The 57,671-nt window shown below is 55.6% G+C and carries 47 protein-coding genes and 1 other annotated feature (1 of these 48 only partly in view); of the genes, 42 read left to right on the top strand and 5 right to left on the bottom strand.

The genetic code is table 11. From position 1 onward, the window contains the following. From PV433_RS15835 to PV433_RS15710, 26 genes are all read left to right on the top strand, one after another. Window positions 1–322, top strand: partial view of a septum formation initiator family protein gene (locus tag PV433_RS15835; protein WP_332073041.1) — the 3' portion only. Its footprint begins 68 nt before the window's first position; 322 of the gene's 390 nt are visible here — the last part of the coding sequence; its start codon lies beyond the left edge, outside the window; its stop codon occupies window positions 320–322. A gap of 25 nt (window positions 323–347) precedes the next feature. Further along, complete coding sequence (locus PV433_RS15830; protein ID WP_332073040.1) at window positions 348–2,618, top strand: penicillin-binding transpeptidase domain-containing protein; 2,271 nt, start codon at window positions 348–350, stop codon at window positions 2,616–2,618. A gap of 168 nt (window positions 2,619–2,786) precedes the next feature. After that, the gene (locus PV433_RS15825; protein ID WP_332073039.1) at window positions 2,787–4,715 is read left to right on the top strand and encodes a stage V sporulation protein D; all 1,929 of its coding nucleotides are present in this window, start codon (window positions 2,787–2,789) and stop codon (window positions 4,713–4,715) included. 242 nt (window positions 4,716–4,957) lie between these two features. Next, window positions 4,958–6,445, top strand: a complete 1,488-nt coding sequence (locus PV433_RS15820) for a UDP-N-acetylmuramoyl-L-alanyl-D-glutamate--2,6-diaminopimelate ligase (protein WP_332073038.1) — start codon at window positions 4,958–4,960, stop codon at window positions 6,443–6,445. After that, on the top strand, window positions 6,442–7,833 hold the full coding sequence (locus PV433_RS15815; RefSeq protein WP_332073037.1) for a UDP-N-acetylmuramoyl-tripeptide--D-alanyl-D-alanine ligase: 1,392 nt from the start codon (window positions 6,442–6,444) through the stop codon (window positions 7,831–7,833). Before PV433_RS15820 ends, PV433_RS15815 begins: the two co-directional genes overlap by 4 nt. Before the next feature lie 22 nt (window positions 7,834–7,855). Next, entirely contained in the window at window positions 7,856–8,812 is a 957-nt protein-coding gene (mraY, locus tag PV433_RS15810) for a phospho-N-acetylmuramoyl-pentapeptide-transferase (protein ID WP_332073036.1), read from the top strand. A 17-nt stretch (window positions 8,813–8,829) separates the two neighbouring features. Beyond that, window positions 8,830–10,254 (top strand): UDP-N-acetylmuramoyl-L-alanine--D-glutamate ligase, encoded by a 1,425-nt coding sequence (gene murD / locus PV433_RS15805; protein ID WP_332073035.1) that lies wholly within the window; start codon window positions 8,830–8,832, stop codon window positions 10,252–10,254. 451 nt (window positions 10,255–10,705) lie between these two features. Next, window positions 10,706–11,803, top strand: coding sequence for a stage V sporulation protein E (gene spoVE / locus PV433_RS15800; protein WP_332073034.1), 1,098 nt, complete (start codon window positions 10,706–10,708; stop codon window positions 11,801–11,803). A gap of 5 nt (window positions 11,804–11,808) precedes the next feature. Then, window positions 11,809–12,882, top strand: coding sequence for an undecaprenyldiphospho-muramoylpentapeptide beta-N-acetylglucosaminyltransferase (locus tag PV433_RS15795; protein ID WP_332073033.1), 1,074 nt, complete (start codon window positions 11,809–11,811; stop codon window positions 12,880–12,882). Window positions 12,883–13,132: 250 nt separating this feature from the next. After that, complete coding sequence (murB, locus tag PV433_RS15790; RefSeq protein WP_190926163.1) at window positions 13,133–14,038, top strand: UDP-N-acetylmuramate dehydrogenase; 906 nt, start codon at window positions 13,133–13,135, stop codon at window positions 14,036–14,038. A gap of 54 nt (window positions 14,039–14,092) precedes the next feature. Continuing rightward, on the top strand, window positions 14,093–15,370 hold the full coding sequence (murA, locus tag PV433_RS15785; RefSeq protein WP_332073032.1) for a UDP-N-acetylglucosamine 1-carboxyvinyltransferase: 1,278 nt from the start codon (window positions 14,093–14,095) through the stop codon (window positions 15,368–15,370). A gap of 96 nt (window positions 15,371–15,466) precedes the next feature. Then, a complete protein-coding gene (locus tag PV433_RS15780) occupies window positions 15,467–16,309 on the top strand; it encodes a cell division protein FtsQ/DivIB (protein WP_332073031.1) in 843 nt (280 codons plus the stop codon). A gap of 330 nt (window positions 16,310–16,639) precedes the next feature. Beyond that, window positions 16,640–17,890 carry a cell division protein FtsA gene (ftsA, locus tag PV433_RS15775; RefSeq protein ID WP_332073030.1) on the top strand — a complete coding sequence of 417 codons (1,251 nt, stop codon included), beginning with the start codon at window positions 16,640–16,642 and terminating at the stop codon, window positions 17,888–17,890. A 48-nt stretch (window positions 17,891–17,938) separates the two neighbouring features. Beyond that, a complete protein-coding gene (ftsZ, locus tag PV433_RS15770; RefSeq protein ID WP_332073028.1) occupies window positions 17,939–19,072 on the top strand; it encodes a cell division protein FtsZ in 1,134 nt (377 codons plus the stop codon). A gap of 1,024 nt (window positions 19,073–20,096) precedes the next feature. Then, the gene (spoIIGA, locus tag PV433_RS15765) at window positions 20,097–21,020 is read left to right on the top strand and encodes a sigma-E processing peptidase SpoIIGA (RefSeq protein WP_332073026.1); all 924 of its coding nucleotides are present in this window, start codon (window positions 20,097–20,099) and stop codon (window positions 21,018–21,020) included. A 217-nt stretch (window positions 21,021–21,237) separates the two neighbouring features. Continuing rightward, window positions 21,238–21,960, top strand: coding sequence for an RNA polymerase sporulation sigma factor SigE (sigE, locus tag PV433_RS15760; RefSeq protein WP_190926176.1), 723 nt, complete (start codon window positions 21,238–21,240; stop codon window positions 21,958–21,960). Between the two features lie 207 nt (window positions 21,961–22,167). Further along, complete coding sequence (sigG, locus tag PV433_RS15755; RefSeq protein WP_190926178.1) at window positions 22,168–22,950, top strand: RNA polymerase sporulation sigma factor SigG; 783 nt, start codon at window positions 22,168–22,170, stop codon at window positions 22,948–22,950. Window positions 22,951–23,668: 718 nt separating this feature from the next. Further along, window positions 23,669–23,965, top strand: coding sequence for a YlmC/YmxH family sporulation protein (locus PV433_RS15750; RefSeq protein ID WP_190926180.1), 297 nt, complete (start codon window positions 23,669–23,671; stop codon window positions 23,963–23,965). Between the two features lie 115 nt (window positions 23,966–24,080). Continuing rightward, complete coding sequence (gene pgeF / locus PV433_RS15745) at window positions 24,081–24,950, top strand: peptidoglycan editing factor PgeF (RefSeq protein WP_332073024.1); 870 nt, start codon at window positions 24,081–24,083, stop codon at window positions 24,948–24,950. Window positions 24,951–24,968: 18 nt separating this feature from the next. Then, entirely contained in the window at window positions 24,969–25,655 is a 687-nt protein-coding gene (locus PV433_RS15740; RefSeq protein ID WP_379209133.1) for a YggS family pyridoxal phosphate-dependent enzyme, read from the top strand. 82 nt (window positions 25,656–25,737) lie between these two features. Further along, window positions 25,738–26,172: a cell division protein SepF gene (locus PV433_RS15735; RefSeq protein WP_190926184.1), complete on the top strand. Its 435-nt coding sequence runs from the start codon at window positions 25,738–25,740 to the stop codon at window positions 26,170–26,172. 24 nt (window positions 26,173–26,196) lie between these two features. Further along, entirely contained in the window at window positions 26,197–26,490 is a 294-nt protein-coding gene (locus tag PV433_RS15730) for a YggT family protein (protein ID WP_332073022.1), read from the top strand. 11 nt (window positions 26,491–26,501) lie between these two features. Continuing rightward, window positions 26,502–27,284: a YlmH family RNA-binding protein gene (locus tag PV433_RS15725; RefSeq protein WP_332073021.1), complete on the top strand. Its 783-nt coding sequence runs from the start codon at window positions 26,502–26,504 to the stop codon at window positions 27,282–27,284. A 90-nt stretch (window positions 27,285–27,374) separates the two neighbouring features. After that, entirely contained in the window at window positions 27,375–27,851 is a 477-nt protein-coding gene (locus PV433_RS15720; RefSeq protein ID WP_332073020.1) for a DivIVA domain-containing protein, read from the top strand. A gap of 103 nt (window positions 27,852–27,954) precedes the next feature. Beyond that, window positions 27,955–28,215, top strand: a binding site (T-box leader). Between the two features lie 50 nt (window positions 28,216–28,265). Beyond that, on the top strand, window positions 28,266–31,025 hold the full coding sequence (ileS, locus tag PV433_RS15715; RefSeq protein WP_332073019.1) for an isoleucine--tRNA ligase: 2,760 nt from the start codon (window positions 28,266–28,268) through the stop codon (window positions 31,023–31,025). Between the two features lie 106 nt (window positions 31,026–31,131). After that, window positions 31,132–31,416 (top strand): DUF5665 domain-containing protein, encoded by a 285-nt coding sequence (locus PV433_RS15710; RefSeq protein ID WP_442951532.1) that lies wholly within the window; start codon window positions 31,132–31,134, stop codon window positions 31,414–31,416. Between the two features lie 43 nt (window positions 31,417–31,459). Here the strand turns inward: PV433_RS15710 and PV433_RS15705 are convergent, their stop codons facing one another. Further along, a complete protein-coding gene (locus tag PV433_RS15705) occupies window positions 31,460–32,203 on the bottom strand; it encodes a TraR/DksA C4-type zinc finger protein (RefSeq protein ID WP_332073018.1) in 744 nt (247 codons plus the stop codon). A gap of 199 nt (window positions 32,204–32,402) precedes the next feature. Between PV433_RS15705 and lspA the strand changes: the two genes are divergently transcribed. From lspA to PV433_RS15680, 5 genes are all read left to right on the top strand, one after another. Continuing rightward, the gene (gene lspA / locus PV433_RS15700) at window positions 32,403–32,918 is read left to right on the top strand and encodes a signal peptidase II (RefSeq protein WP_190926195.1); all 516 of its coding nucleotides are present in this window, start codon (window positions 32,403–32,405) and stop codon (window positions 32,916–32,918) included. Continuing rightward, entirely contained in the window at window positions 32,899–33,897 is a 999-nt protein-coding gene (locus PV433_RS15695; protein WP_332073017.1) for an RluA family pseudouridine synthase, read from the top strand. The genes lspA and PV433_RS15695 overlap by 20 nt, the downstream gene beginning before the upstream one ends. A 30-nt stretch (window positions 33,898–33,927) precedes the next feature. Next, window positions 33,928–35,085, top strand: a complete 1,158-nt coding sequence (locus tag PV433_RS15690; RefSeq protein ID WP_332073016.1) for an aminotransferase A — start codon at window positions 33,928–33,930, stop codon at window positions 35,083–35,085. Window positions 35,086–35,182: 97 nt separating this feature from the next. Continuing rightward, entirely contained in the window at window positions 35,183–35,953 is a 771-nt protein-coding gene (locus PV433_RS15685) for an SIMPL domain-containing protein (RefSeq protein ID WP_332073015.1), read from the top strand. A gap of 208 nt (window positions 35,954–36,161) precedes the next feature. Beyond that, the gene (locus PV433_RS15680) at window positions 36,162–36,605 is read left to right on the top strand and encodes a DUF6526 family protein (protein ID WP_332073014.1); all 444 of its coding nucleotides are present in this window, start codon (window positions 36,162–36,164) and stop codon (window positions 36,603–36,605) included. 79 nt (window positions 36,606–36,684) lie between these two features. Here PV433_RS15680 and PV433_RS15675 read toward each other — a convergent pair whose 3' ends face one another. The 3 genes from PV433_RS15675 to dapD form a co-directional block, all read right to left on the bottom strand. Continuing rightward, window positions 36,685–37,464: a WecB/TagA/CpsF family glycosyltransferase gene (locus tag PV433_RS15675; RefSeq protein WP_332073013.1), complete on the bottom strand. Its 780-nt coding sequence runs from the start codon at window positions 37,462–37,464 to the stop codon at window positions 36,685–36,687. Next, window positions 37,461–38,618, bottom strand: coding sequence for an N-acetyldiaminopimelate deacetylase (locus PV433_RS15670; protein ID WP_332073012.1), 1,158 nt, complete (start codon window positions 38,616–38,618; stop codon window positions 37,461–37,463). The genes PV433_RS15675 and PV433_RS15670 overlap by 4 nt, the downstream gene beginning before the upstream one ends. A 67-nt stretch (window positions 38,619–38,685) precedes the next feature. Next, complete coding sequence (gene dapD, locus PV433_RS15665; RefSeq protein WP_332073011.1) at window positions 38,686–39,396, bottom strand: 2,3,4,5-tetrahydropyridine-2,6-dicarboxylate N-acetyltransferase; 711 nt, start codon at window positions 39,394–39,396, stop codon at window positions 38,686–38,688. A 444-nt stretch (window positions 39,397–39,840) separates the two neighbouring features. Here dapD and pyrR point away from each other — a divergent pair, with 444 nt between their 5' ends. The 7 genes from pyrR (at window position 39,841) to pyrE (ending at window position 48,659) form a co-directional block, all read left to right on the top strand. Continuing rightward, window positions 39,841–40,383 (top strand): bifunctional pyr operon transcriptional regulator/uracil phosphoribosyltransferase PyrR, encoded by a 543-nt coding sequence (gene pyrR / locus PV433_RS15660; RefSeq protein ID WP_332073010.1) that lies wholly within the window; start codon window positions 39,841–39,843, stop codon window positions 40,381–40,383. A gap of 6 nt (window positions 40,384–40,389) precedes the next feature. Continuing rightward, window positions 40,390–41,298, top strand: a complete 909-nt coding sequence (locus PV433_RS15655; RefSeq protein ID WP_332073009.1) for an aspartate carbamoyltransferase catalytic subunit — start codon at window positions 40,390–40,392, stop codon at window positions 41,296–41,298. Window positions 41,299–41,373: 75 nt separating this feature from the next. Next, entirely contained in the window at window positions 41,374–42,654 is a 1,281-nt protein-coding gene (locus PV433_RS15650) for a dihydroorotase (RefSeq protein WP_332073008.1), read from the top strand. Between the two features lie 87 nt (window positions 42,655–42,741). Then, the gene (gene carA, locus PV433_RS15645) at window positions 42,742–43,911 is read left to right on the top strand and encodes a glutamine-hydrolyzing carbamoyl-phosphate synthase small subunit (protein ID WP_332073007.1); all 1,170 of its coding nucleotides are present in this window, start codon (window positions 42,742–42,744) and stop codon (window positions 43,909–43,911) included. After that, window positions 43,898–47,119 (top strand): carbamoyl-phosphate synthase large subunit, encoded by a 3,222-nt coding sequence (carB, locus tag PV433_RS15640; RefSeq protein ID WP_332073006.1) that lies wholly within the window; start codon window positions 43,898–43,900, stop codon window positions 47,117–47,119. Before carA ends, carB begins: the two co-directional genes overlap by 14 nt. 156 nt (window positions 47,120–47,275) lie before the next feature. Then, window positions 47,276–48,007: an orotidine-5'-phosphate decarboxylase gene (pyrF, locus tag PV433_RS15635; RefSeq protein ID WP_332073005.1), complete on the top strand. Its 732-nt coding sequence runs from the start codon at window positions 47,276–47,278 to the stop codon at window positions 48,005–48,007. 13 nt (window positions 48,008–48,020) lie between these two features. Continuing rightward, entirely contained in the window at window positions 48,021–48,659 is a 639-nt protein-coding gene (gene pyrE / locus PV433_RS15630) for an orotate phosphoribosyltransferase (protein ID WP_332073004.1), read from the top strand. Between the two features lie 112 nt (window positions 48,660–48,771). Here pyrE and PV433_RS15625 read toward each other — a convergent pair whose 3' ends face one another. Next, window positions 48,772–50,094: a hypothetical protein gene (locus PV433_RS15625; RefSeq protein WP_332073003.1), complete on the bottom strand. Its 1,323-nt coding sequence runs from the start codon at window positions 50,092–50,094 to the stop codon at window positions 48,772–48,774. Between the two features lie 336 nt (window positions 50,095–50,430). On the opposite strand from PV433_RS15625, the gene PV433_RS15620 reads away from it, so the two are divergent. The 4 genes from PV433_RS15620 to PV433_RS15605 all read left to right on the top strand — a co-directional run bounded on the left by PV433_RS15620 (window position 50,431) and on the right by PV433_RS15605 (window position 57,462). Then, on the top strand, window positions 50,431–51,756 hold the full coding sequence (locus tag PV433_RS15620; protein WP_332073002.1) for an amidohydrolase: 1,326 nt from the start codon (window positions 50,431–50,433) through the stop codon (window positions 51,754–51,756). 25 nt (window positions 51,757–51,781) lie between these two features. Next, window positions 51,782–53,071, top strand: coding sequence for a CapA family protein (locus tag PV433_RS15615; RefSeq protein WP_332073080.1), 1,290 nt, complete (start codon window positions 51,782–51,784; stop codon window positions 53,069–53,071). A 26-nt stretch (window positions 53,072–53,097) separates the two neighbouring features. After that, the gene (locus PV433_RS15610; protein WP_332073001.1) at window positions 53,098–54,390 is read left to right on the top strand and encodes a neutral/alkaline non-lysosomal ceramidase N-terminal domain-containing protein; all 1,293 of its coding nucleotides are present in this window, start codon (window positions 53,098–53,100) and stop codon (window positions 54,388–54,390) included. 1,110 nt (window positions 54,391–55,500) lie between these two features. Then, window positions 55,501–57,462, top strand: a complete 1,962-nt coding sequence (locus tag PV433_RS15605; protein WP_332073000.1) for an alpha-amylase family protein — start codon at window positions 55,501–55,503, stop codon at window positions 57,460–57,462. Window positions 57,463–57,671 lie beyond the last annotated feature (209 nt).

Here is a 57,671-nt window from a genome sequence, read left to right as displayed (position 1 = left end):
CCAGAAGAAAGTCGTGGTCAAACGGAAATCGATTCCGGTTCAGGAGAAGCTGCTGTATTTATTTACCGTCATCGTATGCGTCGTGGTGGCGGGTGTCATCATATGGCGTTACGCTCAAATCTATGAACTCAATACGAGAATTCAAAAGATAGAGAGCGAAGTCAAGGCGCTGCAAATTGAAAACAACAAGCTGAAGATGGAGATCACAAAATATCAAGACCCGAAAAAACTGCTCGATCAAGGAAAGTCGCTCGGACTTGTCCCGAACGAAGAGCTGCATCAGTTGACCGAGAGAAAGTCCCCCGCTGGCGATAGTCGCTAATGAATACGAGTGAGAGGACCGGGCCATGAATAGAAAAGTAAAACTGCGCACACTGCTGATAGGGGGATTGTTCACCCTATTTTTTATTGTCCTTATCGGTAAAATTTATTGGGTTCAAGTCGTAGACGCTAAAGAACTGATCAAAAAAGCGCAGGCGATGTGGGAGCGCAACAAAATCCTTCAGCCGGTCCGCGGTTCGATCGTCGACCGGTACAATCAGGTTCTCGCCGAAGACGGCGCGTCGTATACGGTCATCGTAAACCCGACGGCGATCGATAAGCTCAAAAACGCCCAGACGGTTGTCCAAGTGCTGTCTAGCATTTTGAATAAACCCGAAAACGAACTGATGGATATGGTTACGAAACGAAGAGAGGAAGGCGAACTGTCCAGTTGGGTGGAAGTGCGAAGCGAAGGCTGGAAGATTGACGCCGAGACGGCCGACCGGATCGCCAAGGCGCTTAACTTGCCCGAACCGATCAATAAGCAAGCCAACCTGTACACCCACGGCGTGTATTTGGAAGAATCGCAGAAACGGTACTATCCGGCGGGATCGATGGCTTCCCACATACTTGGTTATTTCGATAAAAACGGCAAAGCGGTAATGGGGCTCGAAGCCGCCTACAACGAGCTGTTGACCGGCAAGCCCGGCCATATCAGTACGACGAAAGACCGGATGGGCTACGAGCTGCCGGACGCAAAAGCCAGCTACGAGCCGGCCGAGGACGGCAAGACGCTGCAGTTGACGATTGACCGGAATATCCAATCGTATATCGAGACCGCTTTGGAGAAGTCGTATAACGAATGGAAGCCGAAAAGCATGACGGTCGTGGCGATGAATCCCAAAACGGGGGAAATCCTCGGAATGGCTAACATGCCGACCTTTAATCCGTCCAAATATTGGGAGTCCGAGACGAAAAACTTCTACAACCATGCCGTCGGCTCGCAGTACGAGCCGGGATCGACGTTTAAGCTCGTAACTCTTGCGGGCGCCATAGAAGAAGGACTGTTCGATCCGAACGACAAGTTCCAGTCCGGCGGGATCGCCGTTTATGACCGGACGCTGAAAGACCATAATTTGAAAGGCTGGGGCAAAATTTCGTATCTCGAAGGATTAAAGCGTTCCAGTAACGTTGCTTTCGTCAAGCTGGGCTACGAGAAGCTGAAGCCGGACAAGCTGAAGGAATATATTACTCGATTCGGCTTCGGAGAGAGAACGGGCATCGATATTCCCGGAGAAACAAAAGGTCTGGTGCGTTTCAATTATCCTGTCGATTACGCAACCGCTACGTACGGGCAAGGAGGCGTCTCGGTTACGGCGATTCAGCAGATCGCCGCATATGCCGCGATCGCCAACGGCGGTAAGATGATGCAGCCGCACATCGTGAAAGCCGTGCTCGATCCGAAGACGAACGAACCGGTTCAAACGTTCGAGCCGAAAGAAATTCGTCAAGTCGTATCGCCGGAAACTGCAGCAAAAGTAACGGAATATTTGGAGCAGGTCGTATCCGATCAGGAGATCGGTACGGGAAGAAATGCTTATATCGAAGGCTACCGGGTAGCCGGCAAGACGGGAACGGCGCAAAAGGTTATCGACGGCAAATATTCGACGGAAAAATGGCTGATTACATTTGTCGGGTACGCGCCGGTCGAAGATCCGAAAATTGTGGTTCTCGTACTGGCCGACGAGCCGGAACTGCACGGCAATTACCATAACGGCGGTCTGGTCGCTCCTCCCGTATTTAAAGAAATCGTAACGCAAAGCTTGCGTTACATGAACGTCTCGGCAACCGTCAAGCAGGAACTGTCGGGCATCGACAAAAAAGTGGTCGCCCCCCGAGTGGAAGGCAAACTGCTTATAGAAGCTAAGAAAGATCTGGGTGATTCGAAAATCAAGTACGATGTGCTGGGCAAAGGGGCGTCCGTCGTAGCCCAATTTCCCGAAGGCGGTACGGAAATCGGACCGACGCAACGAATCTATTTGGTAACCGAGGAGAAGGCGGGGATGGATCTGCCTAACCTGCAGGGCAAATCGCTACGCGACGCGCTCGCCGTCTGCTCGTTTCTGAAAGTGAACTGCCAGGTGACGGGCGAAGGTTATGTCGCCTCGCAAACGTTATCTGCAGACGAAGGCGGACAACAAGTCACGGTGCTTCAGCTCGTTCCTTGGATCGATCTGGAGAAAGCGAAGGCGGAGGCGGCCAAATTGGCGGCCAAGACCGAAACCGCGAACAAACAGCAGCCAGCCAATTCTGCGAAAAATAGCGATCCAAAGCAAAAGACGGACAAAAAACAGTAAGAAAGCTAGCGAAAGAGCTTGTTCTAACCCCCCTCACCCAGGAATAGCTATGTTATGAAACGTTCTAGCTATTTCTGTAGATAAGATCTAGCAAGCTTGATCCGAAAAAGGAAGGCGTACGAGCTGCGGCTGTCGATTTCGGAGGAAAGCGTGAGGGGGGCTCTCTTCGTGAAAGTATCCAGTGTTACGGTTCGTCGCAGGTTGTTTATTGCGCTTCTCGGAAGCGGGATTATTTTTGCCGCGCTTGTTCTGCGTCTGGCTTACGTCCAGCTATGGATCGGCGGGGATTTGGCGCAGAAGGCGGAAGATTCGTGGCGCCGTAACATACCGTTCGCAGCAAAGCGGGGCGATATTTTGGACCGGAGCGGAGTACGTCTGACTTACAACGTCAGTTCTCCGTCCGTCCTGGCAATTCCCGCCCAGATCCAGGACGCGCGCGGCACGGCGAGGGAACTGGGCCGTGTGCTGCAAATGAATGAAGATGAGATTTACGCGACGATTACAAAAAAGCAATCCAGCGTCTATATCCGGCCAGCCGGGCGTAAAATGACCGAGGAGAGGGCTAAGGAAGTCCGGGAGCTGAATTTGCCGGGTATCGAGGTGGCTGAGGACAATAAGCGGTATTATCCGTTCGGCTCGTTCGCTTCCCATATTCTCGGGTTTACCGGGATTGACAACCAGGGATTGACCGGAGTCGAGGCGGCTTATAATGCGGAGCTGCGGGGCATTAACGGAAGCGTGTCGTATTTGAGCGACGCGGCGGGGCGCTACATGCCGGGTACGTCGGAGCAGTATATCCCGCCCAAAGACGGACTTAACCTGCAACTGACGATCGACAAAAACATTCAGTCTTTTCTGGAACGCGAGCTCGATCAGGCGATGGTCCAGCATCAGGCGAAAAACGCGATCGGCATCGCGATGGACCCGAATACCGGTGAAATTCTCGCGATGTCAAGCCGGCCGACGTACGATCCGACGAACTTTCGCGACTTTCCTTCCGAGGTGTATAATCGCAATTTGCCGATCTGGATGACGTACGAGCCGGGATCGACTTTCAAAATCATTACGCTGGCGGCCGCTTTGGAAGAGAAAAAAGTGGATTTGAAAAACGAGCATTTCTACGATCCGGGCTTTATCGAAGTGGGAGGCGCCAGACTCCGCTGCTGGAAGCGGGGCGGACACGGCAGCCAGTCGTTTCTGCAAGTGGTCGAGAATTCGTGCAACCCGGGCTTTGTGGTGATGGGACAGCGGCTCGGCAAGGAATCGCTGTTCGATTATATCCGCCGCTTCGGCTTCGGGCAGAAGACCGGCATCGATATCGGCGGAGAAGAAAACGGCATTTTGTTCAAGCTGTCCCGGGTCGGTCCCGTCGAGCTTGCGACGACTTCGTTCGGCCAAGGTGTCTCGGTTACCCCGATTCAGCAAATTACCGCCGTGTCGGCCGCGATTAACGGCGGCAAGCTGTTCAAGCCGCACGTGGCCAAAGCTTGGTACAATCCGGAAACCGGCGAGAAAGTGAATAGCGTAGAGCCCGAACTGGTCCGCCAGGTGATCTCCGAGTCGACCTCGAAGCAGGTGCGCGAAGCACTGGAAAGCGTAGTGGCCAAAGGAACGGGACGGCCGGCGTTTGTAGACGGCTACCGGGTCGGCGGCAAAACGGGTACGGCGCAAAAAGTCATCAACGGCCGCTATTCGCCGGATGAGCATATCGTCTCGTTTATCGGCTTTGCGCCGGCGGACGATCCGAAGATCGTGATCTATGTGGCGATTGACGATCCGGCAGGCATTCAGTTCGGCGGTCTCGTCGCCGCTCCAATCGTCAAAAACGTAATGAGCGACGCGCTGCGTTACATGGGCGTTGAGCCCCGCAAAGACCAGATCGAGCGGGAATACCGGTACGGCGAGACGAAGCTCGTGGAAGTGCCGAATCTGATCGGACATTCGGTCAGCGATTTGTATGAGAATATGAATATGAACTTCCGGCTGGAGAAGTTCGGCAGCGGCGACGAAGTAATCAGCCAGGCTCCTAAGGCGGGCGACCGGGTGGAACAGGGCACTACGATTCGCATTTATATGGGAAATCACCCGGAATCGTGATTGCAAGGGGTGGGTTTTGGTCTATAATAGTTAAGGCGTTTCACAGATGAAATCCGAATATATTCGGAATATCTGTGAAACGCGGCTTCGAAAGCATAGGCTAGGCGATTCACAGATAAAATCCGGGTATAACCGGAATATCTGTGAATTGCCACATCGAAATCATAATCTCAGCGTTCATACGTCAATTTTCATAGAAGAGCCATTCCTTTTTACTATAACGGCTTCAAGGGGGGACATTTATGCAGCTTCGGCAGTTCGCTTCTCTATTTGCCGCTTCCCGGCTGACGGGAGATGCGGATACGGTCGTAACCGGCATTCAGACCGACTCCCGTAAAGTGCGGCCGGGCGATTTGTTTCTGTGCATACCGGGCCTCGTCAGCGACGGACACGACTTTGCCGCCAAAGCCGCTGAGGCGGGTGCGGCCGCTCTGATCGTGGAGCGGGACGTCCCGGTCCAGCTTCCCAAACTGTTCGTCAAGGATGCGCGGTACGCGATGGCGGTAGCGGCCAGCTTTTATTACGGCTATCCGAGCCGGGAGATGAAGCTGATCGGCGTCACCGGCACGAACGGCAAAACGACGACGACGACGCTCATCGAATCCATCTTGCGGGATAACGGCTATCCGACCGGTCTGATGGGAACGATCAGCATGAAGATCGGCGATGAATGGTTCGAGGCGGAACGGACGACGCAGGAGGCGCTCGAGCTGCAGATGAATTTGCGTAAGATGCGGGACGCGGGAGCGCAATATGCGGTTATGGAAGTGTCGAGCCACGCGCTTGAGCTCGGACGCGTGAAGGGCTGCAAGTTCCGGACCGCCCTGTTTACGAACCTGACTCAGGACCATCTTGATTTTCATAAAACGATGGAGCAGTACCGGGCCGCCAAAGGACTGTTTTTCTCGCGGCTCGGCAACGAATTCGCCGCGAATCCGGACGACGCCGTGTATGCGGTGCTGAATGCCGACGACGACGCCTCCGATTATTTCGCATCGCAAACAAGCGCGCAGGTGATCCGTTACGGGTTCGGCGAAGATGCCGACGTCCGGGCGACCGACATTAAGATGTCGCCGAAAGGCACGCGATTTACCGTATCGGCGTTCGGGGAAACGGCGGAAATTCAGATGAGACTGGTAGGCAAATTCAACGTATACAATGCGCTTGGGGCCATTTCATCAACTTTGCTGGAGCAGATTCCACTTTCAAGCATAGCGAATAGTCTGGATAGGGTGAGCGTCGTCCCCGGGCGGATGGAGACGGTGGAAGGGGATCACGAGTTTCTCGTTATCGTCGATTACGCGCATACCCCGGACGGCCTGGAAAATGCGCTAGCAACGATCCGCGAGTTTTGTGAAGGCCGAATCCTTACCGTATTCGGCTGCGGAGGAGACCGCGACAAGACGAAGCGTCCTGCGATGGGCCGTATAGCGGCCCGCTACAGCGACTATGTGTTCGTCACTTCCGACAATCCGCGTTCCGAGCCGCCGCAGTCGATATTGGCCGATATTGAGCCGGGCATAACGGCGGCGGGGCTCAGCCGGGACCGGTACGAACTTCTGGCAGACCGACGCGAAGCGATATATAAAGCAGTTGAAATGGCAAGCCCGAACGATGTAGTATTAATTGCGGGAAAAGGGCATGAATCATACCAGATCGTGGGCGGCGTCCAGCATCATTTCGACGACCGGCTTGTCGCCCAGGAAGCGATAAGGGGTAGATCGAAGTGATCATTCGTACGTTCGGCGAAATCGCCCGTATGGTAGCCGGGAAGACGGTGTACGGCGAGGAGTCGGCCGTCATCCGCGGCGTATCCAAAGATACGAGGACGATTCAGGCCGGCAATTTGTATGTTCCGATTATCGGAGAGAGGTTCGACGGGCACGAATACGCGAAGGAAGCTTACGCCAAAGGGGCTGCCGCCACGTTGTGGCAGCGGGACCGCGGCGAGCCTCCCGTAGGCGTTCCGGCGATTCTCGTCGACGATGCGCTGGCGGCGCTGCAGCAGCTTGCTTCGCGGTACCGCGAGCAACTGCCTGTCCGGATCACGGGCATCACCGGCAGCAACGGCAAGACGACGACCAAAGATATGATTGCGGCCGTACTGGCCGTCAAATATAACGTTCATAAAACGGAAGGCAATTTGAACGGCGATATCGGATTGCCGCTGATGATTTTGCAGATGGATGAACGGACGGAACTTGCCGTATTGGAGATGGGAATGCGCGGCTTTCACGAGATCGAGCTGCTGACGCATATCGCCAAGCCGGAAGCGGCGGTCATTACGATGATCGGCGAGGCGCATATGGAGTACCTCGGTTCGAGGGAAGGGATCGCGAAGGCGAAGCTGGAGATTTTGAGCGGCTTGAAGGAAGACGGGATGTTCGCCTATTTGGGCGACGAGCCTCTGCTGGACCGGCTGCTGCCGCATGTCCGCCAGCCTGCGTCCATGAACGTCGTCCGGTTCGGCGCAAGCGCAGGGAACGACCTGAGGCCCACCGGGATCGAGATCGACGGAGACGGAACGAGGTTTACCGTGAACGGCGCGGAAGAGCCTGTCTTTTCTATTCCTCTGCTCGGCAAACATAATGTGGTCAACGCTATGGCCGCCGTTGCGATCGGACGTTACTTCGGACTGACCGACGCCGAGATCGCGGCGGGGCTGTCGTCCATGAAGCCGACCGGCATGCGGATCGAGCGGCTGACGGGCGTATCGGGAGTGACAGTGCTGAACGACGCGTACAATTCGAGCCCGGCTTCGACGCTGGCTTCTCTCGAGTTGCTCCGCGACTTGACCGGCTTCGGCCGGAAGCTGGTCGTGCTCGGCGATATGCTGGAGCTCGGGGAGAACGATGTGCGTTACCATGCGGAGATCGGAGCGACGCTGTCGTCCGAACATTTCGACTGCGTGTTGACGTACGGTCCGTTATCCAAACATACGGCGGATGCGGCCGCTCCATTTTTTCCGGAGGGCAAGGTTCGCTGGTTCGGGGACAAGGAGCAGCTTGCAAATGTGCTTGCGGCGTATGCGAAGCCGGACGATATTGTGCTGGTGAAAGGCTCGAGAGGAATGCGGCTGGAAGAAGTCGTCCATCGCCTCATAGAACAGCAGCTGTAGAAGGGAGGGGGAACCGACTGTCATGGATATACGTGTTATCTTGTTTACAATGGGCGCCGCATTCGTACTTGCGCTCATACTCGGGCCCATCTGCATCCCGATTCTGCGGCGGCTCAAGTTCGGCCAGCAGATTCGCACCGACGGTCCGCAAGGGCATCTGAAAAAAGCGGGAACCCCCACCATGGGCGGAACGATCATCTTGCTCGCGTTATCGATTGCCTTTTTACGGTTCTCCGACAAAACCGCGGAAGCGGTCATTCTGCTCGTCGCGACGTTAGGTTACGGTTTGGTCGGCTTTTTGGACGATTATATCAAAATTTTGTTCAAACGTTCGCTCGGACTTACCGCAAGACAGAAATTGTTCGGGCAGTTGTTTTTCTCCGGCGTCGTATGTTACCTTTTATATCGGAGCGGGCACAGCACCGAACTGACGGTGCCGTTCACCGATTTCTCGTTCGAGCTCGGCTGGTGGCTGTATGTGCCTTTTGCCGTGATCATGATGCTGGGCATGTCGAACGCAGTGAATTTTACGGACGGACTGGACGGTCTGCTGGCCGGGACGAGCGCGATCGCCTTCGGCGCTTATACGATTATCGCCATGGTCACCTCCGAGATGGAAACCGCCTTTTTCTCGGCCGCTATGGTCGGCGCGGTGCTTGGCTTTCTCGTCTTCAACGCGCATCCGGCCAAAGTGTTTATGGGCGACACCGGTTCTCTCGGAATCGGCGGCGGGCTCGCCGCTGCGGCGATGCTGACGAAGTCGGAGCTGCTGATTCTGATCATCGGCGCTGTATTCGTCATCGAGATGCTGTCCGTCGTCATCCAGGTCATTTCCTTTAAGACGCGCGGCAAACGCGTGTTCAAGATGAGTCCGATCCATCACCACTACGAGCTCGTAGGATGGTCGGAATGGCGCATTGTTCTTACGTTTTGGCTGGCCGGTCTCGCTTGTGCGGCACTTGCGCTGTTTACTTTATAAAGGTGGGTTGCAAACCTATGAATCATCCCGAGTTTTACCGGGGCCGGGAAGTCGTCATCCTCGGCCTCGCGCGCAGCGGAGTGACGGTGGCAAAGCTGTTTCACGAACACGGCGCCGTCGTGACGGTTAACGATAAGAAGGAACGCTCTTTATGCCCTGAGGCCGACGAACTAACGGCTCTGGGTATTTCTGTTCTATGCGGGGGTCATCCGGATACGCTGATTCATCCGGGCGTGGCGCTCGTCGTCAAAAATCCGGGCATTCCGTACTCCATTCCTCCTATTAAGGAAGCGGAGCGTCTCGGCATCGAAGTGGTCACCGAGGTCGAGGTGGCGAACTATACGTGCGAAGCGCCGATTATCGGGATTACCGGGTCGAACGGCAAGACGACCACGACGACCTGGATCGGACTTATGCTGGAAAATGCCGGCTTGAAGCCGATTATCGCCGGGAACATCGGGATCGCCTTATGCGAGGCGGCTCTGGAGGCAACGCCGGACAACCGGATGGTCGTGGAGCTGAGCAGCTTTCAATTAAAGGGGACGGTGTCGTTCCGTCCGCGTATCGCTTGTCTGCTCAACCTGTGCGAGACCCATCTCGATTATCATGGAACGATGGACGATTATATCGAATCGAAGGCGAAGCTGTTTGCGAACCAGCTGCCGGAAGACGTAGCGGTAGTCAATTTTGACGACCCGGAATGCAGACGAATCGCGGGCACCGTCCGTGCTCAGCTTGTCCCGTTTTCCATGAAGGAGCGGCTCCATCGCGGTGTATTTGTCGATCCACCGCTCGCCTCGCCGGAGGAAGCGCTAACGGAACGTCACCGGATCGTATACCGCGATGCCGCCGGTCAGGAAACTGTCGTGCTGCCGGTTAAGGAACTTGGACTTCCCGGCAAACACAACGCCGAGAACGCTCTGGCCGCTGTCGCGGTAGCCATGTCGGCGGGAGCCGGACTCGAGCCGGTCGTGAAGGCGCTCCGGGAGTTCCGGGGCGTCGAGCACCGTCTGGAATTCGTAACCGAGCGCGAAGGGATCGGGTACTACAACAATTCGAAAGCGACCAACTCGCTGGCTACGATCAGGGCGCTGGAATCTTTCGAGCAGCCGATCGTGCTGATCGCCGGCGGACAGGACCGGAAGCTGGACTTCCGCGACCTGCTGCCGCTGCTGCGCGAGAAGGTGAAAGCGGTCGTTTCGCTGGGAGAAACCCGCGATATCTTTGCCAGGCTGGCGGAGGAGGCAGGGATTAGCGCCGTAAAATCGGTCGATACTGGGAACAGTGCAGCCGATACGCTCGACGAGGCGGTCCGCACGGCGCGGTCTATGGCCGCGCGGGGAGATATCGTGCTGCTCTCGCCGGCCTGCGCCAGTTGGGATATGTTCGAGTCTTACGAGATTCGGGGACGCATGTTTAAAGAGTCGGTGCATAAGTTGTAGAGAGGGCTTGTTTACATCGACCGTTCGCCGGGGGGAGTCGGTGCAGGGCAACTGTAAGTATATGGGCAAAACGCAGGAAAGTGATGTAGCTGAATAAGACAGGAGCGGCAGATGCACTCCACCCGCTTGTTGAAACCGTGCCCTCTCGGAATGGAAGGCAGGGAAGGACACGATTTCAAATGCGGGACGTAAACTTTACGTTGCACCTGCGCGCTCCTTCGGAGTCTCATTATCACTTTCACGTTTTGCGTATATAACGATAGTTGCCCGCCCCGCATCGGCTCCGCAGTTCCGGCGGAGAGAGTCGCTGCAAACAAGCCCAAGAGTGGGGAAGGAAGTAGAGAGGGCGTGTGCTTAGGAGAGTTATAGAGCATAACTCCAATAAGCCGATTCATGGTTTGTGAAGCGCCGGTTTCTATGTATTCTCCCCCGTCTATGGAGGTATGCGGCGATGTCTAAAGTGCGTTCGTTTCCCGATCCGTGGATTCTCATATCCACACTGCTTATTTTGACGATCGGCGTTGTGATGGTGTACAGCGCCAGCGCGGTTTTGGCTTTTCACGACTATGGGGACTATTATTACTATTTGAAGCGCCAGCTGATTTTTGCCGTTCTGGGCATAGCCGCGATGTTTGTTACGATGAACGTCGACTACTGGGTATGGAAAAAGTATGCGAAAGTCGGCCTCATCGTCTGTTTCGCGCTGCTCGTTATCGTCCTTATTCCCGGAATCGGGGTTGTCCGCGGCGGGGCGCGCAGCTGGCTCGGCATCGGCTCTCTGGGGATTCAGCCGTCCGAGTTTATGAAGCTGGGCATGATCGTATTTCTGGCGAAATGGCTGTCCGAGGACCAATCGAAAATAACCGAGTTTACGCGCGGGCTTGTGCCGCCTCTCGGCATTATGGGGCTTGCTTTCGGGATGATTATGCTGCAGCCCGATCTCGGAACGGGCGTCGTTCTTGTCGGTGCGTCGCTGCTCATCATTTTCACCGCAGGCGCCCGGATCTCGCACTTATCGTACCTCGCTCTGGTCGGGGTGGCCGGGTTTGTCGGGCTGATCGCCGCGGCGCCTTACCGGCTCAAGCGGATCACCGCTTTCCTCGATCCTTGGCAGGACCCGCTCGGAGCGGGGTATCAGTCGATTCAGTCTTTATACGCGATCGGCCCCGGAGGGCTGGCCGGACTCGGGCTCGGCATGAGCCGGCAAAAGTACAGCTATTTGCCCGAGCCGCAGACGGACTTTATTTTCTCGATCATCGCCGAAGAATTGGGCTTTATCGGCGGAGCCACGATCCTGCTGCTGTTCGCGCTGCTCGTCTGGAGAGGGATGCGGACGGCGATTACCGCTCCCGATTCGTACGGCAGCCTGCTGGCTGTCGGGATCGTCGGGATGATCGCAGTCCAGGTTATTATTAATATCGGCGTCGTCATCGGCATGTTTCCGGTAACCGGAATTACGCTGCCGCTCATCAGCGCAGGAGGCTCGTCACTGACGCTTATGCTGACCGCCATCGGCGTGCTGTTGAATATTTCCCGCTATGCGAGGTGACATCCATGAAATCGATCGTCTTCACCGGCGGAGGCTCGGCGGGCCATGTAACGCCCAATCTGGCGCTTATATCCAGACTGCGCGAGAGCGGCTGGAATGTGAATTACATCGGCTCGGCGGACGGCATCGAGAAAACCATTATCGAGGAAGCCCGCATTCCGTTCCATCCGATCTCGTCGGGAAAGCTTCGCCGTTACTTCGATCTGAAAAATTTCAAAGATCCGTTTAAAGTGATCAAGGGCGTCTTCGACGCTTACCGGACTATACGCAAGCTGAAGCCGGACGCCGTCTTTTCCAAAGGCGGCTTCGTGTCCGTTCCGGTTGTCGTGGCGGGCTGGATGAACCGGATTCCCGTCATCATCCATGAGTCGGATATGACGCCGGGGCTGGCCAACAAGCTGTCCGTACCATTCGCTTCGCACATCTGCGTCACGTTCCCCGAGACGCTGCGCCATATGCCCGGAGGCAAGGCGGAGTGCACGGGGCTGCCGATCCGCGACGAGGTGAAGCGCGGCAGCAAGGCGAAGGGACTCTCGCTCTGCGATTTTCACAGCCGGAAGCCGGTATTGTTCATTATGGGCGGCTCTCTCGGGGCGAGAGCGATCAACGAAGCGGTCCGGGGCGGACTCAGCCGGCTGCTCGAGACGTTTCAGATCGTACATCTGTGCGGCAAAGGCCATGCGGACCCGCAGCTGAACGGCGTCCGCGGCTACCGGCAATTCGAATACGTGACGACCGAGCTGCCCGATCTGCTGGCCATGGCCGACGTTGTCGTATCCCGTTCGGGCTCGACGTCCATCTTCGAATTTTTGTCGCTGCGCAAACCGATGCTGCTTATTCCGCTGTCGAAAAACGCTTCCCGGGGCGACCAGATCCTCAACGCGGAATCGTTCCGCAGCCAAGGCTACTCCGAAGTGCTGGAGGAGGAGCAGCTAACGTCCGATACGCTGCAAGACGGCTTGCTTCGTCTGTACGAGCAGCGGGAAACCTATATAAACCGGATGAACGCGTATTCCAATCAGGACAGCGTCTTGCAAATCATCGCCCTGATCGAGCGGCTGTCCGGGGCCCGGAGCTGACCGCGATGCTCGCTCCACAGCCGCGCCCCGCTTATCCGCGCCCGCACGGATGGGCGTTTGTCACACATCCGGCCCTTTTACATACTATACACTATAACCGTGACAGACACCGGGATACCGCTATATGCACGATGCGGAAACATAACCGTATTTCTCGAAGTGTTCGGACCCTAGGGGCGTACCCGCGTCTGCAGACGTTCGACGTTCGTTCAGGCAGGTCCCAAGGCGTTCCCGTGAAGGAGGTTCACCCATGCTGCAGGTAATCCAAGATTTGCAGGCTGCCCAAGTAGGCGAAGTGATGCAAAACGAACCGCTCGCTGACTACACGACCTGGAAGATCGGCGGTCCCGCCGACGTTCTGGTCGTACCGAACGGCAAAGAGGAGCTGGCTGAGACGATGCGCATCCTGCATCGGCACGGCGAATCGTTTATGACGATCGGCCGCGGCTCCAATATGCTCGTATCCGACAAAGGCGTACGCGGCTTCGTGATCAAGCTCGGCAAAGGTCTCGACCAGATCCGGTTCGACGATCAGGTTGTTACGGCCGGCGGAGCTGTGTCACTCATCCCCTTGTGCGTTAAGGTCGGCAGAGAAGGACTTACCGGGCTGGAATTCGCAGGGGGCATTCCAGGCACTGTGGGCGGAGCCGTCTACATGAACGCCGGGGCTCACGGTTCGGATATGTCACGTATTCTCAAAGAAGCCGAAATTGTACTGGAAACCGGAGAGACGATACGCCTGCGTAACGATGAGATGGAGTTTGGATACCGGCATTCGCTGCTCCACAGGCGGCCCGGGATCGTGACGGAAGCCGTCCTGGAGCTGAAGCACGGAGACCGGAAAGAAATTTCCGCCGCTATGGCATCCAACAAAGCCCGCCGCATTCATACCCAGCCGCTGACGCTTGCGACGGCCGGGAGCACGTTCCGCAATCCGGAGGGGACGTTTGCCGCGAAGCTGATTGAGGAGGCCGGGCTGAAAGGCTACCGTGTAGGCGGGGCGGAAGTATCGCCGCAACATGCCAACTTCATCATCAACACCGGAGGCGCGACGGCGAATGATGTATTGCAACTGATGGACCATATACGAAGCACTGTACTCGGAAAGTTCGGCGTCACCCTGGTGCCGGAAGTATGGATCGCAGGGGAAAAGTAACGCAGGTTATTCCGGTTCCCGGCTTGCAAGGCAGGCTTTCGGGAGGGTATAACATTGGAGAAGCTGGTTATCGAAGGCGGGAAGCCCTTGTCCGGCAATGTCCGGATTCACGGCGCCAAAAACGCTGCGCTGCCGATCCTCGCGGCATGTACGATGGCGGAAGGCGTTCACCGGATCGGAAACGTGCCGGATCTGCTCGATATTCATGTCATGCTGGACATTTTGCGCGCACTCGGCTGCAAGGCGGAGCTGAAGGACGATGTCGTTTCGCTGGAAACGTCTTCGGCCCATTCGTCGCATATTCCCGAGGAATTAATGCGCCAGATGCGGTCCTCGATCTTTTTGATGGGGCCGCTGCTCAGCAGGTTCGGCCATGTGCAAGTGTATCAGCCGGGAGGCTGCGCCATCGGGGAACGCAAGATCGACTTGCATCTGAAGGGCCTGCAGGCGCTTGGAGCGAAAATCGAAGAGTCGGGAAATACGATCAAGTGCAGCGTAGACCGGCTGAGAGGAACCGATATTACGCTCGATTTCCCAAGCGTCGGGGCGACGGAAAACATCATGATGGCTGCGGCTTTGGCGGAAGGCGTTACGACGATTTCCAATGCGGCGCGCGAGCCGGAGATTCAAGATCTGCAAAACTTTTTGAACGCCATGGGCGCCAAAATGATCGGCGCCGGCACGGACACGATAACGATCGAAGGAGTGGAGCGGCTTACGCCCCGGGCTTACCGGGTCATTCCGGACCGGATCGTAACGGGCACGCTGATGGTCGCAGCTGCGGCAACGCGGGGCAGCGTCACTTTGGAGAACGTTTGTCCGGCTCACCTGACTTCGGTCATTCACGTCCTCAAGCGCGCGGGTGTTCAAATCGTCGCTAGCGATGATATAATACACGTAAGCAACTCTTCCAGACCGCGAGCCGTCGAACGAATCGTAACTTCGCCTCACCCGTCGTTCCCTACTGATCTGCAGGCGCAGCTGATGGTGCTCCTGGCGCTTGCCGACGGAATCAGCGTCGTGAAGGAGACGGTGTTCGAAGGCCGCTTCAAGCACGTCGACGAGCTTTCCCGCATGGGCGCCGATGTGCGGGTCGATCTGAACAGCGCCTTTATTCGCGGGGTACCGCGATTGTACGGAGCGACGGTCGAAGCGACCGACTTGCGCGCCGGAGCCGCACTCGTGATTGCCGGCCTGGCGGCGGCGGGCACGACCATCGTCGAGCAGATTCATCATATCGACCGCGGATACGACCAGATCGAGATCATGTTCGGCAGGCTCGGAGCGAAGATCGAACGTTTCAGTCCTGTACGTCAATTGAAAGTTCCATAAGCCGTTTGCGGCATCGCCAGAAGCTCCCCTTCTCCTACAGGAAGGGGATGAACGGCGTTTTAACGTTTTTGCGCGTTACGATCGGAGGTTTTCGATTTGCAGGAAAGAATGCCCGTACTGCGGGAAGAGAAGCGGAGGCCCCGCAGCAGCCGGAAGCTGATCGTTTTTTTGGTGCTGCTGTTTATCTCGCTGTTGGCCGTGCTGTTTTTCCGTTCGTCTCTCAGCAAGATCGCCCAGATCGAGATTACCGGCAATTCGGCCCTGACGACCGAAGAAATCGGACAAGTGCTCGGCATATCGGTCGGAGACAACTTTTTTCCGTTCCGTTCGGCTAGCGTCGAAGCTCGCGTGCGCCAGCTGCAGGCCGTCGAGAACGTGGCCGTGAGCAAAAAGTTTCCGGGGCTGGTGCGAGTGGCCGTCGAGGAATATCCTCGCGTCGCTTTCCAGATCAATTCGTCGGGCGGTAAAGACATGCTGCTGTCCAACGGCCTGGCCATTCCCGTGAACGACCCCGGTGTCGTGGTGGACAAGCCGATCTTGTCCGGCTGGAGCGACAGCGACCCGTGGAAGGCGAAGCTGACGGAGACGCTCCGGCGTTTATCGGACAAGACGCTCGCCGAAATATCGGAAATCAAGCCTTCCCCTACCAAAACCTACGAAGATAAAATTAAAATGTACACCCGCTCCCAGTTCGAAGTTTATACGACGATCACCTACTTGCCGGACAAAATCCAATACCTCGACGAGATGATCGAGCAGGTGGCGGAGAAGGACGTATCTTCCGGCGTGTTCGAACTTTTGGAAGCCAATACCCATATTCCGTTCGACATGTATTACACCCAGCCGCAGGACCCCGCCAAAGAGGCGGACAAGAAAAGCGGTTCCGCGTCAAATCCGACAAAAAACGATACCAAAGATCCCCAGAAAAAAGGAAACTGATCCGAATACTATGTCAGGGGGCGAACAGTCGCCTCCTCTTTTCCGTTTGGTTAAGCGCACGTTACATATTTACCTGTATCTGGATGGCGTTCCGGCGGCTTGATTGCGTCTAAAAAAGAACTACTCTTTCCTATTAAAAAATGGTAGAATTGTAGTTATGGGATCTACCAGCCACTCGATTTTTCACTCTTAAATTGGAAATAATTGATACGCCCGAATCCTCATAAAAAATTGTTGAAAAAAGAGGGAAACTATAAACCGTGTGGAATATGTACAAAGGTGTTTTTTGCGACACCGACATTTATCTGAATTGCTGGGAGGTGCCACGGGTTGAGCAGCAATGACATCATTGTGAGTTTGGACATCGGTACGTCCAAAGTGCGAGCGATTATCGGCGAAATGAACAACGGCGCCATTAATATAATCGGAGTTGGATCTGCCGACTCGGAGGGTATTCGTAAGGGTGCTATCGTGGACATCGATCAGACCGTCCATTCGATACGGAGCGCAATTGATCATGCAGAGCGTATGGTAGGGATTCAAATTTCGGAAGTGTATGTCGGCATAGCCGGTAATCATATCGCTTTACAGTCGAGTCACGGGGTAGTAGCCGTGTCGAACGAAGACCGGGAGATTGGCGAGGAAGATATCGAGCGGGTGCTGCAAGCCGCAAAGGTTATCGCGCTTCCTCCGGAGCGGGAAATTATTGGCGTTGTGCCGAATCAGTACGTAGTTGACGGTTTGGAGGGAATTCAAGACCCCAGAGGGATGATAGGCGTCCGGCTCGAAGTCGAAGCGACGATTATAACCGGCACGAAGACATCCATACATAATTTGCTTCGCTGCGTAGAGAAATCGGGACTGCGCGTTTCCGGCATCGTCCTCATGTCTCTGGCTTCGGGTCAGCTCTGCTTGTCCAAGGACGAGAAGACGGTAGGGACGCTGCTGGTCGACATCGGCGCAGGTGCTACGACGATAGCGGTGTACGAGGAAGGCAGCCTTATCGCCACGTCCACCTTGCCGATCGGCGGAGAATATATTACAAACGATATCTCGATCGGACTTCGGACACAACTCGACATTGCCGAGAAGATTAAGCTCAAGTTCGGCTGCGCCATCATCGACGACGCGGCAGCGGACCAAATTTTCAAGGTGAACCGGATGGGCAGCAACGTGGACAAAGAATATTCCCAGGTTGATCTGGCCCATATTATCGAACCCCGGGTTCAAGAGATTTTTCAGTTGATTCGTGCCGAGGCTCATCGTCTCGGTTATGGGGAAGCGCCGGGAGGTTACGTACTGACCGGCGGTGCCGTGTCGATGCCCGGTGTGCTGGAGATCGCACAGATGGAGCTCGAGAACTCGGTCCGCATGGCGGTGCCCGATTTTATCGGGGTTCGCGATCCGGCTTACATGAGCGGAGTCGGCATCATTCATTACGTTTCCAAGTTCGCGCGCCAGCGTCCGAGCACAGCAGCCGTCAAGAAGCTTCCGGCCGTGAGCAAAAAATCATCGTCTGCCAAAGAGGGGAAGCCCGGGCTGTTCGAACGGATTAAAAATTATTTGAGCGAATTTATTTAAACTCTCGCGGCAAACGAACACAAGCAATTGAGGGAGGATAACACTTGTATGTTTGAAATCGATTTGGGTAACGAATCGCTTGCGCAGATCAAGGTAATCGGCGTAGGCGGCGGCGGGAGCAATGCAGTAAACCGGATGATCGAATTCGGCCTGAAGGGCGTAGAATTTATAACGGCCAATACGGATGCTCAAGCTTTGCAGACGGCGAAGTCCGATACGAAGGTGCAGCTTGGCGAGAAGCTGACTCGCGGTCTTGGCGCAGGCGCCAATCCGGACGTAGGCAAAAAAGCGGCTGAGGAATCCCGTGAGGTTCTTGTAAATGCGCTTCGCGGCGCAGATATGGTGTTCGTCACTGCCGGCATGGGCGGAGGAACCGGTACGGGTGCCGCTCCGGTTATTGCTGAGATTGCCAAAGAATGCGGAGCACTGACCGTAGGCGTAGTTACGCGTCCGTTTACGTTCGAAGGACGCAAACGTTCCGCACAAGCCGAGCAAGGCATTAATGCTTTGAAGGAAAAGGTAGATACGCTGATTGTCATTCCAAATGACCGGCTGCTCGAAATTATCGATAAAAAGACACCGATGCTGGAAGCGTTCCGTGAAGCGGACAACGTCCTTCGTCAAGGGGTCAAAGGGATCTCGGATTTGATCGCTGTTCCCGGTATGATCAACCTCGACTTTGCCGACGTCAAAACGATTATGACCGAACGCGGCTCTGCACTGATGGGAATCGGCGTCGCTACCGGAGAAAATCGCGCTGCCGAAGCGGCAAAAAAGGCTATTATGAGCCCGCTTCTTGAAACATCGATCGACGGTGCGCACGGCGTTCTGATGAACATTACCGGCGGAGTGAACTTGAGCTTGTACGAAGTAAACGAAGCGGCGGATATTGTCGCCTCGGCATCCGACCCTGAGGTCAACATGATTTTCGGTGCAAGCATCGACGAAAAGCTGACCGACGAGATTATGGTAACCGTTATTGCCACCGGGTTCGAGCATAAGCCGGCGCAGATTCCACAGCAGCCGCAGCGGCGCGCGGGTCTTGGTGGAAATGCCGAACAGCCGGCTGACAAATCGCAAGGCGGCCTTCGTCCGTTTGGAAGCGGCCAGCCTGCGGGCGACCAGCTCGACATTCCAACCTTTTTGCGCAACCGCGGGAAGAACAATCCTTCCGGCCGTTAATCGCAGCAGAGCCAGAGCACCTCATTTGCATACGATTCCCGTAAATACCCGGCCCGGCCTATATGGTCGGGTTTTTTGTGTTGACTATCCAGAATGTTGAAGTTCCTCACTACGGTAAAAAAGGAGAAGGAGCTCCTTTCTTGTCAGGCAGGCAAGTATCGCAAGTACGTTCATCGCGATTGGGTGGCCGTTTGGACTTTCTGCTGCCTAATATCCTCGAAAAAGGCGCAGACTCCACCAGTTGGCTGAAATAGGGGGGCAAACCGCCTCTATCCGTTCTATATTAGTTTGTCGAAAAGATCGAAAATAGGAGGTGCCAAAGAGGCTGTCGATTCATTGTGTAGAAGTGTTAGAAAGGCCGTTCCAAGTGAAAAGTTACCTTCTTCTGCTCAGAGAGGTTGTCCGGAATCCCTTGATTGAATAAGGATTGTAAGGTAGGGGATTCCAGACAAAACTCGCGAGAAGGTAATCTTTTCCCTTTCCACTTGGTTGTCCACAATGAATCGACAGCCTCGCCAAAGACTCCTATCTTGTTCGTGCAGCTATATTTCAAGCTGCGCGGACCTCGAATATGGAACGAGTGTCGTTACCAAGTGTCGTTACCACCTTGGAGTACGTGTGCCGGGATGAGTAATCCTGTTAAGTTGCAGAACAGTTCCCGATGATTTCTGAAATCTCGCTGCCTCTCCCTATACCCTCGGTAAAAACACCATATTCCGCCATTCTTTCCTTGCCGCTGTGTAGGAAATTCGTTTTCTTGCGCTATTGGTCGTTTGATTATATTGTTTTATAGTGTTATTTATTTTGTTTATGCGATAAAAGGGAGAAAACCTGCTCCAAAAATTTCGCCAAAAAAAGACGCTTCGCCATGACAAGTTTAGACAGACTTTGAAATATGCTTACTATATACTGATTTCAAGAATGGCAGATTCAACTGGAAACAGCCGCAGCTGCCCGGAGCGTACAGGCTTCCGGCGCTTCGATGCGGTGTTTCGTCGTCTTTGCAGCAGGCAGGGGGGAACCGATGGTCGTTTATTTGGATCTGATCTTCCTTGTCAATTTCCTCATCGATGGTGCGATTCTGCTCGCAGCGGCCCGGATTCGTCATATACGGCCGAGCTGGTGGAGGATCGCGGCATCGAGCGCGTTTGGCGCCTCGTACGTTGTGATGATGATGGTGCCCTCCTTATCTTTTATGTTTACGATCGTTTTGAAATGCTTATTTTCGTCGGCCATGATCGTAATCGCTTTCGGTTTCGGCGGACTGCAGACGTTTTTGCGGAATATGGGCGCTTTTTATGTGGTTAGTTTCGCCGTAGCGGGCGGGATGTTCGGCATTTATTATTTCCTCCAGTCGCCGGGGGAAGTGATGAACGGCATTCTTGTCACCCGCTCGGGCGGGCTTGCCCACCGGGTCAATATCGGTTTTTTGTTCGTGACTCTTACGTTTATTCCGTTGTTGTGGCTGTTCCGGGCAGTATTTTTCGGCGCCAAGCGCAAGCGGGAGATGACGCAATATTTGGCGAAAGTCAAAATCCGCATCGACGACTACGAATCGGTATGCACCGGATTGATCGATACGGGCAATCAGCTGTACGACCCGTTGACGCGCACGCCGGTTATGGTTATTGAAGCGACTCAGTGGAGCGATATGCTGCCCGAGTCGTGGATGGCCCGTATTCGTCAGTCGGAGGTGGACCAGCTTGTTGCGGGGATCGGGTCCGATTCGTTCGTCTGGCAGGATCGGCTACGCCTTATTCCGTACCGGGGGGTGAACCGTGGAACGCAGTTTATGCTAGCTTTGAAGCCCGACAAGGTGGTGATTGTCCATAACGAAACGGAAATCGTAAACGAGCGGGTGCTTGTCGGCCTTGATGGCGGGAAGCTGTGCGCCGACGGATCGTACCAGGCAATCATTCACCCTACATTGGTGCAAATGGAAGCGTAGCGTTTACGTGTACGTAGAGGGAGGCTGGTATTAAAATAAGGCGCACCCCCGAAACGATTGCGAGTAAGCCGGCTTTTCATAGAAAAGCCCAAGCGGATGCTTACGAAGCTGGCTTTTCTATAAAAAGCCCGGCAGATGCTTACGATGCTGGCTTTTCATAGAAAAGCCCTTAACTTACAATTAAGCTTTTCACTGAAAAGCCTTCAGGAGGTATCCCATGCTGCTAAAGTGGAAACTGATCATGCAAGTGCTCTATTACCGACTTCTGTTCCTCCTCGGTCTGAAGAGCGACGAGATTTATTACATAGGAGGCAGCGAAGCGCTGCCGCCACCGCTAACGAGAGAAGAAGAGGAGTATTTACTGGGGAAGCTGCCATCCGGAGATGCGGCGATCCGGGCGATGCTCATCGAGCGTAATTTGCGCTTGGTCGTGTACATAGCGAGGAAGTTCGAGAACACCGGGATCAATATCGAGGATCTCGTATCGATCGGCGCGATCGGGCTGATTAAAGCCGTGAACACGTTTGATCCGGAGAAAAAAATCAAGCTGGCTACTTACGCTTCCCGTTGTATCGAAAATGAGATTTTGATGTATTTGCGCCGGAACAGCAAAGTCCGGACGGAGGTTTCGTTTGACGAGCCGCTGAACATCGATTGGGACGGCAACGAGCTGCTGCTCTCCGACGTGTTGGGGACGGAGAACGATACGATTTACCGCAATATCGAGGAGCAGGTGGACCGGAAGCTGCTGCATAAAGCGCTTGAGAAGCTGACCGAGCGGGAACGGATCATTATGGAGCTGCGCTTTGGCCTGCAAGACGGGGAAGAGAAAACACAAAAGGATGTAGCCGATATGCTGGGCATCTCCCAATCCTACATCTCCCGGCTGGAGAAACGGATCATCAAGCGGCTGCGCAAGGAGTTCAATAAGATGGTATGAGGAGAAGCGCGAGCAGGCTTCTCTTTTTTGTTTAGCTTCCGCCGATTTTTCTTGCGGGTGATGAGGAGAGCTTTTTGCTTTAGAGAGAGTAAGCTGTAAGCGATTTCTGCCGACCTTTCAGGAACGTCAGTTCGCGTTCGGAGGCGCATAAAAAAAACTTCCAGGGAGATAATTAACAGTAATGTTTCTCCTTGGGAGGTATTCACGTTGACCCGAAACAAAGTCGAGATCTGTGGTGTTGATACTTCAAAACTGCCTGTTCTGTCCAACGCGGAAATGCGGGAATTGTTCGTACAGCTTCAGACGAGAAACGAACGAGCAGCAAGAGAGAAATTGGTTAACGGCAATCTACGATTGGTCTTAAGCGTTATTCAGCGCTTCAATAACCGTGGGGAATTCGTTGACGACTTGTTTCAAGTCGGCTGCATAGGTCTTATGAAGGCGATCGATAATTTCGATTTGAGTCAAAACGTCAAATTCTCAACATATGCCGTACCGATGATCATCGGGGAAATCCGGCGTTATCTGCGGGACAACAACCCGATCCGCGTATCCCGCTCGCTTCGCGATATCGCCTACAAAGCGCTGCAGGTACGGGACCAGTTGACCAATTCGAATTCGCGGGAGCCGACCGTATACGAAATATCCGAAGCTTTAAATGTTCCGAAGGAGGACGTCGTGTTCGCCCTCGATGCGATTCAAGATCCCGTTTCTTTATTTGAGCCGATATATCATGACGGCGGAGACCCGATCTATGTGATGGACCAGATAAGCGACGAACGGAACAAGGACGTGTCATGGATCGAAGGAATCGCCCTTCGGGAAGCGATGCGCAAACTGAACGATCGTGAGAAAATGATCTTGTCGATGCGTTTTTTCGAAGGAAAAACCCAGATGGAAGTGGCCGACGAAATCGGCATCTCTCAGGCGCAAGTATCCCGGCTTGAAAAGTCGGCAATTTCACAAATGCAGAAGCACGTTAAAACCTGATCCGAAACTAGTTTGTACCCAAAGAACGGACTACACGCGTTATCCCCGTTCAAGCACTACTATACAAGCGACAAACCTCCAAGCCCATTGGTATTGACCACAGTACGGGGCTGGAGGTTTTTTTAACTTTAAACATGGATGAGGGGGAACCGAGTAAGAGTGGTTTGCACCCCTTATTTTGACCGAAAGCCCGCTCGGACACGGAGTAAGAGCGGTTTGAAGCTTCTAATATCCGCGAAACGGGTGCAGACCCCTTCGGCGGGCGGAAATAGGGGGTATAAACCGCCTCTATTTGTCTCGGTCCCCCAATATGCCGAAAATAAAGGGTGCCAGAGACTCTAATTTGGTGAGCTAGCTCCCGAATTTAGCCGTACGCATTACGTTTCAGCGACGCCGAATATGTGCTTTTCGCAAATACGGGTTACGTGCTGTATCTGGTGTTTTAAAATTACCATATGCATGAACTATCGCCTTGCACGACTGGTTTTCCGGTCAGGGACCGTTCATTCGCTCTCGCTAATAGACAGGCTCTGGCATATTTACAGCACTTTTCAGCTTGTCAGCCCGAAGGAGCAGGACATTTTGCCCGTATGTCACATATACTGGTATAGAGCCCAGTCGTGTCGATCCTGATCTTGCGTGTAACCGCATCGTGCGGAGAATTTGACAGGTTCGGCGGCCGGCAGCTCCCATCCTCTGCGATTCGTGGTGATTGGACTTGAAAATATCGGACTTCCAATCGAAAGACGTCATCAATATCGTCGACGGCAAAAAGCTCGGTCAAATTAGCGATCTCGAGCTCGATTTGCGGCAGGGCCGGATCGAGTCCATCGTCGTGCCGAATCAGAGCAAGTTTTTTGGTTTCCTCGGCGGGGGGACGGATGTGGTCATACCGTGGCGGAACATAGTAAAAATCGGGATGGACGTCGTGCTCGTCAAACTGGACGATGCCCGAGCCTACCGGGTCGAAGGCGATAACGAGTTCCAGGACGACCAGCGGTCGTACCGGTCATAGAACGGGCCGGGAACGCGGAAGCGCGCCTTCCCGGCGGTGCCGGCTGACTTGTCGGCTCTGCCGGACGGCGTCGTCCGGATATGATATACTGGATGCCGAGAGGAGAGGACAAGCGTTGCCATTGGAACCTTTTCAATTGACCCGTAAACCGGGGGAACCGGCGTACGTTATGATAGAACGATGGGAGCGGGAACATCCCGGCATTAGTGCGGGGATGACGACCCGGATCGGAGGCGTAAGCGGCCCGCCTTACGGAACGCTGAACTGCGCTCTGCATATCCAGGACGAGCCGGTTGACGTGATCGAGAACCGGAGACGGCTTGGCGAGACGTTAGGCTGGCCGTTTGAAGCCTGGACCTGCGGAGAACAGGTGCACGACCGGCAGGTGGCCGTCGTGACGCTGGCCGACAGGGGGAAGGGCCGTGAATCCCGCGAAGATGCGTTTGCGCATACCGATGCGATCGTTACCAACGAGCCGGGAATATGGCTCACTTCCTTTTATGCCGACTGCGTTCCGCTCTATTTTTTCGATCCGGTGCGACAGGCAGTCGGCCTCGCGCATGCCGGTTGGAAAGGCACAGTGCTGCGCATTGCAAGCGAGACGATCCGGACGATGTCCGAAGCATACGGCACCGATCCGTCCGACGTGATGACCGCAATCGGACCATCCATCGGCATGTGTTGTTATGAAGTGGACGATGCGGTTATAGCGAGGATCGATTCCTGTCTGGACGAGATCGGCGCAGAGCCCGGTGTACATTCAGACGTATACCGTCCCGGAGCGGAGAACGGGAAGTGGATGCTGAGCTTGCAAGAAATGAACAGACAAATTATGATAAAAGCAGGAATATTGCCGACGCATATCGAAATATGTGGGATGTGTACCGGCTGCCGCACGGATCTGTTCTTCTCCCACCGGAAGGAGAACGGGGCGACGGGTCGTATGGCATCTTGGATCGGACTAAGAAGCGCGAGTCAGCGGTAACGGAAAGGATTGGACAAGTTGGGCATGCTGGAACGAATTCGCCAAGTGGATGCGCGCATCACGCAGTCGTGTGAACGAAGCGGGCGCGACCGCAAGGACGTTAATGTAATTGCTGTTACGAAGTATGTATCGATTGACACAACGCGGGAAGCGGTCCAATGCGGACTGAAGCACCTCGGCGAGAACCGCTGGCAGGATGCCCAGGCGAAGTGGGAAGCCATCGGCTCCGAGGCGACGTGGCATTTCATCGGTCATCTGCAGACGAATAAAGTAAAAGACGTGATCGGAAAGTTCGCTGCCATACATTCACTCGACCGGCTGTCTCTGGCCAAAGAGGTGGACAAGCATGCCGCGAAGCTCGGAACGGTCGCCGACTGCTTTTTGCAGGTGAACGTATCCGGCGAACAGTCGAAGTACGGCTTGGCGCCGGAGCAGCTGATCCCGTTCGCCGAGCAGTTGTCCGGCTACCCGAATATCCGTGTGATCGGTCTGATGACGATGGCGCCGTTCGAGGCCGAAGCGGAAGAGACCAGGCCGGTGTTCCGGGGACTGCGCGAGCTGCGGGACCGGCTCAATTCGCAAGGAACGCTCGGGTACCCGGTGCCGCACTTGTCGATGGGGATGTCCAACGATTTCGAGGTGGCGATTGAGGAAGGGGCAACCTGGATTCGGCTGGGAACGGTGTTGGTCGGAAAGGAAGGATAAGCTCCGCTGCCGCCAATGCCATAACGAGGACGGCTCCGTACAATCGTACGAATGAAATCGTTCATAAAGGAGGACAATCGTAATGGGAGTTATGAATCGATTTTTGAATTTCGTCGGCTTGCAGGATGAAGAGGAAGTTGTCGTGGATCGCGACCAGAACCGGGTAAACGACGAGATGGAAGATGCTGAAACCGTTCCTTCCGACATGCGTAAAAGTAATAAGGGAAATATCGTCAGCATCCATTCCCAGCGCAACGTCCGGGTCGTGCTGACCGAGCCGCGCTCCTACGAGGAGACGCAGGAGATCGCCGATCAGTTGCGTTCGCGCCGGCCTGTTGTCGTCAATTTGCAGCGGGTCCGGACGGATCAGGCGATCCGCATCGTCGATTTTTTGAGCGGCACCGTATACGCTTTGAATGGGGGGATTTCGAAGATCGGTCCGAATATATTTTTGTGCACTCCGGATTCGGTTGAAATTCAAGGCGCTATTTCGGAAATGCTGCATGATCAGGAGTGAAATTTGTAGATTGAGGTGAAAGTATTGAGCCCGGGAACGATCGATTCCATTATAGGGTATATTGGACAGCTGGGAACGGTGTATACGTATTTGATTATCGCATACATCCTGCTATCCTGGCTGCCTAACGCCCGCGACAGCTTTATCGGTGAAATATTGGGGAAGCTCGTTGAACCTTATTTGACGCCATTTCGCCGGTTCATACCGCCCATCGGCGGAATGATCGACATCTCTCCGATCGTAGCCCTGATTGCGCTTCGGTTTGTCATTGCGGGATTGCAGGCCGTCGTTGGTTATTTACTTAACATGTTCAGTTGAGGTGACTCGAGATGTCCTCGGAAGTACGTGCGCATTTTCACCCCGATGAATATCGATTCGTCGACAAAGCGCAGGATTGGATTCAGCGTGCGGCCGAACAGCACATCGTAAAGCGTACCGATTTCCTGGACCCGAGGCAGTCGTTCATCATCGAGTCGTTAGCGAATCGGAATGGCGGCGTCTCGGTCGTCTTTGACGGAGGTTACGAGGGGGCCGAACGCAAGCGGGCCTCGATCGGACCGGACTATCGCCGCAGCGAACCGGGTGAGGCCGGTGTCGGATTGTTGTCCATCACGTCAGGGGACGCCAAGTTTTCCCGGCTTCAGCATAGCGATTTTCTCGGCTCGCTGCTCGGCTTAGGCATTAAACGCGACAAGATCGGCGATATTCATGTCGGAGACAACTGCTGCCATTGCCTGGTGGCTGACGAAATTATCGATTTCGTGAATTCGAATTTGCAATACGTGAACCGGGTATTCGTCTCCACGGAGACGCTCCCGCTGGATCGTATTCAAGTCGCAGCGCAAACGCTGGAGGAAATGAATTTGACCGTCGCTTCGCTTCGTCTGGACGGAATCGTTAGCGACGTCTACCGTCTGAGCCGCGCCAAGGTGATGGACCCGATCAAGGCCGGACGCTGCAAGGTAAACTGGAAACCGGAAGCGGACCCTTCCAAAGCCTTAAAGGAAGGCGATGTCGTCTCCTTCCAGGGATTCGGCAGATTTAGGCTCGTAACGGTAGAAGGCGAAACGAAAAAGGGCAGAATTCGGCTGAAAATTGGCAAATTCGTGTAAGAGATTGCAGGATTTCCGCTGTTCCCGTCGAAATTTTATAACGGGATAAGACAGCGTTTTCCGCCGTCATCATTTACAGGAGGTGCGCCAATGCCTTTAACGCCATTGGACATACATAACAAGGAGTTCGCCAAACGTCTTCGCGGATATGACGAGGACCAGGTCAACGAGTTTCTTGATCAGATTATTAAAGATTATGAATTGTATATACGTGAAAATAAGGAACTACAAAGCCAGGTAGCGGCGCTTCAGGAGCGGCTCGATCATTTCTCCAATATCGAGGAGACGCTCAGCAAGACGATTATCGTCGCCCAGGAGGCGGCGGACGAAGTCCGGAGCAACTCCAAGAAGGAAGCCCAGCTGATCTTGAAGGAAGCGGAGAAAAACGCGGACCGGATCATCAACGAATCGTTAACGAAGTCGCGCAAAGTCGCCCTCGAGATTGAAGAGCTGAAGAAGCAGGCGTCGATTTACCGGACCCGGTTCAGAACGCTTGTCGAAGCGCAACTCGAGCTGCTTGGCAATGACCAGTGGGATTCGCTGGATTCGGGCGATGACCGCAAATAAATCAGCGTACCTGTCCGGATGGGCTTCAGTTGACTCCCGTTTGCCGACTCGGGTATAATGATGGACGACAGACCGCTATGCAGCGGTTGTTTTTTTGAAGCAGCCCAAAGCGATGACCGGGACAAGTACATTCGGAGAGATGGAGTCAAGCGAGCCGGGGAAGGTGCAAGCCCGGTATCCAGCCGAGTCGAATATCCCCCGGGAGCGTCTCTCGAACGCCGGCGAATGAGCGGTTACTAAAGAGAACGGGAGATCCCGTTACAGATCGTCGAGTGAGCATGTCCGAGAGGAATGCCGTATTCATTACGGCCGAATCCGTATGCTTATGAGGGTGGTACCGCGAGAATAACCTCTCGTCCCTTTGTGGACGAGAGGTTTTATGTTTGTTCAGACGATAAAAGGAGTGTACGAAAGATGGATTACGGCAAAACGTTAAATTTGCTGCAGACCGAGTTTCCGATGAGAGGCAATTTGCCCCAGGCCGAGCCGAATATGCAGAAGTGGTGGGAAGAGATCGACATTTATGCGAAGGTGCGCGAGCACCGGCAAGGAAGTCCCAAGTTTATTTTGCATGACGGGCCTCCGTATGCGAACGGGGACATCCATATCGGCCATGCCTTGAACAAAGTATTGAAGGACTTCATCGTCCGGTACAAATCGATGCGGGGGTTCGACGCGCCGTACGTTCCAGGCTGGGATACGCACGGATTGCCGATCGAGCAGGCGATTGCCAATAGCGGCAAGGTCGATCGCAAAAAGATGAGCGTGCTCGAATTCCGCGACTATTGCAAGCAGTATGCACTGAATTGGGTCGAGAAGCAGAAAGGGCAATTTAAACGGCTCGGCATCCGCGGAGACTGGAACGACCCTTACATTACGCTGAAGCCGGAGTACGAGGCCCAGCAAATCCGGGTTTTCGGCGATATGGTCAAGAAAGGGTATATTTACAAAGGACTGAAGCCAGTGTACTGGTCGCCGTCTTCGGAGAGCGCCTTGGCGGAAGCGGAGATCGAATACCGCGAGAAGACGTCCGCCTCGATCTATGTTGCCTTTGATGTGAAGGATGGCAAAGGCAAGCTTCCTGAAGGATCGTCGATCGTAATCTGGACGACTACGCCATGGACGCTGCCCGCCAACCTCGGCATCAGCCTGCATCCGGAATTCGATTATGTACTTGTGGAAACGGACGGTAAATTACTCGTTTTGGCGGAAGGGCTGCTGGAGGCGGTCTCCAAAGAAATCGGCTGGAGCCAAGTCACGACGAAGGCGACGTTTAAAGGTGCGGAGCTGGAGTATGTAACGTGCCGTCATCCGTTTTACGACCGGGAGTCGGTTGTCATTCTCGGCGAGCATGTCACGCTGGAAGCGGGTACGGGATGCGTTCATACTGCACCGGGGCACGGGGAAGACGACTTTACGGTCGGGCAGAAATACAATCTCGGCGTATTGTGCCCGGTCGACGATCAAGGTAAGATGACTTCGGAGGCTCCCGGCTTCGAAGGCGTATTTTACGATAAAGCGAACAAGCTGATCACCGAGAAGCTGGAACAGTCCGGCCATCTGCTCAAGCTGGATTTCATCAAGCACCAGTACGCCCACGACTGGCGGACCAAAAAACCGGTCATCTACCGGGCGACCGAGCAATGGTTCGCTTCGATCGACAAGTTCCGCGGGGAGATGCTGGATGAGATCAAGCGGGTCGACTGGACGCCGGAATGGGGCGAAGTTCGCCTGCACAACATGATCGCCGAGCGCGGAGACTGGTGTATATCGCGTCAGCGGGTATGGGGCGTGCCGATTCCGATCGTTTATTGCCGAAGCTGCAACCATCCGCTCGTGAACGATGAGACGATCGAGAAGGTCGCGGGCATTATCGAACGGGAAGGCTCGAATGCCTGGTTCGCTATGGATGCCCACGAACTGCTGCCGGAAGGAACTCGTTGTCCGGAATGCGGACACGGCGAGTTCCGCAAGGAAACCGATATTATGGACGTCTGGTTCGATTCCGGCTCCAGCCACGCCGCTGTGCTGGAAACGCGTCCGGAGCTGCAATGGCCGGCCGATCTGTATCTGGAAGGCTCCGACCAGTACCGGGGATGGTTCAATTCGTCTCTGATTACAGGTGTGGCGGTCCGCGGTCAATCGCCTTACAAAGGGATTTTGAGTCACGGATTCACGCTGGACGGAGAAGGCCGCAAAATGTCCAAGTCGATCGGAAATACGATTGATCCGAGTCAAGTATGCGGCAAGCTGGGCGCCGATATTTTGCGGCTGTGGGTCGCTTCGGTTGACTATCAGGCGGACCACCGGATTTCGGACAACATTCTAACACAAATCTCCGAGGGGTACCGCAAAATCCGCAATACGCTACGCTTCCTGCTGGGCAACTTGTCCGATTACCAGCCTGCGAGTGATCGCGTATCGTATGCGGAGATGAACGAGCTTGACCGATTTGCGGTGATCCGCTTGAACCGGATGACAGAGCGGGTGCTGAAAGCTTACGAAAACTATGAGTTCCATGTCGTGTATCAGGCGGTGCACCATTTCTGCGCGGTCGAGATGAGCGCCTTTTATCTGGATATCGTCAAAGACCGGCTGTACGTAAGCAGCCCGGACGATGCGGCCCGCAAAGCGTGCCAAACCGTATTATACGAGGCGCTTACGGCAATAACTAAACTGATTGCGCCCATACTGCCGCATACGGCCGACGAAGTGTGGAGATATACCCCGGAGACGGCGGCGGTCAGCGTCCAGCTTGCCGATATGCCGGACGTGCAGACGTCCGTGTATGACGCGGAGCTGGAGAACAAATGGGAACAGTTTATGGAAGTTCGCGACGAGGTGCTGAAGGCGCTGGAAGTCGCAAGGAAGGACAAAGTGATCGGCAATTCGCTCGGAGCGCATATCCGCCTGTATCCGGATGCGGAGACCGCGAAGCTGCTCGAACGTCTGACCGGTCTGGATCAGCTGTTTATCGTATCGGCGGTAAGCGTGGAGGAGACGGGAGTACCGGTGCCGGAAACGGCGATGAAGCTGAAGGGACTTGCCGTAGCGGTTGAAGTAGCGTCCGGTGAAAAATGCGAACGCTGCTGGGTAGTCAGTCCCGAGGTGGGTACGGATAAAGAGCATCCGTCGCTGTGCGGCCGCTGCGCGCCGATCGTAAAATCGATGTAATGACCCGTCATGGAGAGCCGGCCCGCCGGTTCTCCATGAACGTTATTCGAGTCAATTTCCAAAAGGGGGACCTTGCTTGACAGAGAAGAAGCCGGATGAAACTACGCTGGACAGTGTGAATGAACGATTGAAGAAAATCGCCGATCAGATGGAAAAGGTTCAAATCGCGGACTACGTGGCGCTGCTGAATCGCCCGAGACGGCTCATCTTCATCAATTTGTACACCGGAATCGCCCGCGGCGTCGGCATCGCCATCGGTTTTACCGTGTTCGCAGCGCTAATCGTCTACTTCCTTCGCATGCTCGGAGCGTTAAACCTTCCGATCATCGGTGACTTTATCGCCGATATCGTCAAGATCGTACAGATACAGCTGGAAGGGCGCGCTTATTAAAATGGGGGGGCACGGGACAGTGGGCAGTAGAATGCCAGATCGGCTAATGGAGTCCAGAATCCAGATCGTTATACGGATCGGGCTCCAGCAGCGGATCGCCTTCCCGGTTGTCCATATAGTCCCGATACTGCCGATTGCGGATAACCGATACTTGCTCGCCGTACAGATCTGTTGCGATAAAGCTTTCGAAAGATTCGACGAAGCCGTCATTCTCATCGGATTCCGTATACAGCTGATCGTAGTTCCAAACCTCGCGATCCTCGGCCATGGCGGGAGAGTCCGAATTGCCCCAGCTTTCGACGATCTGCCAGGCATCTTCTCCGTCAAATCCGTTTTGTCCGGGCAGCTCGTCCAGGCTCGTACGGCCAAAAGGGGGTTCGAGCAGACGCTCCTCTACTGGACGGCGCTGAGATATATCGCGGTCAGGAACATGGTCGATGCAATACTCCGTAGTCGGCATCGCTTCCAGCCGTTCATACGATATGGATTTCCCGCATACCGCACAGATGCCGTAGGCGCCTTCGCTCATCCTCTCCAGCGCATCGTTAATGTCGGCGAGATGGTGTTCCTCGTGCTCGTTCAGCGCAATGTCTTTCCCGCGCTCGAATAGCTCCGATCCGAGATCGGCGGGATGATTGTCATAGGCGGACAGCTCGCCGGTTGTCGCCGCAAGCGGATCGGCAGCGCCGAAATGGTCGTTTTGCTTCAGGCGTTGCTCCAGCTCGTATTTTTCCCGTATGAGTACGTCGCGCAGCGTCTCTCGTTGTTCGCTTGTTAGTCGGTTCACTGGTTGTCGTTCTCCTTCCGTAAGGCAGTGTCTGAATCGGAGCGATACGTATATCGTTAGCCATCGGTGCGGAAATAAAACAACCATAATTTATGATTGCGAGAGCCGGATAACGGCGGTTCGCTTCATTGGACGCGCAGGCGGCCGCTATGCTACAATGCGAGGTATCGGAACCTAAAGTCGCAGGGAGGACTGCACGTTGATTTATTATATTTATGCGCTTATCGTATTTGTGATCGACCAAGTTACGAAGCGGCTAGTTGTGGTGAATATGAAAGAAGGAGACTCGATCCCGGTGATCGGCGAGTTTTTTCAGCTGACTTCGCATCGGAACCGGGGAGCGGCGTTCGGCATTTTGCAAGAGCAGCGCTGGTTTTTTATTGTCGTTACAACGGTTATCCTGATCGGGCTGATCTGGTATTTGCAGAAGCTTCGCAAAAACGGCGACAAGAAACTGTTGAAAGTCGCGCTGGGATTACTGCTTGGCGGAGCGCTCGGCAATTTTATAGACCGGCTGTTGTTCGGAGAAGTTGTGGACTTTATGCATTTCACTTTCCGGTTTTCGCTGTTCGGCTGGGACGTCGACTATCAATTTGCCATATTCAACGGGGCCGATTCTGCAATCGTAATCGGGGTAGCGCTTATTTTCCTCGATTCTATTCTGGAATGGCGTAAAGAAAGAAGAGGTCTTACTCATGAACAAGGACAAGTTTAAGGAGCACGACTCGTCAGCGCAGCAAGTCCTGCCGTTCGAAACAAATTCGGAAGATCCGGATACCGAGGGTCTGCAGGAATGGATCGTCGAAGCGAAGGACTCCGGCGAGCGGATCGACAAATATGTTACCGAATCGTGCGGCGAGGATATCTCGCGTTCGCAAATCCAGCTGTGGATCAAAAATGGGGATGTCGTCGTAAACGGCAAAGCAGTAAAGCCGAACTACAAGCTCGCCGAGGGGGATAACGTCCAGTTGATCGTTCCCGATCCGGTCGAGGTGAGCATCGTTCCCGAACCGATTCCGCTCGACATCATCTATGAAGATTCCGATGTCATCGTAGTGAACAAACCTCGCGGCATGGTCGTCCATCCGGCACCCGGACACTACTCGGGAACGCTCGTGAATGCGCTCCTGCACCACTGCACCGATCTGTCGGGAATTAACGGCATGCTGCGCCCCGGTATCGTACACCGGATCGATAAGGACACTTCCGGTCTGATCATGGCCGCCAAAAATGACAAGGCGCATCTGTCGCTGGCCGCCCAATTAAAAGAACACAGCGTTACGAGAAAATATATCGCCGTCGTGCACGGCAACGTGACCCACGATCAGGGAACGATCGAAGCCCCGATCGGCCGATCCTCGGAAGACCGCAAGATGTATACTGTCACGGACAAAAACAGCAAGCATGCGGTCACTCATTTTATCGTGCTTGACCGGATCGCCGATTACACGCTGATGCAGCTGAAGCTGGAAACCGGACGGACGCACCAGATTCGCGTTCATATGAAGTATATCGGCCACCCGCTCGTAGGCGATCCGATGTACGGGCGCAACAAGGGAAACCCGATCGACGGGCAAGCTCTTCATGCGGGTGTGCTCGGATTCGTTCATCCGACGACGGGGGAGCATCTCGAGTTCGAGGTCGGCCTTCCCGACGATATGACCCATTTATTGGACGTTCTCAAAACGTTATAATCCGTACTCATGTAATGGGGAGGAACACTTGTGGAGCATCTGGTCAATTCCGCGGTTCACAATATTCAAATCTCGGGCATACGCAAAATCTCGAATCTGGTGGCCGCCTACAAGGACGTCGTCACGCTGACCATCGGCCAGCCGGACTTTCCGACGCCCGCCCATATAATAGAAGCAGGCAAAAGGGCGCTCGATCAAAATAAAACGCTGTATACCCCCAATCCGGGGCTGCCGGAGCTGCGTCAAGCGGCTTCGGCTTTTGTCAACCGCAAATACGGGCTCGGCTACGATCCGGATCAGGAAATTATCGTGACGGCCGGAGCAAGCCAGGCGCTCGATATAACGCTTCGGACGATCGTCGGCCCGGGCAGCGAGGTCATTATCCCTGGCCCGATCTATCCGGGCTATGAGCCGATTATCCGGCTGTGCGGAGGAACACCGGTGTACGTGGATACCCGCAAGACCGGGTTCAAGTTGACGGCCGAACTGCTGAAGCCGGTGCTGACCGAACGGACGCGCGCCGTCGTCCTCTGTTATCCGTCCAACCCGACGGGGCGGGTGATGGCCGAGGAGGAGTTGAAGGCCGTCGCCGACCTGCTGCGCGGCAAACCGGTTTTCATCATCTCAGATGAAATTTACAGCGAGCTGATTTACGATGCGCCTCACCGTTCTATCGCTTCGCTGCCCGGGATGAAGGAGCAGACGATCGTGATCAACGGCTTGTCGAAATCGCATTCGATGACCGGTTGGCGGATCGGATTTACGTTTGCTCCTGCGGACATCTCGAAGCATATGGTCAAGGTGCACCAATACAATGTGACGTGTGCAAGCTCGATCAGCCAGTATGCGGCGGTAGAAGCGTTGACGGCCGGGATCGACGATGCGGAGCCGATGAAGCGGCAATACAAGCTCCGCCGGGATTTCGTATACGACCGGCTGCAGCGGATGGGGCTTGAAGCGGAGAAGCCGGAAGGCGCGTTTTATTTGTTCCCGTCGATTCGCCGCTTCGGATTAAGCTCCATGGAATTTACGATGAAACTGCTGGACGAGGAGCGGGTGGCGGTCGTTCCCGGCGACGCTTTCTCCGAATACGGGGAAGGGTATATCCGGATTTCGTATGCATACTCGATGGAGCTTCTGGAGCAGGCGATGGACAAGCTGGAATCGTTTGTTGAACGGCTCGGTTAAATTTTTTTTGAATCCGTTCATTTTCCTGCAACAATTTTCCGGAAACGCTCGTTAATAGAGTCGGAAAACAATTCTTGGAAAGAAGGGAAAATGAACGATGAACATGACGATGAAGAAGAAATGGCTGATTACAGGGGTAGCCGCCCTCGCATTAACGACGGCACTGTACGCTCAAAGCCTGCCGCGCTTCGGCCCGGGCGAAGTATACGCCGCCGAGCAGTCCTCCAGCGTCAAAAACGTGATTACCGTCAACGGTCAAGGCGAAATGACGGTCGCTCCGGACGTCGCTTACATCAACCTCGGTATCCGCACCGAAGCGGAAACGGCGAAAGATGCCCAAGCGGCCAACGCGGAAGCGTACACGAAGCTGCGGGAAGTATTGTTCGACAAGTACAAGCTGCCGGCGAAAGACGTGCAAACGTCCGGCTTCAGCGTAAGACCGGAGTATTCGTACTCCGATCGCGGAGAGGCGAAAGTAAAAGGATACAGCGCCACTCAAATGCTTCAGGTGACGTACCGTGACCTCGACAATCTGGGAACGTTCCTCGATGCGGTATCCGCGGCCGGGGCGAATCAGATCGAAGGCGTCCGCTTCAGCACGGAGAAGGGCCAGGAATATGAGCTGCAAGTCATCGAGAAAGCGATGGACAACGCGAAGGCTAAAGCGCAAGCGATCGCCAAATACGCCGGCAAAGAGCTGAAAGGGATCGTAGCCGTGAATCAAGGCGGTGGAGTCGCCATCCCTTCGGAATACCGCAACATCGAGATGTCCAAAGCGATGATGGATTCCGCAGCCGGGTCTCCGACCAGCATTTCGACCGGCGAGCTGAAAGTAACGACAAATGTGACGGTTCAGTACGAATTCTAAAAGCAGATCGAATACAGCCTTTGCCCTTGACGGGTGAAGGCTTTTTTGTATTTGCCGAAGCGGGCACGATTTGTTTTAGGTTTACGGTTGGACGATGGACGATTTGCGAACAGCGATATGAATATTTTAGATTAAATTGTATACTTAATACCATATAGGGTAAGTAAGATAGCCTAATTAAACCGAAGGAATCAAGGAGGAGCCAGAGATGGAAAACAAGCAGGAGCAATCGTTAGAAAATCATCGCAGGTTATACCCGCTGCAGCATTTTGTGCTAATGCCGCTGGGACTTCTCACGTTTTTGGCTGCAATAGGCTTCGTTATTGCGGATGCTGCTTCGGGCTCGCTCGACTGGAGGACGGTCGTCCTGTTTTCCTTAGCTTTACAGACGGTCCTAGTCGGTGTAATAACGCGAAGAAACAGTCTCGTCGTGCAAGATCGCGTAATTCGTGCAGAGGAAGGATTGAGGCACCTCGTATTAACTGGCAAGCCGTTAAGCGGCAAGCTGACGATCCGCCAAATCATCGCCTTGCGCTTCGCATCCGACGAAGAGTTTCCTCAACTGGCTGCCCAAGCAGCCGAATCCGGCCTATCGCCGGCGGATATCAAAAAATCGGTCAAGCAGTGGCGAGCGGATCATCATCGGGTATAGTCCCAAGCAAAAGAGCGGTTAACCCGGACGGTTAGCCGCTCTTTTGCCGCGTATACCCATAGTCATCTTGATACCCGGTTTACCGGTCATTGCGGTGCAGGAACGCTTTCACCGCGAAAATCGGCAATACGAGCTGCCGCCGCCAGCGGGAAGGGTTGGAGAGCAGCCGGTACAGCCATTCGATGTTCAGCTTGATCCAGAATTCCGGCGCCCGCTTCACTTTCCCAGCGAGAATGTCGAGGCTGCCGCCCACGCCCATAACGAGCTTGGCGTTCAGCTTCGGCTTGTTGCGGTAGATCCAGCGTTCCGCATGGGGAGCGCCCATCGCCACGATCAGAAAATCAGGGCTTGCCCCAGCGATTTCTTCCACGATGGCGGGTTCCCGGTCTGCTCCGAAGAAGCCGTTATGGCGTCCGGCAATCTTCACGTTCGGATAACGGGCGGCGATCGCTTCGACCGCCTTGCGGTTCGTTTCCTCGTCCGTACCGAGGAAGTAAAACGACCATTGGTCCCGGTTGCCCTGCTCAAGCAGGCGCAGCAGCATATCATAGCCGGTTACGCGTCCGGGGACGGGTTCGCCTTTCCACTTGGCGGCTTTCACGATCCCGATGCCGTCAGGCGTGATAATGCCCGCTTCATGTAATATTTTCATCAGAGACGGATCTTTCGAGGCGGACATCACGATTTCCGGATTCGCGGTCACGACATGATACATGCCGCGTTCGGAACGATTCGCCAATTCCGTAAAATGCCGGATCGTCTCATCCAGGTCCATCTTCGAGAACGGCACGCCCATGATCGTCACGCGATCCTTTCTCGGGTCCGCCGCGGACGCCGTCCGGCTGTTGCCTCCACTCATGCCGTATCCCCTCCTGAACGCAATCGGTCCGATTTCCAGCGGAAATAATCGGTCACCGCATAAATAGCGACGGGTATCGCCTGCTCGCTCGGTTCAAGCTTGGCGTGGTGCAAACCGTAAGGCGTGTCGACGCCGAGCCAGAACATAAAGCCGGGGATGCTCTCGAGAAAATAGCCGAAATCCTCCCCAGTCATCGCTTCCGAACATTCGATCAGACGAGCGTGACCGGACGTCCCGAGCCATTCCATAAATTCCCGGGTGATCTGCTCTTCATTGTACACTTGACGGTAATTCGACCCGTAATCGATATGAGCCGTACATTCGAAGGAGGCTTCCGTCCCGCGAACGAGCGCTTCGATCCGCTGCTTGACCAGCTGCATCGTGTCCGCGGACAACGTGCGGATCGTTCCTTCCAGCCGGGATTTTTCCGCGATAATGTTTTGTTTCGTGCCGCCTTCGATTTTACCGACCGTCACGACGGCCGAATCGAGCGGATTAACGTTGCGGGAAACGATCGATTGAAGCTGAACAAGCAGGTGGGCGGCCGCGACAACCATGTCGTTCGCCCGGTGCGGGTAAGCCGCATGTCCGCCTTTGCCTATCAAATCGATGAACAATTCCGACGTATTGGCGAACAGGATGCCCGGTCTTGTCGCGATCGTACCGGCCGGGTATTCCGGCGCGATATGCAGCGCGACGATCTGCTCAGGCAGCCAGCCGCGAAGCTCCTCGCTCTCCAACATCGGCTTGGCTCCGCCGGGGCCTTCCTCGGCGGGCTGGAAAATAACGATCAGATCGTCCGCCATCTCCCGCTCGACGAAATGGGTGAGCACCCCGAGCCCGATCGCCATATGCATGTCGTGCCCGCAGGCGTGCATGAATCCCGGATGCTCCGAGCGGAACTTGTAAGAGGTGTCCTCCTCGATCGGCAGCCCGTCCATATCGGCGCGGTAGCCGAATGTGAACTGCGGGTCCGTTCCTTTGACTTTGACGAGAATGCCTGTCCGCCATGTGCGCACCTCGATCCGGTGCTGCGGCAGCTCCCCGATTCGATCGAGCAGGAAGCGCTGGGTTTTGAATTCGGCATAACCGGGCTCCGGGATGCGATGGAGCTGTCGGCGTATATCGACAAACGTTTGGATCTCCGTACGCATAAGTCCTCCTTAATATCGGAAGCCAGGGGAGGCCCCTGGCTTGTGGTGTGAGAACCGATGATGCAGCTTACAGCTGGCGCAGCTCCTGCATAATTTCCGTCTTCGACTTCGTCTTGTCGTCGACCTTCTTGATCACCCGGGCCGGAGTGCCGGCTACGACCGTATAAGCTTCGACGTCCTGCGTAACGACCGCTCCCGCAGCCACGACGGCTCCTTGGCCGACGCGGACGCCTTCGAGAATGACGGCGTTGGCGCCGACAAGGACGTCGTCTTCGATGACGACCGGCTGTGCCGAAGGCGGCTCGATTACGCCGGCTACGACGGCGCCTGCCCCGATATGGCACATTTTACCGATCTGTACGCGGCCGCCGACGACTACGTTCATATCGATCATCGTGCCGTCGCCGATCGAAGCGCCGATGTTGATAGTGGAGTTCATCATAATAACGGCGTTGTCGCCGATCGTCACTTTATCGCGGATAATGGCGCCTGGTTCGATGCGGGCATTGATGCCTTTCAGATCGAGCAGGGGGATCGCCGAGTTGCGGCGGTCGTTTTCGATTTCGAAATCTTCGATATACGATTTGTTCGTTTCAAGCGCCTCGGCGATTGCCGGCCACTCTCCGAAGAGCACTCCGCTTCCGCCCGAGATAAAGGCACGGACGCCGGAGCCGAAGCTTGCTTGCTCGAGCGCGCCTTTCACATATACTTTTACCGGCGTTTTTTTGACGCTGTTTTTTATAAAGTTAATGACTTCCATCGTGTTCATTTCAGACATGTAAGTGTATTCTCCTTTTCGGCTTGGGAATAACGTCTAAACCTTTTATAGCATAAAAGGAGGGGCGCAATCAATGATGGCGGGCCGCAACGATTCGTCATATTTCCAATTGAATTGTCGATTGACATCATATGTCGAACGTGAGATAATCGTTTGGAACCAAATAGTGCCTTTAAGCTGGTCCTGTGAGGCTGGCAAGGTGGTCGACGAGAAAGTCGCGATATCGTAACGGACGTGCCGGTTGCGAACATGGTCATACGCGCTCTGGGTGGTTGTGCCTTGAGGACGCGAATGACTGTTTCGTGCCCCAGCGATGCGGTCGAATCGAACTCCTTGCCCTAGGGCAAGGAGTTTTTTTGCGGGCGGACTCCGTCATCTCCAGAAGCGGTATCGGCACATGGAAAGCCCCGGATGGATCGGGGCGTAATCGGGAGGTAGCAGGCCATGAATCCGGATAAACTGGTTATAATGGACGAGACGGCAATACGCCGCGCCTTGACGCGCATTGCACACGAGATACTGGAAAAAAATAAAGGCGTGGACGACAGCATTATGGTCGGCATTCGCACACGGGGGATCTATATCGCCAACCGGATCGCAGAACGGATTCGCGACATCGAAGGAATCCCGATGCCGGTAGGCGAGCTGGACATCACCTCGTACCGCGACGACCGCGTGCGGCTGAATTCGGTAATGGCCGCTTCGTCGGTGCAAGCGCCGGATATCCAGGACAAGAGAATTATTTTATGCGACGACGTGCTGTACACGGGCAGAACGGTAAGAGCGGCGATGGACGCCCTGATCGACCTGGGGCGCCCGAGGTCGATTCAACTGGCCGTCCTGGTCGACCGCGGACACCGGGAGCTGCCGATCCGCCCGGACTACGTAGGCAAAAACGTACCGACCTCCAAGCTGGAGCAGATCGAAGTGAAGATGAACGAAGTGGACCGGATCGACGAAGTCGTCATCATTCAGCAAAGGGGATAACGATTCATGACGAGAACGAACGTAGCTGGCGACAGACACCTGCTTGGACTGAAATCCCTCGGAAAAGAAGAGATTGTAAGCATCCTGGACCGGGCCGCGTACTGGGAAAGCCAGACCCACAAGCTATCGCCTGTGCTGGAAGGCAAGTTCGTCGCCAACATGTTTTTCGAGAACAGCACGCGCACGCGGTTCTCGTTCGAGGTGGCGGAGAAGCGGCTCGGCGCGCAGGTGCTGAACTTCGCGGCGGCGGCATCCAGCGTGGAGAAAGGCGAATCGATCTACGATACGATACGGACGCTTGAATCGATGGGAATCGACGCCGGGGTAATCCGGATGAAGCCGATCGGCCTGCTGGCCGAGCTGGCCGAGAAGATCAAAGTTCCGCTGATCAATGCGGGGGACGGCAATAACGAGCATCCGACGCAGGCGCTGCTCGACTTATATACGATCCGCAAGACGTTCGGCGAATTCAAAGGACTAACGGTGGCGATCATCGGCGATATTATGCACAGCAGGGTTGCACGCTCGAATTTGTGGGGACTGCAGAAGATGGGCGCGACTGTGAAGTTTTGCGCGCCGGACAACATGCAGGCGCCCGAGCTGAGCGAATTCGCCGGCTGCGTGACGATGGAAGAAGCGCTGCAGGCCGACGTCGTGATGATGCTCCGCGTACAGCTGGAGCGCCATGACAAAGGATTTATCCGCTCGGCCGAAGACTACCGCGCTCATTACGGGCTGACGGTGGAGCGCGCAGGGATGATGAAGCCTCATGCGATTATCATGCATCCGGCTCCGATCAACCGCGGAGTCGAAATTGACGACGAACTGGTCGAATGCGACAAATCGAAAATTTTTACGCAAATGAGCCACGGGGTGCCGATTCGCATGGCGGTCGTCGAACGGGCGCTGAGCTAACGATAACGAGACGGTCGGCTGCCGGACCATGACGATCCGGCGGCCGATCCGCAACAACCGATCAGGAGGCGAACCATGGGAACTTGGATCATTAACGGACGCGTGCCGGTACGGGGACAAAACGAGCTAGCCACCCGGCATTTGTTTATCGAAGACGGCAAGATCGCGGCTATCGGCAGCGATGTCCCGGATACGAACGGCCACGAAGTGATTGATGCGAAAGGCAAGCTGGTATCGGCAGGTTTCATCGACATGCATGTGCACTTGCGCGAACCCGGCTTCGAATATAAGGAAACGATCGCGACCGGCACCCGCTCGGCTGCACGCGGCGGGTATACGACGATCGCCTGCATGCCGAATACGAGACCGGTCATCGATAAGGTAGAGACGGTTAAGTATGTGTTGGACAAGACCGAGACGGAAGGGATCGTCCGGGTGCTGCCTTACGGCTGCATATCCAAAAACCAGCTCGGCCGCGAGCTGACCGATTTCGCAGCTCTGAAGGAAGCGGGAGTCGTCGGCTTTACGGACGACGGGGTAGGCGTGCAAAGCGCCCAGATGATGAAGGACGCGATGGCGCTGGCCGCTTCGATGAACATGCCGGTCATCGCACACTGCGAGGACAACACGCTTGTCGAGGGCGGAGCGGTATCCGAAGGCGAATTCGCCCGCAAGCACGGGTTGAAAGGAATCCCGAACGAATCCGAAGCGATTCATGTCGGACGCGACATTTTGCTCGCGGAAGCGACGGGCGTTCACTACCACGTCTGCCACGTCAGCGCCGAGCAGTCGGTAAGGCTGATCCGGCACGGCAAGCAGTTCGGCATCAAGGTCACTTCCGAAGTATGTCCGCATCACCTGTTGTTGTCCGACGAGGATATTCCGGGAGTGGACGACGCCAATTGGAAAATGAATCCGCCGCTTCGCACGCCGAAAGACGTAGAGGCGGTTATCGCAGGGCTTGAGGACGGTACGATCGACATTATCGTAACTGACCATGCGCCGCACAGCGAAGAAGAGAAAGCCCGCGGCTTGCAGATGGCGCCGTTCGGCATCGTCGGTTTTGAGACCGCGTTCCCGCTGCTGTATACGAAATTTGTCCGCACCGGACGCTGGACGCTGGAATTTCTGCTGGACCGGATGACGTCAAAGCCTGCGGAACTGTTCGGACTGCCTTGGGGCGTGCTCGAGGTGGGACGCGAAGCCGATCTGACGCTGGTCGATCTGGACACCGAGAAGGCGGTAGAGCCATCGGAATTCCTCAGCAAGGGGCGCAACACCCCATTCACCGGCTGGAAGCTGTACGGCTGGCCGTCGCTTACGATGGTGGGCGGCAAAACCGTTTGGAGCGAATAACTTCCTTATATATAGAGCAAGGTGCAACTAGAAGCAGAAATCATCATGGCATAACGACGAGCAGCACATCGATTGGAGGATGAAAGGATGCAAGCAAGACTATTGTTGGAAGACGGCACGCTTTTCACAGGCAAAGGGTTTGGCAGCGAAGGCGAGTCGGTTGGCGAAGTCGTATTTAACACCGGAATTACCGGTTATCAGGAAGTATTGTCCGATCCATCCTACTGCGGACAAATCGTAACGATGACGTATCCGCTCATCGGCAACTACGGGATTGCGCGCGACGACTTCGAGTCGATCCGCCCGTTCATCCACGGGTTCGTCGTACGCGAGCATGAAGAGGTGCCGTCCAACTGGCGTGCCCAATATACGATCGACAGTCTGCTGAAGGAATACGGCGTTGTCGGAATCAGCGGCATCGACACGCGGATGCTGACACGGCTGATCCGTCATCACGGGGTTATGAAAGGGTTGATCACCACGTCGAACCGCCCTGTCGAGGAGCTGATGGAGCAGTTGAAGGCGACTCCGCTTATTACGGACCAAGTATCCCGCGTCTCCACCAAGACAGTATTCAGCTGCCCGGGTACGAAGGAGCGTATCGTGCTCGTCGACTTCGGCGCCAAAAGCGGCATCATCCGCGATTTGACCAAACGCGGCTGCGACGTCGTCGTCGTCCCTCAGGACGCGACCGCCGATCAGATCCGCCGACTGGCACCGGACGGCATCCTGTTGTCCAATGGCCCCGGGGACCCGAAAGACGTTCCGCATGCGGTCAAAATGATCGCCGAGCTGCTCGGGGAATTCCCGATCTTCGGCATCTGCCTCGGACATCAGCTGTTCGCTCTCGCTTGCGGCGCGGATTCGGAGAAGCTGAAGTTCGGTCATCGCGGAGGCAACCACCCGGTTAAAGATCTGATCTCGAACCGCTGCTACATCACTTCGCAAAACCACGGCTACACGGTTAAAGACGATTCGATCGCAGGCACTGACCTGATCGTGACTCATATCAACAACAACGACAAGACGATCGAAGGCTTGAAACATAAAACGCATCCCGCGTTTTCGGTGCAGTATCATCCGGAAGCCGCTCCGGGACCGTTCGACTCGAGCTACCTGTTCGACGACTTCATCACGATGATTCACAGCTTCAAGGAGCAAAATCCGCGCTCCCCGCGTCAAGCCGAAATCGTGGCTGCACGCGGTGCCGGATCGGACCTCCAGCGGAAAGGGGAACTCGCATATGCCAAAAAATAATGCACTCAGAAAGATACTAGTGATCGGCTCCGGTCCGATCGTCATCGGTCAAGCGGCCGAATTCGACTATGCGGGAACGCAAGCTTGCCAAGCCCTGAAAGAAGAAGGCATGGAAGTTGTCCTGATCAACAGCAACCCGGCCACGATCATGACCGATACGAATATGGCCGACAAAGTATACATCGAACCGATCACGCTGGAGTTCGTATCGCAGATCATCCGCCAGGAAAAACCGGACGGCTTGCTGCCGACGCTGGGCGGACAAACCGGTCTTAACATGGCCGTAGCGCTAGCGAAAGCAGGTGTGCTGGAGAAAGAAAACGTCAAGCTGCTCGGTACGCAGCTGACCGCGATCGAGAAAGCCGAAGACCGCGACCTGTTCCGCGACCTGATGCGCGAGCTGGAGCAACCGGTACCGGCGAGCGTCATCGTAACGACGGTTCCGCAAGCGGTCGACTTCGCCAATGAGATCGGCTATCCGATCATCGTTCGTCCGGCCTATACGCTGGGCGGCACGGGCGGCGGTATCTGCAACACGGAAGAAGAACTGGTCGATATCGTATCGTCCGGTATCCGCTACAGCCCGATCGGCCAATGTCTGGTCGAGCGCAGCATCGCCGGCATGAAGGAAGTCGAATACGAAGTGATGCGCGATGCGAACGACAACTGTATCGTCGTATGTAACATGGAAAACTTCGATCCGGTCGGCGTTCATACCGGAGACAGTATCGTCGTAGCTCCGAGCCAGACGCTGTCGGACCGCGAATATCAGATGCTGCGTTCCGCATCGCTCAAAATCATTCGTGCGCTCAATATCGAGGGCGGCTGTAACGTCCAATTCGCGCTTGATCCGCACAGCTTCCAATATTATGTGATCGAGGTCAATCCGCGCGTAAGCCGCTCTTCGGCGCTCGCTTCCAAAGCAACGGGTTATCCGATTGCGAAGATGGCAGCCAAAATTGCGATCGGTTATACGCTGGACGAATTGGTCAACCCGGTTACCGGACAAACCTACGCCTGCTTCGAGCCTACGCTCGATTATATCGTATCGAAAATTCCGCGCTGGCCGTTCGATAAATTTACGAGCGCCAACCGCAAGCTCGGCACACAGATGAAAGCGACCGGGGAAGTCATGGCGATCGGCCGGACGTTCGAAGAGTCGATTCATAAAGCGATCCGTTCGCTGGAGATCGGCGCGCACCGCCTGTTCCTGAAAGGCACCGATCTGCTCGACGTCGATACGCTCGAGACCCGTCTGCGCAAGCCGGACGACGAGCGCCTGTTCCTGATCGCGGAAGCGTACCGCCGCGGCTATACCTTGCAGCAGATTCAAGATTTGACCAGCATCGACTGGTGGTTCCTCGGCAAGCTGGAGGGAATGATCCAGTTCGAATCGAAGCTGGCGGGCGAGCTGACAAGCGAGCTGCTGCTGGAAGCGAAGCGCAAAGGATTTACCGACCGGGCGATCGCCGAAGTGCGCACGCTGGCCGGAGCGGACTCCTTTACGAAGGAAGCCGACGTTCGCACTTACCGTCTGCAGTCAAACATCAAGCCGGTATACAAAATGGTCGACACGTGCGCGGCGGAGTTCGAAGCGACGACACCGTACTACTACTCGACTTACGAAACGGAAGACGAAGTGCTAGAGACGAGCAAGGAGAAAGTCATCGTCCTCGGCTCCGGACCGATCCGGATCGGACAAGGCATCGAGTTCGACTACTCGACCGTTCATGCGGTATGGGCGATCCAGGCGGCCGGTTACGAAGCCGTAATTATTAATAACAACCCGGAGACGGTATCGACCGACTTCAATACGTCCGACCGTCTGTACTTCGAGCCGCTGTTCTTCGAGGACGTCATGAACGTCATCGAGCGCGAGAATCCGATCGGCGTAATCGTCCAATTCGGCGGCCAGACGGCGATCAACCTGGCGGCTCCGCTGTCCAAAGCGGGCGTTCGCATCCTCGGAAGCAGCCTGGAAAGCATCGACGCAGCCGAAGACCGCAAGAAGTTCGAAGCACTGCTGCGCGAGCTGAACATCGCCCAGCCTCCGGGAGGCACGGTCACTTCGGTTGACCAAGCGGTCGGTACGGCTTCGCAATTCGGCTACCCGGTTCTCGTTCGTCCGTCCTACGTACTGGGCGGCCGCGCGATGGAGATCGTCTACTCTGACTCCGAACTGCTCAGCTACATGGAATACGCGGTGAAGATCAATCCGGAGCATCCGGTTCTGATCGACCGTTATATGCTCGGCAAAGAAGTCGAGGTCGACGCGATCTGCGATAAAGAAACGGTGCTCATTCCGGGCATCATGGAGCATGTCGAGCGCGCAGGCGTTCACTCCGGCGACTCGATCTCGGTATATCCGCCGCAGTCGATCTCTGAAGAGCTCAAGCAGAAAATCGTCGATATTACGGTAAAAATCGCACGGGCTCTTGAAGTTGTCGGTCTCGTCAACATCCAGTTCGTCATCTTCCAGGACGAAGTGTACGTCATCGAGGTGAACCCGCGTTCGTCCCGTACGGTACCGTTCTTGAGCAAAGTAACGAATATCCCGATGGCCAACGTGGCAACCCGCGTCATCATGGGCCAGAAGCTTGCCGACATGGGTTACGAAACCGGTCTGTGGCCGGAAGACGACCACGTGTCCGTCAAAGTGCCGGTATTCTCGTTCGCCAAGCTGCGCCGCGTAGAACCGACGCTCGGTCCGGAGATGAAGTCGACGGGCGAAGTGATGGGCCGCGATCTCAATTTCGCCAAGGCGTTGTATAAAGGATTTATCGGCTCCGGTATGAAAATTCCGCCGACCGGCGCGTTGATCGCGACGATCGCGGATAAAGATAAAGAAGAAGCGATTGAGCTGTTCCGCGGATTTTTCGAGCTCGGCTACAAAATCGTCGCTACCGGCGGCACGGCCGACGCGCTCGAAAAAGCGGGCTTGCGCGTAGAACGCGTCAACAAGCTGAGCGAAGGCTCGCCGAACATTCTTGACCTGATCCGCAACGGCGAAGCTCACTTTGTGGTCAATACGCTGACCAAGGGCAAGACGCCGGAGCGTGACGGCTTCCGGATCCGCCGCGAGGCAGTCGAGAACGGCGTCGTCTGTATGACATCGCTGGATACGGTACGGGCGCTGCTGCACGTGCTTAACACGATCAACTTCTCGTCGCGGGCCATGCCAAACGTGCAGCTATCCGCTTCGAAATAAGTGGATAGCGGGTAGCCGGCAGCCGGCGCCGGGAAGAAGGACGTATCCCGCCGCCGCAACCGAATAGAACGAACAGGAGGCCGGTTTCCCGACTATGCAAGCGAGTCGGAGACCGGCTCTCATATGACCTTATATCCGTTAAGGAGGGCTTCGAACTTGAAATCCAACAGGAATCCGGCAGAACGGATTATCGTCGCACTCGATTACCCCGATGCGGCGGGAGCCGAGTCGCTGCTTCGCCAGCTGGAAGGCATTCCTTGCTATATGAAGGTGGGCATGGAGCTGTTTTACGCAGCTGGACCGCAATTCGTGCTCCGTCTGAAGGAAGCGGGCTACAACGTATTTCTCGACCTGAAGCTGCACGATATTCCGAATACGGTCAAGGGCGGATCGGCCAGCGTGACGCGCCTCGGCGTCGATATGTTCAACGTGCACGCTGCGGGAGGCGCTGCGATGATGGAAGCGGCGCGGGAAGGCGTGGAGCAGGCGCTGTCCGACCGTCCCGGATCGGCGAAGCCGATTCTGATCGGAGTCACCCAGCTTACCAGCACGAGCCAGCAGGTGCTGAACGACGAGATCGGCATCGCCGGTCCGATCGAAGAGGCGGTGCTCCGGTATGCGTCGCTGGCCAAGCAGTCCGGGCTCGACGGCGTAGTCGCTTCGCCGCTTGAAGTGACCCGCATCAAGGAACGCTGCGGCGCTTCGTTCGCCACCGTGACCCCCGGCATTCGTCCGGCAGGCGCCGCGATCGGAGACCAATCGCGCGTCATGACGCCGCAAGACGCCTTCGCGCAAGGCACCGACTATATCGTCATCGGCCGTCCGATTACGGGAGCGGCAGACCCGCGCCAGGCGCTTGAACAGATTATCGAATCGATAACGGGATAAGGAGAAGATAGATATGGCACTGCGTTACTTGGATGAACAAATCGCGGAAGCGCTGCTTGAGATCGGCGCGGTCAGCTTGCGGCCGAAACAGCCTTTTACATGGACGTCGGGGATCAAATCCCCGATCTACTGCGACAATCGGATCACGATCTCCGATCCGTCGGTACGCGATCTGATCGCGCTCGGCTTCGCGGAGAAAATCCGTGAAATGTACCCCGATGCGGAAGTGCTCGCGGGCATCGCGACGGGCGGCATTCCGCATGCGGCATTTGTAGCCCAGAAGCTGAACCTGCCGATGATCTACGTGCGCGACAAGGCGAAAGGCCACGGCAAAGAAAACGTCATCGAAGGCTCGCTGAAGGCGGGCCAAAAAGTAGTAATGATCGAGGATCTGATCTCCACCGGAGGCAGCTCGGTCAAAGCTTCGCTGGCCGTACGCGAGGCCGGCGCGGAAGTACTTGGCGTGATCGCGATTTTCAGCTATCAGTTGGAGAAAGCCGCCGAGAACTTCGGCAAGCCCGGTTTTGCGTTCGACTCGCTGTCGAACTTTACGGCGCTCAGCAAAGTGGCGCTCCAGCTCGGTAAAATCGAGCAGGACGATATGGAGCTGCTGCAATCGTGGCGGACCAACCCGGAATCGTTCGGCGTGTAAATCGATCAAGCCCCTCCTGCTGCCAATAGCGGGAGGGGCTTTTTTGTACGCTGTACGACTGGCGGCTGGCGCGCCTAGCAGCCACCGGCTGAATTCGGCTGCCACCGGAATTTCAGGAAGAACCGGAGTCGGACGCTTCCGGTTTCCAAGCCTCGATGCGAAACAGCTTGCGGGGTCTTCCTTTCGCGCCGGGAGCTTCCTCCCCGACGATCCGGGCCAATCCGCTGCGCTCCAGCTCGGCCAGGAGCCGGTTCGCATTGCGCTGCGTCATGTCCAGCCAGGAAGCCAAGTCGGCTGCGCTGACTGACCGTTTGCCCGTTCGGGTCTGCACGGAGACGATCCGGTTGAACATGGCGGCCGAGACGCCGGCCCGCTTCAATTGCTCGATCACATCCAGGTCGCCGGATCGGTAATGATACGAGAGCGACTCCTGATTCGGAAACGATTCCTGGATCGCCCCCGCTTCGTCGGTGACGACGAGACCGCCTTCCGCATTCATTTCCGTGCGGGACAGCGCCAGCACCGCGTTTTGCTCCGCACCGAATGCGGTGAGTCCGTACCCGATACCGAAGTGGACCGTACCGCCGGTAAGCAGCCGGATTTTCTCGAACAGGAGCGTAGGGGGGAACGACGTATTCCGCTCGATGGCTCCCCGAGTGGAGAACATGCTGAAGGACGTCCCTCCCGATGGAAGAAGCGCCCCGGAGATGTGCTCGGTAAATTGGAGCAGCAATTCCTGCAGCTTCAGGTTGAGCCGGTACGTTTCATAAGCGCTTGTATGTTCATTCAGCACGTTGCGCACATGCAGGAGAAGCACGGCAATCTGGGATTGCCGGAAATGGTTCGTCTCCCCGAGCTGGGAGGCCAGGCGCAAAGTCTCGCGGATGGACATGACGGTCGGGACGATCCGGTATACGGTGACCCCGCGCTTGCGCAATTCTTCGCAGACGTGTCCGCGATGGGTAATGCATACTTCCACTTGACCGCTGCGATAAAGAGCTTCGTGGAACTGTACAAGCTCGGCGGAGGGAACGTATCCGCTATTCGGATGAATGACCGGGACGCTGTCCTGCAGCTGAAGCTCGTCCAGCGTTTCCGCGACTTCCGCTTGCGTCAGCGTATCGATGCTGAACCGTAACGGGATGCCTCCTTCGCGTACGGCGGCGAACAACGCTTTCATAAGCGCGGAACCGCTGGAGCGGATCATCAGCATATGGGGCTCGGGTACATAAGCGCTGCCGAACTCGTATGCGATCCGTCCGGTAAATAGCCAGATGTCGATATCGCCCCGATGCTCCTTCACGATATCCGCAATTTCTTCGACATCCTCATAGATGTACGGGATCAGGGTGATTCGGCCCTCCCATTCCCGGCCGACCCGTTCCACGAGAGCGATCGTATCCGAAGGCCCGACCAGGCCAATAATAATGTTCATAAGTACCTCCGCAAGGTGTGGAATGCAGCAACATCACGCTTCGCTAGTTCAAGCTTATCTTTCTATTATGGAGGGCAGAGCCTGCAAAAAGCAATCCGCCCCCAGTTTTCCCTCCCAACTTTCCTGTCCAACTTTCCGTCCAAATGTCCAAAAGAAACATCCGTTCTCCGCTTCCATCTTGATGTAATTATCGATTGACACAGGTGCGAAAGCAATGGTAGTCTTTATATGGAATATATACAGACAATTTCTTTAAATGAACGTATTTCCGTTTCTGTACGATGAGACAGCGGCGGTAGTTTCAATGTAAACGTATCCTTGAACGGGGAGGATGAGATGAACAGCTTCCAAAAGGAACAATGGCTCGCTGATATGATTGCCTGGCGAAGAAACCTCCACGCCCACCCCGAACCGGGCTGGCTCGAATACCGGACAGCGGCGTTCGTGGCCGCACAGCTGGCCTCGCTTGGGCTGGAGGTGACCGTCGGCCGCGGCGCGTGCTCGTCGAAGGCGCGTATGGGCGTGCCTGATGCGGAGACGATTCGCGCTCACGAACAATTAGCTTTGAAGGAAGGCGTCGATCCCGAGTGGCTCGGGCGAATGAAAGGGGGCCATACGGCAGTCGTCGGCGTGCTTCGCGGCGCCAAGCCGGGGCCGGTCATCGCCCTCAGATTCGATCTGGACTGCGTCGAGGTCGGGGAGGATGAAGGCTCGGAACATCTGCCGAGAAAGCTGGGCTTCGCTTCCCGCCGGCCGGGACTTATGCATGCCTGCGGACATGACGGGCATCTTGCGATCGGGCTTGGGGTGGCGGCGAAGCTTGCCGCAAGCGCGAACGAGCTGGCTGGGGAAGTGCGACTGCTCTTCCAGCCTGCGGAAGAGGGCTGCCGCGGCGCGCAGTCGATGGTGGAGTCCGGCTGGCTCGACGGCGTCGATTATTTGTTCTGCGGACATATCGGCCTCAAGAGCAACACAGTCGGCGAGATCGTCGGTTCGGTCAGCGGCTTCCTGTCCACGACGAAGATTGATGCCGTATTTCGCGGCAGAGCCGCACATGCCGGAGAGTCCCCGGAGCAGGGGAACAACGCGCTGCTCGCCGCCTGTGCCGCGGCACTGCATCTGCATGGCATCAGCCGCCACGGAGGCGGGGCGACCCGGGTGAATGTGGGGAGGCTTGAAGGAGGCGCCGGACGCAACGTCGTCCCCGGGGAAGCGAGCCTGAAGCTCGAGCTTCGCGGTGAGACGGAGGAGCTGAACGCTTATATGGCTGGAGAGACGAGCCGCATTTTGGCTGCGGCGGCGGCGCTGTACGATGTAACCTGCGAGTGGGTTACGGTCGGCCGCGGAACGAGCGTGGAAGGCGACGTTTCGCTCATCCCGCTGATCGAGAAGGAGTGCGCCGCTCTAGAGGCGGTCGGCTCTTTTATCGGTACGCTGCCGTTCGGCGCTTCAGAGGATGCGACATTTATGCTGAGGAAGGTCCAGGAGCAGGGAGGGCGCGGCGTCTATATGCTGTTCGGTAGCCCGTTGGCCGCAGGGCACCATCATCCTTCGTTCGATTTCGACGAGCGGGTGCTCGGGATCGCCGCCGAACTGCTGGTCCGTCTCGTACTCGTCTGCCCCTACTGGCCGGCGGAAGATCAATCTGGTACTTTCAATTAGGAAGGACTGAATCGGCTTGACCCGAATGACGATAGCCGCTACGGGCGACAGTTTTATTACAAGACGTCTGCCGGTCGGGGACGAGACGCTTCCCGGCTTGGCCGAGCTGCTCGGCCGGTCCGACATCCGGTTTACGAACCTGGAAGTGACGGTGCACCGGATGGAAGGGTTCCCGAATGCACAAAGCGGCGGCACATGGGCTGCCGCCGACCCGGCCGTGCTGGACGATTTGCAGCGATACGGCTTTAATGCGCTTGCCTGGGCGAACAACCATACGCTGGATTACTCCTACGGCGGGCTGGAGGCGACGAAACGGTACTTGGACCGGTACGACTGGGTGCATGCGGGTGTCGGGCGCAATTTGGCCGAAGCGGGCGGCATCCGGTATATGGAGTTTCAAGGGGGAAGGGCGGCGCTGATCGCGGCTACCTCGACCTTTCACGAATCGTGGCGCGCCGGAGAGCAGCGCTCGGACGGAATCGGCAGACCGGGAGTCAATCCGCTCCGCTATGTGACCACCTACCGCCTGTCAGAGGAGCAAATGAACCAGTTGAAAGCGATTGCATCCGAGACCGGCATTAACGACGAACACGACATGCTGGCCAAGGAAGGCTTTGCGCTCAGCGATCCGGACATGATGCTGTTCGGCGGGCACCGTTTTATCGTCTGTGAGCAGAGGGGAGCTGCGACCAAGCCGCACCAGGCCGATCTGTCCCGGATACTTGAAGCCGTCCGGCATGCGAGGCGTCAAGCCGACTACGCGATCGTCAGCATTCACTCCCATGAGATGAAGGGCAAGCGCAAAGACGCTCCGGCCGATTTCCTCCAAGAGTTTGCCAGACGTTGTATCGACGAAGGGGCGCATGCCGTGATCGGCCACGGGCCGCATATTATACGCGGGGTGGAACTGTACAGAAACAAGCCGATTTTATACAGCTTGGGCAATTTTATTTTCCAGAACGACTCGGTCGAATGGCTGCCTTCCGATTATTATGAGAAATACGGTCTTGGTCATTCGCATCATACGGCTGATGCGCTCGATGCGCGCAGCGCCGGCGATACGCGCGGATTGGGCGCCAACCCCGACGTCTGGTCGTCCGTTGTCGCGTCGCTCGTCTTCGAAGGCGGCGAATTGCTGGGGATGGACTTCCATCCGATCTCCCTCGGGTACGGAACGCCCCGATACCGCCGGGGCTGGCCGAAGCTGACCGGCGATACGGGCATCTTGCGCAAACTGCAAAGCTTGAGCCGGGAGTTCGGGACCGAACTGCATATCGAAGGAACGCAGGCGAGCTGGAGAGCTAGCCGGGTATAACGATCGATGAAACGGAGGAATTTCAAATGCTGTTATGCGGAATGAGCGAGCTGGATATTACCCCTCCTCTCGGCAGCTCTATCCCGGGATATACGGAGGAAAGAAAATCCGGGGGAATCCGGGACCCTCTCTACGCCAAAGCATGGGTCGTCGAGTCGGATGAGACGGTGCTGGCGTTTATTGCTGTCGATGCGCTGTACATTCCGGCTCGCGAGGCGAACCGGATTCGCGAAAGGCTGCTAACGTATACGGGAATCCCGGTTGAGCGAACGATGGTAGCCGCGACGCATACGCATACGGGCGCGCCTGTGCGCATCGGGCTGGACGGGAGCCTCAGCGAGGAATATTTGGCTTATATGGCCGATAGGGCGGCCGATGCCGCGATTGTCGCTTATAACGGACGGAAGCCTGCCCGTATAGGCTGGGGGACGGGGCAGGTGGGCGATGTATCGTTTAATCGGCGCTATTGGATGAAAAACGGGCAATTGCGGACGAATCCGGGCCGTCTGAATCCGGATATCGACCGGCCGGCCGGGCCGATCGACCCGGAGCTGTCGGTCGTACGCGTCGACAGTCTGGACGGACAGCCGATGGGCATCTTGACGAGCTTCGCCTGTCATACGGATACGACCGGGGGAAGCGACTACAGCGGCGATTACCCGGCCGCCCTGTCGGCAGCGGTGAAGAAGTCGCTGGGCGAGCATGCCGTCAGCGTATTTCTGCTCGGCGCGTGCGGGGATATTAATCATACCGATCCGGGCAAGCCGATGCCGGCGGAGCGAAACTTTGCGCAGATCATCGGTCAACGTCTCGCCGGGGAGGCGCTCCGGGTACGCGAGTGTATTGAGACATCCACGGACACCGAAGCCGGCGCCGTCCGCGCCTTTATCCCGATGAAGCAGCGCGAGGCGAGCCAGCGGGAAATCGAGCAAGCCCGGAGCGCGCTGGGGGACAATCGGGTCGTCGGAGCGGAGCGCTTTTTCGCTGAACAAGTTTTGAAAGTGGCGGAGCTGCCCGGAGGGGAAGCGCTGCTGGAAGTTCAGGCCTTGCACCTGGGCGATCTGGCGTTTGTCGGTTTGCCGGGAGAGCTGTTCGTGGAGCTGGGACTTGCCGTCAAGATGGCTTCCCCGTACGCGTCTACGATCGTGAATACGCTGTGCAACGGCTCGATTTACGGTTATGTTTGTACGGAAGCCGCCTACGAGCAAGGCGGATATGAGCCGAGACTGAAAGTATTCAACCGGATCGCTCCGGGGACGGGGGAGCGTCTGACGGAATGCGCATCCGCGCTCCTGGAGCAGTTGGCGCGAGCGGAATAGAGGCGTCAGAGACGATCATCGTTCATATCCATGAAAACCTGGCCGCTGGTCAGGTTTTTTTGTGCATTTAGTAGGTTTAGGTTCGATAAGGGGTTAAGCGATAAAGCGATAAAACGATAAGCGAACCGAGACATATTGAACTAAGAAAAGCTGCCTCTTGCGCAGGGTCATTCGTCGTAGAAAGGGCTTCGTTTAGAAGCTTTTCTTTTATCACGCCATAATGTTAATCTTCTTCACCGTACTAAAGCAGACAAGGGGTTTGGAGCCGTTATTTTGTTCAAAACCCGCTTGGATAGGGAAATAAGAGCGGTTTGGATCTGTTAAAACTAGCGAAAAAGGTACAGATGAGGCGAGTGGGCCGAAATAAGGGATACAAACGAGGCTGTCGATTCATTATGGACAACCAAGTGGAAAGGGAAAAGATTACCTTCTGGCGAGCTTTGTCTGGAATCCCCTACCTTACAATCCTAATTCAATCAAGGGATTCCGGACAACCTGTTTGAGTAGAGGAAGGTAACTTTTCACTTGGAACGGCCTGCTAACACTTCTACACAATGAATCAACACCCCTCCCAAACCGCCTCTATTCGTTTTCGTCCCGGGAAAAGGCCGGAAATAGGAGGTGCCAAAGACTTCTATTCGGTTACTCCGCCCGTACGTAGGTCGTTTCAGCGAAGCTAGACATGATCTGCTCACCAGAATGAGGGTAACATGCTTCAGTTGGAGTCGGATTGTTCCCTGTAAAACCTCATCAGCGAGCGGCTGGAGGATCGAAGGTACCTATTCCCTCCAACGCGCTAACGTGCGGTTTTGCACGTCAAAGAACTGTCTGGACGTTTTACTTGACGGTTTTTCTTAAAAGGATAATTGTACTTGGAAATGAAGAACCCCCAAAAACGGTGCTCATATAGCCAGGTATGAAAGCGGAACTGGAATAAGGCAAATAAAAAAACGGCCGTTTCGGTGGCTGCCGGCTGATCTGCAAACGAAGTGATTCTTTCGTACGCGCCTCATCATATTCGCTATTTACAGATCATTCGTCTAGTGGTATTTTGTTATATATAATATATAATACATAAAAACGACTCCATCATAAAGCGAGGGAAATCGTATGCGAACGTTGAAAAGGGCCGTTCATCTGGACTTCCACACGATGCCGAACGTGAAGGATTTCGCCGAACATTTCGATGCCGGGCAGTTTGCACGTACCTTGAAGGAAGCGCGGGTCGAGTTTATTAACGTTTTCGCCAAATGCAATCTGGGCTTCGCTTATTACCGGACCGATATCGGCATTCCGTATCCGTACATGAAAGGCGATATGCTGGGCGAGATCGTGGAGGAATGCCACAAGGAAGGAATCGGCGTAGCGGCGTATTTCAACATCGGCATCGATCACGAGATGGCGAGAAAACGCCGGGACTGGTGTGTTTTGAACAAGGACGGCCAAGTGATATCGGGAGACCGTACGGGTAACTTTTTCCGCCTGATGTGTCTGAATTCCGGCTACAAGGACTACATGCTCGGTATGATCCGCGAGGTGGTGGAGCGGTATCCGGTAGACGGGGTGTTTCTCGACTGTCTGGTGACGAATCCGTGTTACGGAAACGAGTGTCAGGAAGAACTGCAGGCTTGCGGCAAAGATCCGCTCGATCATCATGAGGTGGACATGTTCACGAGGCAAAAGGTGAACGATTTCTGCTGGGAGGTCAAAAAGATTACCGGCGACGAGCTGCTCCTGCTGCCGAACGGGCTGGGCCATATCCACTGCGACGGATTGGGCTCGCATATTGAGATCGAATGTTTGCCGGGAGCATGGGGGTACGATTACTTTGCGGCCCAGGCCGCCTATTCCCGGACACTCGGCAAGCAAGTGCTGTACATGACGGGACGGTTCCACGCCAGCTGGGGGGATTTCGGAGGGCTGAAGACAAAAGCGTCGCTCGAATACGATTGCTGGGACGCGATCATGAACGGGATCACGACCTCGGTCGGCGATCATATGCATCCCCGTGACGGACTGGATAGTTCGGTGTACCGGAGAATCGGCGAAGTGTACCGCGATATCGAAGCTTACGAGCCATGGACGGAAGGAGCGGCGGCAGCAGCCGAGATTGCCGTCGTGCTACCTCCGGGAAGCGATCTCGGAGCGAACAATCCGAGGTTTCCGAAAGGTCAGCAGGTGCTGTATGCGGCAGCCCGGATGCTGGGCGAGTTGAAGTACGGGTTCAATATCGTAGAGGAACGCGGCGACTTCTCTTTCTACTCTGTTATAATCCTGCCGGACGAGGTGACGGTAACTCCGATCTTAAAGGAGAAGCTGGAGCGGCACCTGGCTGCAGGAGGAAGCGTCATCAGCACCGGTTTTTCCGGTCTGAATACGGAACGGACGCAGTTCGCCCTTGAGCAATGGAATATGGAGTATGTCGGCCCTGACCCGCGCAATGCGTCGTACTTCAACATGATCGAGCCTTCGGAACAGTTCGATTCGGAGTTTCCATATGCCGTATACAAGCAGGGGATACAGTTGAGAGGGAAACCCGGGACCGTTCGGCTCGCCGCCGATGTGGACGCATATTCCAACAAGATGTGGGACGGCTTTCACGGCTATTATTATACGCCTCCGGCGGCAGCTTCCGGTCTGGACGCAGCCGTTCAGTCCGGCCGGATCGTGCAGATCGGATTCCAGCTTTTCGGGGGATACGGTGAGAACGCTTATCCGGAGTATAAATATTTGATCAGGCATTGTCTGGAGAAGCTTCTGCCCGATCCTTTGATCAAGCATGAAGGCATCCCTTCGACTGCGCGGGTAACCGTCACCCGCAAAGACCAACTGGACATCCTGCATGTCAAAGCGACATATCCCGAGCTGCGGGGAAGATACAACGTCATCGAGGAGCATAATCGTTTGCACGACGGCATCGTATATGTAAAGGGGGGGGATGTGAAAGCTGTGTACACCGCTCCTGACCGGACACCGGTTCCGTTCGATATTGTCGATGGGTATGCGAAAATCCGACTGCCTGCGGTTAACGGCTACTTGATGACTGTGATCGAACGCAGCGCGGGCGTGTAGCGAGGAATCGAACCTTGCCGCAGCCCAAGAAGGACGGTGGTCCCAGAAGTGCCCGCATGACAGGGAGCGTCCTATTGCCGAACGAAAGGACCTCAAATTCCATGGTAACGTGGCGACTGAGGTCTTTTTCTGGAGGTGAGTTGGTCCCAAGTGCGGCTCCACAAATCGCCAAACGGACTTAGGAGACAGCCCCCAGATGTGTGCGGCGT

The sequence above is a fragment of the Paenibacillus sp. GYB004 genome (genome assembly GCF_036577605.1).
Taxonomy (GTDB): Bacteria; Bacillota; Bacilli; order Paenibacillales; family NBRC-103111; genus Paenibacillus_AB; species Paenibacillus_AB oceani.
The sequence above is the reverse complement of the archived record's forward strand: the minus strand, read 5'-3'. Positions and strand labels throughout refer to the sequence as shown.

Bases quoted from the DNA above. Each gene is read 5' to 3' on its own strand.
- PV433_RS15615 (WP_332073080.1), top strand. From the start codon at position 51,782: ATGACGATAGCCGCTACGGGCGACAGTTTTATTACAAGACGTCTGCCG.
- PV433_RS15695 (WP_332073017.1), top strand. From the start codon at position 32,899: ATGAACAAGGACAAGTTTAAGGAGCACGACTCGTCAGCGCAGCAAGTC.
- murD (WP_332073035.1), top strand. From the start codon at position 8,830: ATGAATCATCCCGAGTTTTACCGGGGCCGGGAAGTCGTCATCCTCGGC.
- spoIIGA (WP_332073026.1), top strand. From the start codon at position 20,097: ATGGTCGTTTATTTGGATCTGATCTTCCTTGTCAATTTCCTCATCGAT.
- carA (WP_332073007.1), top strand. From the start codon at position 42,742: ATGCAAGCAAGACTATTGTTGGAAGACGGCACGCTTTTCACAGGCAAA.
- PV433_RS15620 (WP_332073002.1), top strand. From the start codon at position 50,431: ATGAACAGCTTCCAAAAGGAACAATGGCTCGCTGATATGATTGCCTGG.
- PV433_RS15650 (WP_332073008.1), top strand. From the start codon at position 41,374: ATGGGAACTTGGATCATTAACGGACGCGTGCCGGTACGGGGACAAAAC.
- PV433_RS15720 (WP_332073020.1), top strand. From the start codon at position 27,375: ATGCCTTTAACGCCATTGGACATACATAACAAGGAGTTCGCCAAACGT.
- sigE (WP_190926176.1), top strand. From the start codon at position 21,238: ATGCTGCTAAAGTGGAAACTGATCATGCAAGTGCTCTATTACCGACTT.
- ileS (WP_332073019.1), top strand. From the start codon at position 28,266: ATGGATTACGGCAAAACGTTAAATTTGCTGCAGACCGAGTTTCCGATG.
- PV433_RS15830 (WP_332073040.1), top strand. From the start codon at position 348: ATGAATAGAAAAGTAAAACTGCGCACACTGCTGATAGGGGGATTGTTC.
- PV433_RS15725 (WP_332073021.1), top strand. From the start codon at position 26,502: ATGTCCTCGGAAGTACGTGCGCATTTTCACCCCGATGAATATCGATTC.
- PV433_RS15655 (WP_332073009.1), top strand. From the start codon at position 40,390: ATGACGAGAACGAACGTAGCTGGCGACAGACACCTGCTTGGACTGAAA.
- mraY (WP_332073036.1), top strand. From the start codon at position 7,856: ATGGATATACGTGTTATCTTGTTTACAATGGGCGCCGCATTCGTACTT.
- murB (WP_190926163.1), top strand. From the start codon at position 13,133: ATGCTGCAGGTAATCCAAGATTTGCAGGCTGCCCAAGTAGGCGAAGTG.
- pyrE (WP_332073004.1), top strand. From the start codon at position 48,021: ATGGCACTGCGTTACTTGGATGAACAAATCGCGGAAGCGCTGCTTGAG.
- PV433_RS15820 (WP_332073038.1), top strand. From the start codon at position 4,958: ATGCAGCTTCGGCAGTTCGCTTCTCTATTTGCCGCTTCCCGGCTGACG.
- dapD (WP_332073011.1), bottom strand. From the start codon at position 39,396: ATGTCTGAAATGAACACGATGGAAGTCATTAACTTTATAAAAAACAGC.
- PV433_RS15610 (WP_332073001.1), top strand. From the start codon at position 53,098: ATGCTGTTATGCGGAATGAGCGAGCTGGATATTACCCCTCCTCTCGGC.
- pyrR (WP_332073010.1), top strand. From the start codon at position 39,841: ATGAATCCGGATAAACTGGTTATAATGGACGAGACGGCAATACGCCGC.
- PV433_RS15685 (WP_332073015.1), top strand. From the start codon at position 35,183: ATGAACATGACGATGAAGAAGAAATGGCTGATTACAGGGGTAGCCGCC.
- PV433_RS15605 (WP_332073000.1), top strand. From the start codon at position 55,501: ATGCGAACGTTGAAAAGGGCCGTTCATCTGGACTTCCACACGATGCCG.
- PV433_RS15795 (WP_332073033.1), top strand. From the start codon at position 11,809: ATGAAATCGATCGTCTTCACCGGCGGAGGCTCGGCGGGCCATGTAACG.
- ftsZ (WP_332073028.1), top strand. From the start codon at position 17,939: ATGTTTGAAATCGATTTGGGTAACGAATCGCTTGCGCAGATCAAGGTA.
- PV433_RS15625 (WP_332073003.1), bottom strand. From the start codon at position 50,094: ATGAACATTATTATTGGCCTGGTCGGGCCTTCGGATACGATCGCTCTC.
- spoVE (WP_332073034.1), top strand. From the start codon at position 10,706: ATGTCTAAAGTGCGTTCGTTTCCCGATCCGTGGATTCTCATATCCACA.
- PV433_RS15735 (WP_190926184.1), top strand. From the start codon at position 25,738: ATGGGAGTTATGAATCGATTTTTGAATTTCGTCGGCTTGCAGGATGAA.
- PV433_RS15670 (WP_332073012.1), bottom strand. From the start codon at position 38,618: ATGCGTACGGAGATCCAAACGTTTGTCGATATACGCCGACAGCTCCAT.
- PV433_RS15675 (WP_332073013.1), bottom strand. From the start codon at position 37,464: ATGAGTGGAGGCAACAGCCGGACGGCGTCCGCGGCGGACCCGAGAAAG.
- carB (WP_332073006.1), top strand. From the start codon at position 43,898: ATGCCAAAAAATAATGCACTCAGAAAGATACTAGTGATCGGCTCCGGT.
- PV433_RS15680 (WP_332073014.1), top strand. From the start codon at position 36,162: ATGGAAAACAAGCAGGAGCAATCGTTAGAAAATCATCGCAGGTTATAC.